This is a genomic window from Microcoleus sp. (assembly GCF_041354475.1).
In the GTDB taxonomy this organism is placed as follows: domain Bacteria; phylum Cyanobacteriota; class Cyanobacteriia; order Cyanobacteriales; family Microcoleaceae; genus Microcoleus.
The window spans coordinates 1-53,277 of the sequence record NZ_JBGJZU010000020.1; the positions used below are offsets into that span (position 1 = coordinate 1).

The following is a 53,277-nucleotide window of genomic DNA, read 5'->3' on the forward strand; positions in this document are numbered from 1 at the left end:
CACACCCACACCCACACCCACACCCACACCCACACCCACACCCACACCAACTCCCATTCCTGGTACTGATGATTGCTTGTGCGATCGCGTCAGCGCCCCTGAATTCAACTCTGCCAGCATTATTCCTAACCCCGTTCAACAAACTCAGGGCGGCGGTAGCACTGCGGATTTCATTATGGGTGCCTCCCTCAACGACTTGATTAATGGGCTGTCTGGGAATGACACCCTCTACGGTATGGGCGGCAATGACAACATTGATGGTGGTGCCGATAACGATTCAATTTTTGGCAATGATGGTGCCGATTTGATTCAAGGTGGCGATGGCAACGATACTATCTATGCGGGGAAGGATAATGACACTGTTTTGGGTGGTGATGGCAACGATTTTTTGAGGGGAGATTTTGGTAAAGATACGATGGCTGGTAGTATCGGCAATGATACTATTTTTGGTGGCAAAGATGACGATATCTTGTTCGGTGAAAATGGCGATGACTATCTTTTAGGCAACTTAGGAAATGACACAATTAATGCTGGAAATAGCAATGATATTGTGTTTGGTAATGAAGGTGCAGACCTGATTTTTGGTCAAGCTGGCAATGATACGCTTTACGGTGGTAAAGAAAACGACAGTCTTTGTGGTGGCGATGGTAATGATTTAATTTTTGGTGGTAATGATAGCGATATTGTATATGGTTGTGCCGGCAATGATACGCTTTACGGTGGCAAAGGTAACGATATTCTCAGTGGCGGTAGTGGTGCGGATTTCCTGAGTGGTGATGCTGGGGACGATACTTTGACTGGTGGTTCGGGAAATGATGTGTTTGTGTTAAGTCCGAATGGGGGAAGCGAGTTGATTACTGATTTCCGCAAGGGTGAGGATTTAATTGGATTGAATCCTGGTTTGAGTTTGAGTCAACTCAGCATTATTTCTAGCAATAATCAAGTGTTGATTAGTGTGAGTGCCACTGGTCAATTGCTGGCAAATTTGAATGGTGTACCGGCTAAGACTATTACCGCTAGTGATTTCATTAGTCTGTAGTGATTATAGTTGCCAAACAAACTATATCGAGATCTGATCGGAGGTACGATCGAGAATTGGTAATATAAAATCCTCTCTTCATCGTCCTGTATTAAACTCTCTCTTCTCTTCCTTCGCGTCCTTCGCGCCTTCGTGGTTAAATCATTCCGATACAACCGGAATTGATATAATAGGCAATAGGTAATAGGTAATTGGTAGTTGGTAATTAGTAATGCCCTATACTTCGATACTTTTATAAGTCTTTCCTTCCCAAACTTGGCGGAGAATTGTTTCTTGTACGGGATGTAATTTTTTTGGCAATCGTGCGCGAGTTAGGTTTAGTACCTCATCGATCGTCATAACTGGCAATTATCTGGTAAGGGTATTGTAGATATTATCACTCGCGATCGACTCTAAAGCTGAGTACGATCGCCTCATTGCCACGCAATTTTTTGAGAATGGGTCTCTCACTCGATTAAAACTATTGACAATAATTACATCTTGTGTTAATAGCGTTCCCTGAGCGATCGGCATAACCTAATTTTAAGAGGAGCTCCTAGCTGCAAGGGAGCTTTGCCTACTTTTTTGAGGCTTTTTCTCGATAGTTAGCTAAAATGTCATGTATGTGTCACATTTGTTCGTCCAGCTACAATTAAAATGTGACAGTTGACATTGCTAATGGTTTGTCAATTAATGCTAACTTAATTAAAAGTATTTTGATAAGCCTACTTTTATTCATCAACAAAGTCTCCGATGCCTGGAACCCAGGTCTAGGAAATATCGTCGGGGAAATGCTACAAGATTGAGTTTAGTCATCCACCAGAATCTTCGCTCCGATTTCTCCCTGAATTACTCCCAGCCAACTGTATTATCTGCCAATCGCAAACATTATGTTGGAATTAGTCAAAAATATATTTTATCCTACTCAATATATGCCACACGGTCATTGCTATCTGTGGCAAACGCCTTTGGTGTGGCTCCACGTAACGGGCGATTTTTTAATTGCGATCGCCTATTTTTCAATTCCCATGATGCTGATTTATTTTGTATTAAAACGGCGGGATGTTCCTTTTTTAGGAATTTTTGCTTTATTTGGTGCATTTATTATTCTGTGCGGCACTGGTCACTTGCTAGAAATTTGGACTCTGTGGCATTCCGCCTATTGGTTATCTGGGATAGAAAAAGCCCTCACTGCAATGGTTTCATGTTACACTGCTGGACAGATGGTAACACTATTACCACAATTTCTTTCATTAAGAACTCCCCAAGAATTAGAAGAAATAAACAGCAAATTGGAGGCTGAAATATTAGTAAAAAAACAGGCAAGATTAGAGTTGCGTAGGGCCTATGACGACTTAGAAATTAAGGTGCAAGAACGCACATCCCAGTTGATTGAAACCAACAAGTGCTTAGAAAAAGAAATTGGGGAGCGCCAGCAAGCCGAGTTAAAATTGCGGTCTGTTACCGAACGCTTGCAATATTTATTGGCGACAACTCCGGCAGTAATTTTTAGCTGCCAACTAGGCGGAAATTATGACGTGACATTTGTTAGCGAAAATATTTTTTTAATGATTGGTTATGAAGCCCAAGAATTTATAAATTGTTCCCTTGATTGGTATACCTTGATTCACCCAGAAGATAGAGAAAATGTGAGTAATTTGTTCGCTCAAATATTGGAAAAAGAATCAATTTCCTACGAATACCGCGAACTGCACAAAGACGGTAGTTATCGGTGGATCTACGATGAGGTTAAGTTGGTAAAAGATGCTGCGGGTGTACCTATAGAGTGCGTTGGTTATGCCGTAGATATTACTGCGCGTAAACAAGCGGAAATCACCTTGCAGCAACAACTCAAAAGGGAGAGGCTAGTGAATTCCATTCAAGAGCGGATTCGTTCCTCTCTTAACCTGGAAGAAGTGCTGACAATGGCTGTGGAAGAAGTCCGGGATTTTTTGGCAACAGATAGAACAGTTATTTATCGTTTTAACCCAGATTGGAGTGGCTTTATTGCCGTTGAGTCAGTGGCAAAAAATACGATGCCGATTTGGGGAATTGACATTAATGATAATTGTTTTCGGGAACACTACGTGTCTGTTTACGAGCAGGGACACATTCGGGCGATCGACAATATTTACACGGCGGGTCTTTCTGAGTGTCACCTTAATTTACTGAGCCAGTTTGAAATTAAAGCTAACCTGGTGGTTCCCATTTTGCAAGGTGAAAAATTATGGGGACTACTGATTGCTCATCACTGTCGGAGTCAAAGGCATTGGAACTCTTCTGAGATAGAATCTCTTCAGCAAATTTCCGTGCAGCTAGCAATTGCTATCCAACAATCCATTCTTTTTGAACAAGCCAAAACAGAAATTCACGAACGCAAAGTGGCAGAATTGGCATTACAAAAAGCTGTCTTAGCTGCGGATAGAGCTAACCGTGCCAAAAGCGAATTCCTCTCTTCTATGAGCCACGAATTGCGGACTCCTCTGAATGCCATTTTGGGATTTAGTCAGGTGATGGTGCGCGATTCATCTTTGAACAATCAACACCAGCAGCATCTACAAATTATTAATCGCGCGGGAGAACACTTGCTTTCCTTAATTAATGACATTTTGGAAATGTCGAAAATCGAAGCAGGCAGAAGTCAACTTAATGAAAGCAGTTTTAATTTAATCAGTCTGTTAGAAACCTTAGAAGAAATGTTCCGATTGAAAGCTAAATCTAAGAAATTGCTGCTAAATTTTGAAGTAGCTGAAGGCGTACCGCACTTTGTGAAGGGAGATGATGGTAAATTGCGTCAAGTTTTGATTAATCTGATCGGCAATGCGATCAAATTTACAGACACTGGTAGCGTTACCTTGCGAGTAAAAAATCAGGTAGAAACAAGTTTGACTGTTCAAACCGCAGATTTTAGGCTCCCAAAAACAATCACCACCGACACGGTTTCCCTAAAGTCGGCATCGCCGGAATTTGATGCTGTAAATATGAATTATATTCCTCCGGTATCGTTACGGGTTAATTTTGAAATTGAAGATACCGGTGCTGGGATTGCCCCAGAAGAGATGAATAAATTATTTCAGCCCTTCGAGCAAACAAAAACAGGTTATAAATCTCAAGAAGGCACTGGATTAGGTTTACCAATTAGTCGCAATTTTGTGAAAATGATGGGAGGAGATATTAGTGTCAAAAGTACAGTTGGTTTGGGAAGTAAGTTTTCATTTGATATTGAATTCAGGCTGGCAGATCCTAGCGATGTTAAAATGCTTAAACCACAGAAAAAAGTAATTGGTTTAGCACCGGATCAACCAGAATACCGGATTTTGGTGGTTGACGATCGCCCTGACAACTGTCTAGTCATAGTCAGATTATTGTCACCCCTAGGCATCATCGTGCGAGAAGCTAGAAATGGGCAAGAAGCTATTGCTATATGGGAGGAGTGGCAACCGCACCTGATTTGGATGGATATGCAGATGCCTGTGATGAATGGCTATGAAGCTACCAGATTGATTAAAGCTCATCCCCTCGGTAAAAAAACCATGATTGTGGCTCTCACTGCTAGCGCTTTTGAAGAGGAACGAAAAACTATTTTGGCCGCAGGCTGCGATGATTTTATGCGTAAACCCTTCGAGGCCAATATACTATTTTCGATCATGGAAGAACTTTTAGGTATCAGGTATGTTTATGAAGAGCCTGTTGAGGTAAAACTCGACAATGAAAATACAATTAGCGTAGCTGCTAGCAATCTCTCTGTGGAATCGCAACTGAGTCAAATGCCTCTAGATTGGATGCAGAAGATATCTGATGCTGCTCATGAATGTTCCGACGATAAAATTGTTCAGTTGATTGATGAAATACCTAGAGAATTTGATTCATTCGCAAAAATCTTAACGGCTTTAGCCCATGATTTTCTATTTGATGATATTATAGAATTAGCAACATCGGCCGTTAAAGACCGTCAATGTTAAGATTTTTTATGAAAAATAAGTAAGTCTTCCATCTTATGGACAGCAATCAAGATCCTACAATTTCAGCCAGCATTCTCGTAGTTGACGATACGCCACATAACGTGCGACTATTATCAACAATCCTCACGGGACAAGGATATCAGGTTCGTAAAGCGCTAAATGGGCAAAGGGCGCTCGCTACAGTGCAAGAGTTTCCGCCGCATCTCATTTTGCTGGACGTGATGATGCCAGAAATGAATGGGTATGAGGTGTGCGAACATTTGAAATCTTCACCAACTACCAGTTCGATTCCAGTGATTTTTTTAAGCGCCTTAGATGATGCTTCAGATAAGGTGAAAGCCTTTGATGTGGGAGCAGTTGACTATATTACGAAACCTTTTCAAGAGAAAGAAGTGTTGGCACGAGTGGCAAATCAGCTAACCATTAAAAGTCAAAAAGAACTACTTCAAGAACAAACTAACCAATTAGAAGAAATTGTCGGACGTTTGGAAAAAGAAATTAAAGAGCGGCAGGTAGCTGAGCTAGCTGTACGCCTTGCTCAAGAAAAGTCCGATCATTTATTGTTAAATATTTTACCAGCAGCGATTGTTGAAGCTTTGAAAAAAGGGGAGAATACTAATGCTGAGAGATTTGACTCAGCAACAGTTTTATTTGCCGATATTGTTGATTTTACTTCTATTGCTTCCAGAATATCACCTCTAGAATTAGTGAAGTTTCTCAACCAAATTTTTTCAAAGTTTGATGAATTAACTGAAAAACACGGTTTGGAGAAAATTAAAACGAATGGGGATGCTTATATGGTAGCGGGGGGGTTGCCGGTGTCGAGGCCCGATCATGCAGAAGCGATCGCCAATATGGCCTTGGATATGCAGGAAGCGATCGCTGATTTTAAAACAGATAGGGGGGAACCTTTTCAAATTCGGATCGGCATCAATACAGGGCCTGTAGTTGCTGGAGTCATTGGTACTAAAAAATTTAGCTATGACTTGTGGGGAGATACTGTGAATGTTGCTTCTCGGATGGAATCTCAAGGATTACCAGGGTGTATTCAAGTTACTACTGCTGTTTACCAGCAGTTAAAAAATGACTATGTATTTGAGGAAAGAGGTTCGATATCGGTAAAAGGTAAAGGAGAGACGATCGCCTATTTGCTAACCAGCAAAAAATATGATTAGCTGCCTTAAAAAATGAAGATTATTTCCAGTTTCCAATTTGTATTCTCCCGGACTATCTCAATGCGATCGATAAATTCTCGAAAATAAAACCTGCGTTCCGATTCTGATAAGTCGAGCCAAAATTGCGGCAGAGAAACAGTTTGAGCTGTTTCTCGCAAATTAACTGGCGGTAGTTGCGCCAATTTGCTTTGCAATTGTGCCATTTCGGTGCGGATTTTGTAGGCTCTCAATTCGGCAGTTTCTGTGTCTAAAATGCCATTTTCTATCAGGGTGGCTAGTTGATTGATGATTTGTTCTTTAAATTCGATCGCCCTACCAATTCCTGCTTTGATTCCATTCATATCCGGCATCTGTAACCCGGCCACAGCAGCGGGTAAATTCTGACAAATTCCGCTGATGGTCGATTGCAATACTTCATCGTAGGAAAGGCCGCTACATTTAGCCGGCCGACAACAGTTAATCGGCCGTAAATAAAGGTATTCTCGGTCTTTGCGGTAGGATGTAACTTTTGCTACTGTCATGGGCGATCGACATTCCGCACAAATCGCTAAACCAGCAAGGGAACGAGGGGCGCTGGCGGTGCGGGGAGGCAGGCGGCGATTGCGGCGCAGCAACCTGTCTATTTGAGCTGCTTCTTCTCTGGAAATAATAGGGACATGGGTATTAGAAATTACTTGACCATTTTGATATTCTAAATCGCCTCGGTAGGCGGGATTTGTCAGCCAGCGACGGCCTGTGCTGACAGAGATTTTTTTGTTGTATTTCTTGGCTAAATAGCGCACGGAACCTCGCAAGGAACCGTAGATTAAAAAGTGTTCAAAAAAGTCTTTGACGGTGGGGGCGGTGCTTTTATCGATGGTGTAGCGCTCTTTGCTACGCCGATAGCCGTAGGGAGCTTTACCCGGTGGAATCTTGGCTTTGATTCGGTTGCGGGCGTGTCCTTTGCGAATGCTGCGGCTATGTTGGCTGCGCTGGATTTCTGCTAGGAGTTTGAGCAAGTTTGCTCTGTTTTCTGTTTGTTTTTCGTCTGTGACAATTAGTTGGATGCCGAGGTTTTCCAGTTGTTCTAGGCTGGTGCAAACTTGCTGCACTGTGTCGCCTAGTTCTTCAAACCGCTGAATTAACAGGTATTTGACTGGTTCTGTGGCGCAGTCTTTTAGGAGTTGTTGCAGTTGCTCTCGCCCTCCTAAGTCTTGATAAGTGCGATCGACTTCTTGGCCCCAAAATTCAGGCGTCGGTGCTGTTTCTAGGAGAGGTTCAGTGTAAGAGTAGGCGATGATTTTCATCTGTTACTGGCTGAGTTCGATGATATTACCGTCGGGATCTTGGGTAAATAATGCCGATCGACCTGATGCACTCATTTGTACTGGGCAATGATGAGCGATTAATTGCTCTTTAGCTAGTTCTAAGTTAGCAACAGAAAATGCTAGATGTTGGTTGCGTCCTAATTTTTCATAATCTACGGTATTTGGGATAATTTTTTCTGCTACAATTAGGTGGATTTGGAAGTTACCTACTTGATACCAAATACCTGAAAAATTTAATTTTCTTTCAATTTGTTGCATTCCTAATACGGTGCTATAAAAGTGTTGGGATTTTTCGATATTAGAAATTAGTAGGGCACTGTGGAGGGTTTGGGTAATTTGCATTTTTTTTCAGACCTTTTAATTTCGCGCTTATATAAAAATTGTGAGCCACAGATTTATCATAACATGATCTGTTACTTTGAATACAGATAGAGCTACAAAATCAATGTTATGCACTGTCTCGATATTAATTTATTTTTCACATTATGCAGCCGTCTAAATTCTAATATATACTTCGCCAAAAAATCCTTAAATAATTAATTTATGTAGCGATATAATATCTTACCAGATATGACTTTTTAAGTCGATCGCTCCTGGGAAGCAAGCGCTGCAAAAATTTTCAAGGCAATTGATGTGGTTCGTCCTCTGTTTTCTATCTACCGAGCTTTATTTTGTGGTCAAATCTTCCCGAAACCTTGGGGGTCATAGTAAACTAATAGACATCTGCGATCGTTCTTGTGAAACAGACATCCCTTCGATGATGCACCTACCGCACTATTATTTATATTACTATAACCAACAACTTACTAGAAATTAGAAACTATGACTCCGCTCTCAATTTCCGGCTACCGCGCTATCGAACTACTCTACTCCGGTCCCAGAACCTTGGTGTATAGAGGTTTTTCTGAATCAGATAATCAACCAGTCGCGATCAAATTGCTCAAGTCTGAGTATCCGACTTTCAGCGAACTGGTGCAGTTTCGCAATCAATACACCATTGCTAAAAATATCGATCATTCCGGGATTGTCAAACATTTAAGTCTAGAACCATACCGTAACGGCTTTGCCTTGGTGATGGAGGACTTTGGGGGTATTTCTCTGGCAGAATACGTCGTCAATGATGCCTTTGGAATTTATGGCAAATTCACCAATCGTTTAGCTGATTTTTTGCAGATAGCCCTTCAAATTTGCTCGGCTTTAGAAGCGATATATCAAAACAGAATTATTCACAAAGATATCAAGCCACAAAATATTATAATCAACCCTCAAACTCAACAAATAAAAATCATTGACTTTAGTATTTCTTCCCTTTTGTCTAGGGAAAATCAAGAAATTAAAAATGCTAATATCTTGGAAGGGACTTTAGCTTATATGTCTCCCGAACAAACGGGAAGAATGAATCGTGGGATTGACTACCGCACCGATTTTTACTCCCTAGGAGTAACTTTTTACGAACTGTTGACAGGACAATTGCCATTTTCATCAAACGAACCCATGGAATTGGTTCACTGTCACATTGCTCGCCAGCCCATTCACCCGATCGCCCTAAATCCAGCCATCCCCCAAGTATTGAATAACATCGTGCTAAAACTGATGGCAAAAACAGCAGAAGCACGCTATCAAACAGTTACAGGCTTCAAACATGATTTAGAACTCTGCTTAAAAGCATACTCCAATACTGGCACTATTGAACTGTTTGCATTAGGCCGCAGAGACATTTCTGACCGCTTCGTGATTCCCGAAAAACTGTATGGCAGAGAGATCGAAGTTTTGACCCTATTAGCGGCTTTCCAGCGCGTCGCATCTCCCCAGGCAAATTCCCTAACTACAAATTTAAAAACCTCCTCTAACAGCGTCCAAAAAACTCATAAATTACGCCGTATAGCTACTACTGAAATAATGTTGATATCGGGATTTTCCGGGATTGGTAAAACGGCTGTCGTGAACGAAATTCATAAACCAATAGTTCAGCAACGGGGATACTTTATCAAAGGAAAATTCGACCAATTTAGGCGCGATATTCCCTTCTCCGCTTGGGTGCAAGCTCTGCAAAAGTTAATGGAACAATTACTCACAGAAAGTGTCGAGCGAGTTGAACATTGGCAATCGGAAATCCTGTCAGCTTTAGGTGACAATGCTCAGATAATTATTGATGTAATTCCCGAATTAGAACTGCTGATTGGCAAGCAACCTCCTGTCCCAGAATTAGAGCCTAGTCCGGCACAAAATCGGTTCAATCTGCTATTTCAAAAGTTTATTCGTGTCTTTGCTACCAAAAATCACCCCTTAGTTATTTTCTTAGATGATTTGCAATGGGCAGATTCAGCCTCTTTGAAATTAATGCAATTGTTGCTGGGCGAATCTGAAGGGCAACATTTGCTGTTAATTGGTGCCTATCGAGATAATGAAGTTTCCAATGTTCATCCATTAATGCTGACTTTATCCGAAATTCGTAAGCTAGGTACGAGTTCATCTTCTGTGCCCAGTCATGGGAGCGATCGCCCAGCCCCTATAATTAATCAAATTACTCTCGCGCCACTTTCCAAACTTGACTTGAATCGTCTGGTTGCTGATGCTTTAAGTTGTCCGCTAGAACGCTCTCTTTCCTTGACGGAATTGATTTTTCAAAAAACTCAAGGCAATCCTTTTTTTAGCAATCAATTCCTCAAGAAGCTCTACGAAGATAAGTTAATTTATTTCGATTTAAACACTAAAAACCAGGGCGAGTACGCACCATCCACGGCGCCGACTGGGACTGCGGGGGGGTGGCAGTGCGATATTAGTAAAATCAGAGAATTGGCAGTTAGCGATGATGTCGTCGAGTTTATGGCCACTCAATTGCAGAAATTGCCGATCGCCACTCAATATGTTTTAAAGTTAGCTGCTTGTATTGGCAGTCAATTTGATTTAGAAACCTTGGCTGTTGTTTGCGAAAAATCTCAAGGAGACACGGCGGCTGACTTGTGGAAAGGATTGCAAGAAGGTCTAATTTTACCGCAAAGTCAAGTTTACAAGTTTTTTACAGAGGATGGGGAGGCAGCACCCTTAGCTGTTGCCGATTGTCCATTGCCAAGTTACAAATTTTTGCACGATCGCGTTCAACAAGCTGCCTATTTTTTAATTACTGATGATGCCACGCAGTTAACTCACCTTAAAATTGGCAGATTGTTGTTGAGTAATACCCCAGAATCTGAAAAAGAAGAGCGGATATTTGATATTGTCAACCACTTGAATATGGGAGTGGAATTAATTGTCGATCGCACTGAAAGAAATCAGCTAGCTTCCTTGAATTTATTAGCAGGGCGCAAAGCGAAAACTTCTACAGCCTATGCTGCTGCTGTTGATTACTTAACCATGGGTCGCCATTTACTACCAGATGATAGCTGGAGCGATTTATATGACTTAACCCTAGATATTTATGTAGAATCGGTAGAAGCAGAATATTTGAATACCAATTTTGATTTATCGCAACAACTGACAGAAATAGTTCTATCTCACTCGCGAAATCTCCTCGATCAATTCCGAGTTTACGAAGCACGAATTCAGTCTTATATTGCTCAAAATCAGATGAAATTAGCAGTAGATACTGGATTGGAAGTTTTGGGGATGCTTGGTGTTGCTTTGGAAACAGAACTCCCTGGGGAGGAGGAAATTTCGGGCTTAGCCGATCTGCCAGAAATTAAGGATGCTTATAAAATTGCTGCTTTGAGGATTTTATGTGCGATCGCTTCTGCGGCTTATCTAGCCAGTCCCGAAATTTACCCCACCGTTGTATTTACCATGGCAGATATTTGTATCAAATACGGGAATTCTGCCCCTGCTAGTTATGCCTATGCTTGTTGCAGTTTAATTTGTGAAGTAATCGGAGAAATTGAATTAGGTTATCAATACGGTCAACTATCCTTACAGGTATTAGATAAATTTCCATCTCCCGAATTTAACTCAAAAGTTGTGATGGTTTATAATGCCTGCGTCAGACATTGGAAAGAACCGACTCGCTCGACTCTACCTTATTTGCTATCGGCAGTCCAAAGTGGTTTAGAAACTGGCGATATTGAGTATGCTTGCTATGCTGCTATGTATCTTTGCATCTACAGCTTTTTTAGCGGGGAAGACCTAAAATTAGTAGATCAAAAATATGAGCATTATCTGGAACTAATGCTCGATTCTAAACAAGAATATCAGACTTACTATACCCAAATATGGCGACAATTAGTATTGAATTTACAAGGATTAGCTGAGGATAATTGTCGGTTAGTGGGGGAAAGTTTCAATGAAGATGAAATGTTGCCTGTTTTGTTGGCCGCCAATAATGTATCTTCCATATTTGGGATTTATTTTGCTAAAATGGTTGTGAATTATTTGTTGGGCGATCGCGATCGGGCCCTGGAAAATGCCCAGCTAGCAGAGCAATATGTCGCGGGAGTCGGCTCGTTAATGATGGTTCCACAGCACAACTTCTATCATTCCCTCGCCCTGCTAGCACTGTATCCCCATGCTGAGGCGATCGCAGCAGAACAATACTTAAGCCAAGTGAGAAACAATCAGGAAAAAATGCAAACCTGGGCGTTTCATGCACCGATGAATTATCAACATAAGTATGAATTAGTATCAGCAGAAATAGCACGAGTATTAGGAGACAGGCTGGAAGCGATGGATTTGTACGATCGCGCCATTGTGACAGCCAAAGAAAACCAATACCTCCAAGAAGAAGCACTAGCAAACGAACTGGCTGCTAAATTCTATCTGGAATTAGGCAAAGATAAAATTGCCAGCGTCTATCTAACTGATGCTTATTATGCTTATGCTCGCTGGGGTTCTCCGGCAAAAATCAAAAACCTGGAACAAAACTATTCCCAATTACTCGCTCCCATCCTCCAACAAACAACAAGCCTATATGGATGCATAACAATTGCTGAAACTATGCTAGAGGGCGTTACTAGCACTAGCAAAAGTATGTCCAAATCCCTAGACTTAGAAACAGTAATCAAAGCTTCTCAAGCCATATCTGGAGAAATAAATGTAGATGAATTACTCTCAACTTTAATCAAAATACTCAACGAGAATGCTGGCGCTTCTCTGAGCTATATTATTTTAGAAATTGATAGTGAATTATGGATAGTTGCTAAATGTTTAAACGAGCAATCTTATTTGCCTAATATTTTGATCGCTCAAAGCGAAGAACTTCCCATCACTGCCATTAACTACGTCTGGCGTACTAGAGAAACCTTGGTAATTAACGATATTGCTACTGAAAATATGTTTGCTGCCGACCCCTACATTATTGAGCACCAACCTAAATCGGTGTTGTGTACTCCCATTGTTAACCAAGGTAAGGCGATCGGCATTTTGTATTTAGAAAATAGTCTCGCCACCGGTGCCTTTACGGCGGACAGATTAGAAGTCTTAAAAATCCTATCTTCCCAAGCTGCTATCTCCATTGAAAATGCTCTGTTATATCAAACTCTTGAAGATAAAGTTGAAGAACGTACTGCCGAACTAGCCCAAGCAAATCAAGAAATTTCTGCCCTCAACCAGCGCCTCAAAACCGAAAATATTCTGATGAGTGCCGAACTGGATATCCTCAAACAAATGCAGCAGTTAATTCTGCCCAAACCAGCCGAACTCCAAGCAATAAAAGGCTTAGATATTGCGGGATTTATGGAACCAGCGGATCGAGTAGGTGGCGATTACTACGACGTACTGTGTACGGAGGGAGTTGTGACAATCTGCATTGGAGATGTTACAGGACATGGATTAGAAAGTGGCATTTTGATGGTGATGACTCAAGCAGCAGTCCGCACTCTTCAGGAACTGCAAGAATCCGAGCCAGTCCGTTTTTTAGATACCCTGAATCGCACCATTTACAAAAATGTCCAGCGCATGAAATCTGACAAAAATCTGACCCTCGCTCTGCTGAATTACGCCGACGGTAAAGTTAGTATTAGCGGTCAACACGAGGAAATTATCGTGGTCAGAAAAGGTGGTCAGATTGAAAGGATTGACACAATAGATTTAGGATTCCCCATCGGCTTAGATGAGGATATTTCAGATTGGATTAGTCAGGTTGTAGTAGACTTAGAGCCTGGGGACGGGGTAGTGCTTTATACTGACGGCATCCCCGAACCCAGAAATATCGAGCAAGAATTTTACGGTATAGAAAGACTCTGTGAAGTGGTTTCTGAAAACTGGCATCGCAGCGCCGAAGAAATCAAGCAAGCCACCATCGATGATTTACGAAAATTTATGGGAGAAGAAAAGGTACTTGATGACATTACTTTGCTAGTATTGAAGCAACAGGGAAATATTGTGCATAATTGACGATCGCCTACGAGAGAGCAGCTTTAGAGGAGCGATCGGGGATTTGGGGGCGCAGAATGTCAGAAGCAACCGGATTTACCGATCGCATCGCGTAACCTCTAATAATTTACAGCTAGCGATTGAAACATTTTTTTGCTCCCAACTTCACAAGTATAAAATATGACAACCCAGATTAATTTAGCAAAATCTACATCTCCTGAAGAACTCAAGACTCAGCTACAGGATTTGATGGAGAAACTTGAAGAAGTCGAAGATGAAAAAAATAGCTATGAAACTTTAGTAGAAATTATCACGGAGCATTCCACGGATTTGGAAAACCAAATCCGTCATAATAATCGAGAGATGCAGACTTATATCGAGCAGGTAAAAAAGGTGATAGATGCAGCTATCGCTGTGAAAAACAACTGCTTTGAACCTCAGATATTGTCCGATGTCGCAGCGCGCAGTGATACGCTGGGAGAACTGGCACAGGTTTTCTCCCATATGGTGCAAACGGTGAAAGCGCGGGAACAGGAATTAGAGAAACTTTTGCAGGCTTACGGACGTTTTGTTCCCGATGAATTTCTCCAATTTCTGGGAAAGCAGAGTATTGTGGATTTCCAGCTTGGAGATCACGTCAGCAAAGAGATGGCTATCATGTTTTCTGATATCCGTTCGTTCACCACAATGGCCGAGCAAATGACTGCTCAACAAAACTTTAACTTTATCAATAGCTATTTACAGCGAATTAGTCCCGGAATTCGCAATCACAATGGTTTTATTGTCAAGTATATGGGAGATGGAGTGATGGCAGTTTTTCCCGAAGGGGTTGATGATGCCATTCAGGCTGGAATTGTGAAGTTAGAGGAGTTGCAAAAATACAATCAAAGCCGTAAAATCAATGGAGAGATTCCGGTGAATATTGGCATTGGTATCCATGTTGGTGATACGATGGTGGGGATTATTGGTGAAGCAAATCGGATGCAAGCCGATGCCCTGTCCGATCATGTGAATATCACGGCTCGTCTGGAAGGTTTGACTAAGTATTATGGCGTATCTTTATTAATTTCAGGAGAGGTGGTACAACGTTTGAGTCAACCGTCCAAGTATCGTATTCGCTTTTTGGATCGGGCGATTGTGAAAGGTAGACAAGAAGCGATTACTGTTTGTGAGGTGTTAGATGTTGAAGTAGAACCAGTGCGATCGCTCAAAATTCTAACTTTGCCTATTTTTGAGGATGGACTAGAACAATATTGTCAGGGAAACTTTGCTAATGCCAAAGTTTGTTTTGAAAAAATTGTGGGGTTAAATCCCGATGACAAACCCAGCCAAATTTATCTAGAACGCATCCAAGCACTTTTAGAAAATAGTATTCCGGCTAACTGGAATGGCGTGTGGCAATTTACCCAGAAGTGACCTAAAAAAATAATTGGAGGGAGACAATATGACATCTGGAAGCTTGGAGAAAGGGATAGAAATTTTTGGAGAATTTATCCAGGAATTTCCCCCGGATCATGACTCCCTAGAACTTACATTTACTCCCAGTTCTCGCCCCATCAAGCAGCGCTGGCGAAACAATCGGGTATCTGCTCATTTTGTAGCAGATTATTTGTCTAGTTTTTTACCAGTGGACGAGCAGAATTTTAGCAGCGAAAAACGAATTAAACAAATCAAAGGAGCCGTGAGCTATATTGCTAATGAACTGTTAGAAAATGCTATAAAATTTAGTGATGATGACTGTAGTCACAAGGTAAGGTTTGGGATTCACTTTATCGGAGAAGATGATGTAACAGCGGTAATTTATGCTACGAATCATGTGAAGGAAGCAGCAGCTCATAAATTGCAGGAATTCATTAAAGAACTGCTGATTTCTGACTCTAATGAACTCTATTTACAGCAGCTTGAAAAAAATGCTGAAATAGAAAGTGAAACATCGGGATTAGGATTGCTGACGATGATTAATGACTATGCTGCTAAGATAGGTTGGAAATTTGAGTCGATAGCTGATGGTCTCCCTATGCTCGCTATTACGACCCTCGTTCAAATTAGTGTTTAGTCGAGCCAGAATTCACTCAGGAAACCACAAAACTATGGATATTCAAGAACTTAAAGGTCAAGACTACTTTATTCAATACGATCCAGAATCGGTGACAGTCTCTTTCAAAGGTGAACTCAGCTTAGATGGAGCGTCAGATTATAAGCCCATAGTTGATTTATTAGATGAAGTTGCTAGTTTAGAACCTCCTCACATTACTTTGAACCTCAAACAACTGGAGTTTCTTAACAGTTCTGGTATTAATATGCTCTCCAAGTTTGTTATTAGTGTGCGGAAAAAGAAAACGATTGAACTGTTGGTAACAGGTTCAAATGATGTTCCTTGGCAACAGAAATCTCTTAAGAATTTAGAAAAGTTGTTGCCAACCTTGAAGCTGCAATTGGAGTGATTTTTGTTAACTGTTTAAGTTTGTTGCACCGGCAATTCAATGATAAATTCGGTTCCCTGAGACGGTTCTGACTCGCACCGCAGAATGCCACCGTGATTTTCTACTAAAATTTTATAGACTATCGACATTCCTAAACCGGTGCCTTTACCGATTTCTTTAGTTGTAAAAAACTGCTCGAACATTCGTTCTTTTACGTCAGCCGTCATTCCCGCTCCTGTGTCAGCAATGCGGACGATAACTCGATCGCTTCCTGCTAGCTCGGTACGGATATAAATCTTTAATAAAGCATTTGGTCGTTCTTCTGCTGCTTCTTCCAAAGCATCGATCGCGTTGCTAATCAAATTCATAAATACTTGATTTAGTTGTCCGGCATAACACTCTACAGGAGGCAATTTTCCGTAATCTTTAACTACTTCTATATCACGACCAATTTTTTTAGAATTCAGACGGTTTCGCAAAATTAACACGGTGTTTTCAATGCAGTCGTGCAAATCGCATTGGGTCATGTTAGTATTATCAGTCCGCGAAAAGTTCTGCATCGATTTGACTATTTCGCGGATGCGATCGGAACCCATTTGCATCGAAGACATCACTTTCGGCAAGTCTTCCACTAAAAAATCTAGCTCCATTTCTTCGATTTGATATTTTATTTCATCACAGGGGTTAGGATAGTTTTCTTGATAGAGACGCAGGAGGTGTAGCAAATCTTGAGTATAAACTTCTACATAGCTTAAGTTGCCGTAAATAAAACTAATGGGGTTATTAATTTCGTGGACAATACTAGCCATTAGTTCTCCCAGAGAAGACATTTTTTCGCTTTGCAGGAGTTGAGCTTGAGTTTCTTTGAGTTCGCACAGGGTGCGCTTTAGTTCATCGGCTTGAGATTCCGAAGTAGCCCTAGCATTACAACTTTCTTGATAAAGTTCAACTTGTCTGAGATCTATTTCAAATTGTTCCATTTCGCTTTCTTCTTGATATTGACTCACCACTGCATCAAAAGCTGCGAGCAGTTCGCCGGAAGCGGAGGCTACAATGTACAATAGGTGAGGATTATCTGGCTTTAGGTCGGCATCGGGAACCTGTACTAATGCTCTTATGCGATCGATATATTCGCGCACCTGTTTATCTAAATACAGGGGCGCTTCAAAATACATTGATTTGACAACGGGCGAAGGGGGAGTTAATAAGTTGATGCTGCTGTCAGTGTAGATTAACCCACGGTGAGATTTTTCCATAAGAGCGATCGCCTCTAGCAATTGAGCCCGCAATGTTTCTCTTTCTGCTGTTTCTAGAGAGCCAACCAACCTCATGGCAAAAAATGCCGTTTTTTGAGAAAGCATTCGCTGTCGCCCACTGACGTTAATGAGAGCAGCGCTAATTTTTCTAGCGGTCATAATTTCTTCAAGATTGAAGTAGTTTTTGAATGCCACGATAGGTAATACCTCCGACTCAACTGAATGTCTGTAACTCCTGGTCGCAGAAGATAGGGTCATCATAAAAAAATGTTTTCACTATACTGTCAAAAATATAGTCCCTAGGTGGGTCTTTAAGTAGTATAATTAGTCACAGTTTTTAAGTCAGTATTACAATCTATGTTTATACAGGATCTAGGTCAATTGCTCAAAAAAATTTCCCATCAGATTTGCCATCATTTCTGGTTGAGTTTGGGGCAACCCATGAGTCCCGTTGGGAATAATAGCTAATTCTGCTTTTGGTATTTCCTTGGCGTAGGTTTGAGAATGCCACAGAGGAATTGTTTCGTCGTTATCTCCGGTAATTACTAAAGTGGGAATTTGCAATTTGTGAATGTCTTTTTCCACGGTATCAATGGCGTCTTCCGGGCGCATCCGACTCATTAAAAAAGAGCGAGCTACTGGTTGAGACATTAACTCCCGCCGCCAACCCCATATTTGCTGTAATTCGTTACTTTTTCCGGCTAAATTAGCAAAAGGTTTTGCCAATTGTAGAGTCCAATCAACGATCGGCGTTTGCCACAGTAGGGGCCGCAAAGCATCATATTGACCGCAAAAACTGTCGTCTCGAATTCCAGCAGGCGCTGCTAACACTAAACTGCTGACGGAATTTGTGTATTTGAGAGCATAGGCAGCCGCCACCCAACCCCCAAAAGAATGTCCGATAATACAGCAGGGTTCGATATTTAGTTGTTCTACAACTTGTCGCACAAAAGCAACCTCTAGGGAAACATCGTAACAGATTTCTGGTTTGCTAGATTCTCCAAAACCTAACAAATCTAAACTAATGCAGCGAAACTGAGATTGCAATAACTCAATGAGCGGGAGCCAGCAAGTCTTTTCTCCAAAGAAACCGTGCAGCATTAATAACGGTTGCCCGCACCCGATGTCGAGGTAAGTGGCTTGTTGGGTATTGCCATTGACAAATGTACTCAAAGTGTGCTTCTGCATTGTTCTTGACTCCTGGTACTGGAGGGATGTTTGTAAACTATTGTTACCATACAAGCATCCAAAGGTTAAACTTCATTACGGAGTGGAAAATCCAAAAACTATTGTGATAGTCTCTATTATGATTTTAAATACTGCAAACATAAAGCAGGAGAACACTTTGAACTCCAACTTAAAACAATACCCAGCTTGTTCGCTGCGCGAAGATGTGAGTGAGTACGTGGCACACCTACAGCTTCACATGACTTTACAGGCTCGCAACTTACTCCCTACCATTACACAGGCTAAGGACAGTCGCGAACAACTTTTGCAGCAGACTCAGGCTCATTTTGAGAAACGAGTATCTAGACAAGCTCTTTAAATCGTAAGTTGACGATCGCCCAATTTGATTCGGTGTCCCTGGATTTAGATCCGGGGTCAATTTATAAAATCTACAATTCAAAAAATCTCCAATCTCACATCCATTGACGATCGCCCGGTTTCTATGATGGCATACGCATAGTGGTCGGTTTTCGGTAATATGCGGTGGATGTTTGAAAAAGAGATTTTTATGCGTATTCTAAATATTCAGGCGATCGCAATTTTGACTCTAGCCACATGGGCTGGGGGGGAATTAGGAGCCAAAGCTGCAACTGAGGTGAAATTGGCAGAAGCAGAAGCAGCAGCAGCAGATAGCCTGTCGATAAATCCTGTGGCGGTAGAAGCTCCATCACCCTCTGTTAAAGTTAAATCCAGCCCAAGTAAAGATTTTGCCTTGGTGTTAAAAACTGCCCGTAGCCCAGGGGCGGTGGTTGAAATGCCGGAATCAGATCAATTCCGGTTTGATCGGAATGATTTAACCGCGAAGGCGCGAAGTACGCGAAGGAAGAGAAGAGAGAGTTTAATAATTCCGATGCTAACGGATTTTAGATCGTTAGATATTTCTCCAGACATTTCCCAAAAAGCGGGTATTGAACAGGCTGGATGCCTATTCCACGGGAATGATACCAGCAGTTTATGCAATGGCCAAGCCCGACAGCTAGAGGGTACTGCACAGGTTTCTCAAGCTGGAGATGTGGGCGGTATCTACGTTGCAGAGGTGAAAATTCGGTTTGTCAATTCCAAAGGGGAAGCCGTTGACAAGCAAGGGAATCCGATTCAGGGCAGAATTTCTGAAGATTTTATCCGTGGCGAACTCAAACTCAAGGCGGGGGATAATTACAGTCAGGATGTAGTGCGATCGGATTTGCAGCAGTTGCAGCAATTGGGATTGTTTGACATGGTGACGGTTTCTACTGAAGAAGTTGGCACTGATATTAATGTTATATACAACGTCCAAGAGCGATCGGCTCGGTCTTTTGGTGTGAGTGCGAGTTTGAGTGATGACATTGGCTTAGCGATTCCTCTGTCTTATACAGATCGCACTTTAGGTACAAATCCGCAACGCCTGTCGGTGGAAGTTCAGCCCAGCCTCCGAGATTTCGAGTATGATGTCCAATTTGTCAGCCCTTACGTTGCCGCCACTGATACTTTGGGATACAGTGTGAGAACTTTTCGCGATCGCCGAACATCGGAAATTTTCAACAACGATATTAACTTGCCCAATGGCAATCGAGTTCGAGAAATTCGGATGGGAGGAAATCTGGCATTTACCAAGCCTTTGGGGGATTGGCGAGGGACTTTGGGATTGAATTATACAAATATCAGCACCCGCGATCGTAATTTGAATATCGCCCGCCGTGACGAACTAGGAAACCCTCTCACTTTCAGCGGCACTGGTGTTGACGAATTATACACTGTTTCTTTTGGCGCCACGCTCGATCGGCGCAACAATCCCTTCAACCCAAGCAGCGGCTCGGTTCTCAGCCTCAGCACCGAACAATCCATCCCCCTGGGACAAGGGAACATAGTGAGCAATAAATTATTAGCTAATTATATACAATATATACCGCTGAATTTCCTCGGCCGTGGCGATACGGAAGCATTGCCAGAAACCTTAGCTTTTAACCTGCAAGCAGGGACGGTAATTGGAGATTTGGCACCCACAGAAGCTTTTCGTCTCGGTGGGCGGAATTCCGTGCGGGGTTACGACACAGGAGATCTCGGTAGCGGGCGGAGTTATTTCCTAGCTTCCGGGGAATATCGGTTTCCCGTCAGTAGAGATGTGGGCGGGGTAATATTTGTCGATTTTGCCTCAGATTTGGGAACCGGAGACAGCGTGTTGGGGAAACCGGCGGTGGTGAGGGACAAACCGGGTACTGGGGCTGGTTTTGGCGTGGGAGTCCGAGTGCGATCGCCCTTGTTGGGATTAATCCGCTTTGATGTGGGTGTTAGCGATGGCGGCGACATCAAATTTGTACTTGGTACAAGGCAGCGATTTTGAATTATTGATACTCCCCACCGATGAATCGGGGGGATTCTTGAAGAGTCCAAACTCTTTTAAGATACCAGGGGCGGGTTTTATATAGCAATCCTAAATCATTTGTGAATTTCTTACTCCCGGACCTTAATAAGGGGAGGGTTGGGGTGGGGTAAAAAACTTTACGACTCCTGCAAGGACTGCTATAGATGGTAGGTTTACCCTACAAAGAATGAAACAGCCCTGCCCCTACAACTCCCCTTAAAAATTGGCGGCGTAAGTTAATTCAAATTGGCGGCCTAGGGTGATACAGCAATAGTGTGGTCGATCGAATACTAAATTGTAATTCATTTCCCCATCTATTTTGATTACCGGTTGTTTTAAAGGGATGCCATGAATGTTATATTGGCGACGCTCTAAGGCACTCCAGTCAATGATTTTGATATCGATTTGGTTCTGCAATTCACTGGCTAACAAAAATAGTTCCATCTTGTCTTGAACTTTGCCAGTTAAGGGTATTTTCATTAACACTAACTGAGTGACAAGGGGTTTTTGTTCGTTGGGAAACTTCTGGGTGTGGCAATGTCCAAGTTCTATATCATAAGGTTCTACCTTGAATTTGTCTTTGGAAAGAAGGGAAGATGCGTGCAAGTCTTTGAGGCACTTTTCCAGGTGGGGAATCAACCCCAAGTCTGGATCGCATAGGAGTTTGCGAATATTGGAAGTTTCGGTGACTGTCATGTTAGATTTTTGATGTTATTTTTTGATTCTTACTTTTAGCTTAGCGCTAAAGGGATCGGTCTAAAATCTATTTTTTGGTGAGTTTCCAGAGATTAAGCTCGACTGTATCGGTAATGGGGTCTATTTTATAGTTTTGCTGCTGGATTCCCGATCGCAATACTGAGGATGGTCTGTATAAAAACAGGTCACTAAAACCCTTGGGAATTGTAGGTACTTTGGGTTTGGCAAGTGCCAATTCCCGATTTTTGTAGCAAGCAGTGTAGCAGCGGGGTGCAATTAGTAGTTTGACTTTTGGTTCTAGCTGATAGCTTAAAGGCATAATATATGCTATATTGGCATCGCTAATGATTAGCGGCTTGGTGGCTTGATTAATCGCCTTAGCTACTTCTATTTCCGTGCGTAGCCAACCACTGCCTTTATTCCACCAAATGTCTGCTTGAGAAATTATTCCCGCGGATATAATGCCGGCAGAAAACAGTGCAACCATAATGAATTTCCACACATTTTGGTGCTTATTACCATCGAGATTGCCACTAATTTTTATAGACAGTAGATAAGCAACTGCTAGCTGAATTCCCACATAACATGGCACTAAATATCGCGGATTTGCCGATCGCCTTCCACCTTTAAGTATATCGGGTACTGCTAAAAATAACGCCGTTGTTGCAATTGTTAACAATATCAATAGCCAAACTCGTTTTGGTGTATGTCGGCACAGGAAAAACATTGCATATCCCACCAAAGCGAGGATAATTAGACTCACAGGAATTAGTAAGGCTACTTGTGTGGTACTAGCACTGCCATCAATGCCTAGATCGAAAAAGGCGATGGTGACGGAACCAACCCACCTGCTAACTAATTTTAAGATATTTGCCTGTTCAGTCCAGACTGTGGTGCTTTTAATTTGATTGATGTTTTCTGAAACATTGATAACCGAAGGCATGAAAGCGATAAATGCTACTAAAGCTGCTACATAATAGGAAATAAAGGTTTGAATATCGCGCCAGTTGGCAATGATTGCGATGTAGATTGCATGGGCGGCGGCGACGCAGATAAATAACAAGTGGGTGTAAAGTCCCATTGCTAAGGTTACTGCGTAAATTATCCAGTGGAAAATCAGCGAAATGGGGTTGAGATTTTCCTGTACCCGCGTTGCTCGCAGCAGGGATGCTGTTGATACAATAGTAGTGACAGTCCACAAACTGTATTGTCTGGCTTCTTGGGCAAACAGAATATGGTAGGGAGAAATGGCAAAAATGGCGATCGCCATCCATGCTACAGTGCTAGAGGCAAATAATTCCCAAGCTAGCCAATAAATGGCGGGAAATACTAGCAAGCTAATCGCCACAGCTAAACTTCTCATGGCTGTGACAGAACTGCCGAACCATTGCCCCCAATATCGGGCTAGTATGTAATACAGTGGCGGGTGCTGGGAGTCTTCGGTTGCTAAAGAATGTAGGGTGTCAGTTAAATTGTGTTCGGGATTTATCTGTTGATATTTTTGTAAATCTGAGGGCGATGTTATTTGCTGGTAAGAAAAGTTTTTGACCATTTCGGCTTCGGTGTAGCCGGCAACTCTCAGGGAAGTATAGGTTTCGTCGATCCAGTAAAACTTGCGATCGATATTTGCAAAACGAAAAAATATACCCAGGACTAATATAAATATCATTAAAAATCGCAACCCCTTGTGCAGTGGATGATGCTGAGAAATTAGTCGATCGCCATTTTTCGGAAATTCCATTTTAAATAAACTCACTTGGGGTTGCTAGATAAATGCTCATTATTTGACTATTTTCCAGAGAAGTATTTCTTGGTCTTGACCGTAAATTATTTCTATTTTATATTGATTAAACTCGCGGATTTGTTTTTGTAAATCCTGGGAAATATTGTACAGAAGTATCGGGTCAAAATTTCCAGAAAATTCAATATTTTTGGGTGACATTATTAATAATTTAGCTTGTGGTTCTATTTGGTGACTCATACCTAGTAAATTGCCGATATTCAATACACTATAGCCTGCCAAGTCTGTGATGATTAATGGATTAGAAGCTGAGTTGACTGTACGGGCGATCGAGTTATTAAGCAGAGAACCGGATTTATTCCACCAAGTATCTGCTGATAAATAGAGACTCGATGAAATAATTCCCATTGAAAGCAGAAAAACTAGAGCAACTCTCCACAATTTTTGTAATTTAACTCTGATTATAAGTTGAGTAAAAAGAAAAGCAATAGATATCTGCATTCCTAAATAACAGGGAATCATGTAACGAGTGTTTATCGATCGAATCCCTCCTTTAATTAAGTCCGCTGGCAAGAAAAATACTACTGTCATGCAGGTTAATGTAATTACAAATAACCAAACTCGCATTTCTGTTTTCCGTAAAAGTAGATAATAAGAATACCCAACCATGATTAAAATCAGGAAAATAACTGGCAAAGTAGATATCAAATATGGTCGTGGCAACTTCCAGTAAAATCCCACGTCAAAAAACTGAGTGCTAATGTTCAGAATCCAACTTTTTATCAATTCTAAAAGCGGTCTTCTCAGGGAGAGCCAAGAAGTTTTATCGCTGGCATAGTTGAAGTTTTTTATAAAAACTATAACCCAAGGCGAAAAAATTAGGAGCCCTGTAATTGTCGCTAAAAAATAGCCAATAACTGTCTTGTTAATGCGGAACTTTTCAACAATGACTACATAGATACCATGTCCTATGGCAACCATGGCAAATAAGAGGTGAGAATACATTGCCACGGCTAGTGTGGTAGCATAAATTGCCCAACTAATATTAGTTTTTAGGCGCATTGCTCGTAGCAACACTGCGCTAGACAGTAAAATTAACAAAACAAACAAACTGTAAGGTCTAGCTTCCTGAGCGTAAACTACCTGAAAAGGCGATACAGCTATGATGGCAACTGCTAACCAAGCTGTCAGCGATGACTCAAATAACTCTAAACATAGCCAGTACATACAAGGTAATGCCAGCAAGCTAAAAACTGCCGACAAACTTCTAGTTACTGCGATGGAATCTCCAAACAGTTGCACCCAAAATCTGACTGCTACAAAATACAGAGGAGCAAGTTGAGCTTCTTCTAGTGCCAATCCTTTTACGGTGTCAAAAACATTTTTTTCGGCATTGAGATGCTGATATTTTTCGAGGGTTTTTATTTCGTTAATTTTGCCCTCGCCTAACTCTTTAATTAATTCAGATTCTGTATAACCGGAAACTCGCAGAGAAGTGTAACCTTCGTCTATCCAGTAAACTTTCTTTTCCAGATTGGCAAAACGAAAAAATATCCCTAGGACTAATATAACTATAATTAAAAATCGCAGCCCGTTGTGCAGTGGATGATGCTGAGAAATTAGTCGATCGCCATTTTGCGTAAATTCCATTTTAAATCAACTCCTATAAAAAGAATAGTCCCTAGCCGACGCTATAAGTAGATGTTCTCCTTAATTCCCAGACACATAAATACTTTCATCAGTCGGTTTATTACCACTATTAAAGGCGCGGAGGCAGTATTTCCGCAGTCCTAGTTCATTTAGAATAACTGCCGATCGGCCATTCTGTCATGGGGTGAAAGGCTACAATGTTCGAGAGACAAAGTTTTTAAATGTCCCGAATGCGGTTATGTTGCCGACCGGGACGCAAACGGTGCTTTTGGCATTATGCTAAAAGCTTTGGCGGGTACGCCCTTCACCCTTGCGGGCGATGCTATCGAGGTATTTTCATGTGTCTGACTTGTCCAAGATATTTGAAATGTATCGCGTAAATGTACCACAACCCAGAACTTCCCAACTAAGGAGAATTTTATGGCTAAGAGTAGCGGGCCTCCCCCCATAGTTTTTATTCTGTTATTTTTCTTGCTCGCCGGTGGCGCGTTCTTTTTTCTGAATAAACCAGCATCCCAGGATGCCCAAAATACACCCACTCCCACACCCGCAGCCGATGGTGGAGCGAATCTGCCTCCCGTCGCCCCAGTACCGAGTGGAGCATCTCCGGTTGCAGCTAGTTCTTTTGCGCCTCCAACTTCTGTTGCTCCCGGTACAACGCTGAAAATTGACGGTTCTACCAGCATGGTGACAATCAATCTCAACCTTAAGAAGGGCTTTCAAGGCAAGTTTTCTGGCACTACAGTTGATACCAAAGCAAATGGTTCTGCCAACGGAATTAAGGATTTGGTGGCGGGAACAGCCGATATTGCTGCGGTATCGCAACCTTTGACTGCTCAAGAACAAAGTCAGGGTTTGAGAGCAGTACCTGTGGCCCTGGATGCGATCGCCCTTGTAGTCGGCACTAACAACCCTTTCACAGGAGGTTTAACTGTGGCTCAAGTTCAAGATATTTTCAAGGGAAATACTCAAGATTGGTCGAAAGTCGGTGGCCAGCCTGGCCCGATTAAAATCATTAATCGACCACAAGTTAGTGGCACTCACCAGACGTTTAAAGAACAGGTTCTCAAAGGCGCTAATTTTGCTACGGGGCCAAATATTACTACTCTCGATCGAGATGCGACAACTCCCCTGCTGCAAGCTTTAGGGAATAACGGCATTGGGTATGCGACTTTCGCCCAAGTAGTCAATCAGAAAACGGTGCGGGTTGTGCCCGTAGACGGGGCGACACCGGATGCTGGTAACTATCCTTATCAGCGACAGTTGTATTACGTTTACAAAAACCCTCCTAGTCAAGCAGTCAAGGACTTCTTGGGTTATGCAACTTCCCCGGAAGGACAAAAAGCGATGCTTGCCGAAAATTGAGCCGAAAGCTGATGATATCGCCAGACTCAAGTCTGGCACTACACAAGCGATGTCCGCGCAACGCGACACTTAATTCTTTAGTCCGCGCAGGCGGACTTCGTTTGTGTAGGCGCGGTTTCCAACCGCAGGCAGGGTCTGATAGGCTAATATTCGATGTAATTTAAAATCGAAGGTTTTTCTGTGAGCAAAAATCGCGAACCAGTCGAGAGTTTAATTCTTTACTATTTATTCAAGTGGTCCATTGTCAGCCCGATGTTACACCTTTATTTTCGGGGTCGCATCTACGGTGCCGAAAATGTTCCCACTTCTGGACCACTGGTAGTAGTCAGCAATCACGCTAGCGATTTTGACCCGCCTATTTTATCTAATTGCATGAGACGACCGGTGGCATTTATGGCTAAGGAAGAGTTATTTAAAGTGCCTATTTTGAAACAGGCGATCGCCCTTTATGGTGCTTATCCAGTCAAACGGGAAAGTGCCGATCGCAGTGCGATTCGATCGGCTCTCCAATATTTAGAAAATGGATGGGCCACAGGTGTATTTTTGCAAGGAACCAGAACAGTAGATGGTAGAATTACCGATCCCAAATTAGGTGCTGCACTGATAGCTGCTAAGGCTAAAGCACCGCTGTTACCTGTTAGTTTGTGGGGAACTCATGCTATAGCATCTAAGGATTCAGCACTGCCGCGAGCCGTGCCGCTGACGGTGCGAATTGGCAATTTAATTGCAGCGCCGACTTCCTCGGAGCGATCGGAGTTGGAAGCATTGACTCAAAGATGCGCTCAAGAAATTAATGCCATGCACGATTTAGGGCGTTGAACTTGGGGCATGGGGCATGGGGCATCGGGCATCGGGCATCGGGCATCGGTAACTAATAACAACCGCCAACCGTCAACTGTCAACCGTCAACCGTCTACTACATTACCATTGCAAACCCTGATTCAACAAAGCTGTAGCTGCGTCCCTATCGAGAGGTTTAGAGAAGAAGTATCCCTGACCGTACTCGCAGCCCAGCAGCCGTAATTGAGCCAATTGAACGGCGGTTTCGACACCTTCGGCCACTACCTCCATCCCCAAACTGCGAGCTAACATGACGATCGCCCTGACGATTTCCAAATTTTCACCTGTTTCTCCGATGCGGCTGACAAAAGAGCGATCGATTTTCAAAGTATTGATCGGGAATTTATGCAAATAACTTAAAGAAGAATAACCAGTTCCGAAATCATCAATACAAAGCTCAATCCCCAAATCTCTCAAATGAGAAAGCATCGCCGCTGCCGCTTCCCCATCTTGCATCACTACACTCTCAGTAATCTCCAACTTCAACCAACGAGCATCCACCCCTGTTTCCTGCAAAACTTGTTTAATTTGTTCGATGGAATCCGGCTGTTCAAACTGTCTCCCGGACAGGTTTACAGCGATTGTTAGCGGTGAATCCTTGGCTGGTAATTGCAAATTTTGCCACTCGATAATTTGACGGCAACTTTCATTCAAAACCCACAAACCCAAGGGCATAATTAGACCAGTTTCCTCCGCCATGGCAATGAATTCCATGGGAGAAACCAAACCCCGTTCGGGATGCAGCCAGCGGACGAGGGACTCAAATCCTGCGACTAAGCCAGTTTTTAAACAAACAATTGGTTGGTAGTAAACAGTAAAAGGACATTCTAATTTTTGACTAAAAATATGAGATTTTTGATGTTCTAAGGAACGATTAGTTTCGTACAGAGATGAATTTTCTCCATGACTGCCCCATCGCAAATCTAACATTGAATATTTCAAATTCAGTTCTTCTATGGACTGCCGCAAATCATTTTCCAAGTGCATCAAAGCCACAGCACGAGTGTGCATGGCACTGGTAAACACTTCATAGCGAGCTTTGCCGAGAGATTTTGCCCGGTACATGGCAATATCAGCATCTCGCAAGATATCTCCGGGCCACTGATATTCCTCACTACTCAAAGCAATGCCAATGCTAGCAGTAATAGAAACTTTATTTCCCTCTAAATGTAGGGGTCGTTCGATCGCCTTTTGAATTTGCTTGGCTTGGGTGATGGCATCTTCCACACCTTGAATTTCCTCCAATAAAATCACAAACTCATCTCCGCCCAAACGAGCTGCGGTATCACCAGGACGCAAACAAGTCAAGAGACGGCGAGCAATTCCCAGCAGCAGCCGATCGCCCGTGCGGTGTCCCTGGCTGTCATTAATCACCTTAAACCTGTCCAAATCGAGAAACAGTACCGCAAACTGATAGTTAGGATGCCGTTTGACACGAGCAAAAGCTTGGCCCAACCGGTCTGTCAACAAAGCCCGGTTGGGTAAATCGGTCAAAGCATCATGCAAAGCATCGTGCAATAACTTATCTTCTGCCATTTTGCGCTCGGTGACATCGTGGCAGTTGACCACAATTCCCCGCACTGAAGGTTCCGCGAGTAAATTCGTCGCCACCGCTTCCAAAACGCACCAGAAACCATCCTTATGCCACACTCGATATTCTGCCAGTCCCAGGCCTACTCTCGGCATTTGGATGATACCTTTAAACACTTGACCCACCATGGGCAATTCGTCGGGGTGAATCAGCTCAAATACAGACCTACCAAGAACTTCCGCCGTCGGATAGCCCAAAATCCGCTCTAGGGAAGGAGAGACATAGCGACAGAAACCTTTCTCATCGAGAATCACAATAATATCTCTAGCATTTTCAATCAGCGATCGAAAGCGCTTCTCACTTTGTCGCAGTTCTTGTTCCGTGCGTTTGCGATCGGTAATATCGGTATTCATGTAAATCTGACCGACTATTGTCCCCGTGGAGTCTTTAATCGCATCGGCCCGCAACAACACTTGCAAAATCTTGCCACTTTTGGTGATTTTGGTAACTTCACCACACCAAGAATAACCGTGGGCGATCGCTTCGAGCACCTCCTGGGCAACGGTCTCATCAGCAAAAATGGTGTGTATCCCCCCAGCATTTCTGAATTCTGCTACGGTTTCGTATTCAAATAGTTGAGAAAAAGATTGATTTTGATAGATGTGAGTACCGGAGACATCAGCCATGCCGATCGCATCACTGGAACTTTCCACCGCCTTGCGAGTCAACACCAGAGCCTCTTCTGCCTGCTTGCGTTCGGTGATGTCAATCCCCACCAAACAGGCTGCTTTGCCCCCATCGTACTTTTGAGCCACAATCAAATAATGTCCCGCCGACTGACCATCGGTGGTTTTGACCTTGGTGGAAAGTTCTTTGACTACTTCTGTAGCATTGCTGGCAAAAAACCCCCCCAAAAAAGAGTAAAAATCCGAGCTTACGCCCAGAAATCCGATATCTTGGCCGACGAAAGCCGAAGGCGGTAAACCGTGGAGTTTGGCTAAATGTTGATTAACCCCCAAATAGCGCAAATCCGAGCTCACCCAAGATACTGTTCCGGGAACTGCTTCCAAAATAGTTTGCAGTTGGTCATTAGTTTGCTGCAACTCCTGCTGGACTTCTATGCTTTCGGATAAGTCTGACAAAATTCCGACGAAGTGAGTCAAATACCCCCTCTCGTCTCGCACCGGAGATAGGAACAACTTATTCCAAAAAGGAGTACCGTCTTTGCGGTAGTTTTTGATCACCACCTGACATTCTAGACCTTTGGCGATCGCCTCATGGAGGTTAGCGACGGTAGCCGGATCGGTATCAGCACCTTGCAAAAAGCGACAGTTGCGCCCCAATATTTCCTGGCTAGAGTAACCTGTAATCCTTTCAAAGCCTGGATTGCAATAAATTATGGGATAGTCGGGGGCTCTAGCCTCAGCAATGACAATACCATTGGTGGTAGCAGCCAAAGCTCGATCGCGAAGCCACAGTGATTGTGACCCATTATTGCGATCGCCAACCTCCCCGACTCCACCTAAATTAAAAATTGACTGGTTCTCCCGATTTCCCATCAGCCGAACTTTGAACCAAACCTCTACAATTTCGGAGTTTTTCTTACTTTAACGTTTTTCAGGACTTACGCAAGCCCAATCTTATTTCCCTACTAAAATACCCCATATTTCCCGCACTAGCTCTAGTACGCGATGGGTAAAGCCCCCATCCCTAAAGGGAGCGGCTGGTAAACTTCCCGACTCTGGCAGGGGGATACAGGCCCTAATTTAACCAGTCTCAGTTCTTCGGAACCTAAAATATTGTTTCACGTTCTGGTTTGGCGATCGTTCAATTCAAATACTTAGTTTTTCTGAGGCGAAAAAACCTGAGATTGCTTCGTTTTGCCTCTTTTCTGCCGCAGCGCTTCCATATAGGTATAAACCACCGGCGTTAAATACAGCGTCACAATTTGGGAAAACAGCAAACCACCGACGATCGCAATTCCCAAGGGGCGGCGGGCTTCGGAACCATCACCCAGTCCCAGGGCGATCGGCAAAGTTCCCATCAAAGCCGCCGCCGTCGTCATCATAATCGGGCGAAAGCGCGTCAAGCAAGCGGCAAAAATAGCATCCATCGGGTTTTTGCCTTCTTTTCGCTGCGCTTCTACGGCAAAATCCACCATCATAATGCCATTCTTTTTCACAATTCCTACTAATAAAATGATGCCGATTGGTAATAGGTAATGGGTAATTGGTAATTGGTAATTGGTAATTGGTTATTTCATAATTGTTATTGCTTCTTCCCCCCTTGGGGGGGGTAGGGGGGGTTCTTCTTCCTTATCCCATAAATTGACCGATCTTTTTGCGCCACCAGCTACTTCTCTTTCCGAACTTCGCGTCCTTCGCGTCTTCGTGGTTCGTTGAAAACTTCTTTTTCACAACTCATCGCTAGGATTGCATTTTCCTTGTTAATAATGCACCAAAACCGGCAGAAGGCAAACCGGATAGAATGGTAATCGGGTGCAGGAAATCTTCGTAGAGAATGCCGAGAATTAGGTAGATCACTAAAACTGCGATCGCCAATAGCAAGCCCAGACTCGGTAGCGAACTTTGAAATACTTGGGATGCGCCTTGAAAACTGGTAGCAATGCTGTCAGGAATTGTGTCGCTAATGGCCGGACTCAGAATGCTGGTGACAATTTGTTCTTCGTCTCCTACTTGTTGGAAAACTTGATTTGCTTTGGCGGGGTCGATGTTCCAGTTGACTGCTAAATCTGTACTAATTTTTTGCAAGTCTTTGGATGCTGCATCTGCTTTCATGTCTGTTTTTTGTACCCGCACGCTCAGGGTTTTTACAGAGGTGACGATGGGTAAAATCGGGTGGATGCCTTCATCTAAAATTGCGTCTTGAACTTTGCCGAAACGCATGATGACTCCGCGTTCCCCAGCACCTACTAGGGCAAAGGGTTTTAAGATCAGGGAGGTAATGACTAGGACAATGCCGCCGGCGATATAGAGACTCAGGTTGTAACGACGTATTTTCATGGGAAACACTATTTGTATAAATTTGTTAATTTGTATTAGGCTATTTAGCCCTTTCATTAAGATCGTAACTTGCTATTTAGGATATTGCCTTTCATAAATTCATTTATTTGATTCATAAAAGTCATAGGGTTGTGAGTATCTAAAATTACCTTCACAGTGTCAGTAATAAGACTCTGACTAAAAAAATTAAGGGCTATCCTGATCGCCTTCAAGGGGCAAACAAAATTTATCGCCATCAAATATAAATAAATCAAGTTCAAAAATGTGGCAGAATAGGTTAAGGTTAGATGAGAGCGGTTGAATTGAGGTAACATTGAGGTCTAAATGCAGCAGCAACACCCTTGGCCTGAGACAATTGAAGAGGCGATCGCCATTCAAGAACAACTCCGGTCCTTGGTAATTGCCGAAAACCAACTGTCAACAGTGCGGTACGTTGCAGGGGTAGATGTGGGCTATCACAGTTCAGATGCGGTTTCGCAGGCTGCTGTAACGGTTCTGAGCTTTCCTGATTTACAGTTACAGCAGCAGGCGACGGCTTGTAGTGTGACTGCTTTCCCTTACGTTCCCGGCTTCCTGTCTTTTCGAGAAGTGCCTGCCGTTCTCCAGGCTTTAGAAAAGCTCGATCAGATGCCAGACTTAATATTGTGCGACGGTCAAGGGTTGGCTCATCCGCGCAGGTTCGGTCTGGCCTGCCATTTGGGAGTTTTGACCTCAATTGCGACCATCGGAGTTGCTAAAACTCGATTTATTGGGGAACATTCAGATGTAGGTTTAGAGCGGGGGAGTTGGCAGCCTTTGCAAGATTGCGGACAAACCGTAGGTGCAGCACTGAGAACTCAAACAGGAGTAAAGCCGATTTATGTTTCGATCGGTCATAAGGTAAACTTAGTAAGTGCGATCGATTATGTGCTGCGCTGCGCCCTGAAATATCGCTTGCCAGAAACAACGCGATCGGCAGACCAGTTAACGTCTGGATAATTGGCTAAGCCGGAAGACATCCACAAAATCAAAAGTAAAAAGACAAAAAAGCATCCCTCTTTGGACTTTTGACTTTTAGTGATTCAGGTGTCGCCAGCTGTCAAAAAATCCTTTGAGTCGAGAAACATTGGGTTTTTGGTTCCATCCTTCTAGCGAAATAAAAAATGACTATACCTGAGAAAGAGGTATCAAAGTCGAGAGATTGTTAGAGTAATTCAAAGACAGTAACTCGGTTAAAGATTGACTCAGGAAACTTACAGCGCCAAATGTGAAAGATTTTTGCTTCACATTGGTAAATTAGGACTTATGCAAGAAAAAAAACAAGGAACCGGGTTTTTTAAATCTTGTCGCTGGCTGTAACGATGTTTTTTCGTAAAAAAAACCAGGCTTCTGCATAAGTCCTATAAACTCATGAACCGATCGTCCTTCTGGTCAAACCTATGGTTTAAACTGGTATGATGACGTTTCATGATTTACGGCCACAAACCCGATCGCTGACTTGGATTACCAACTACAGTGGCAGACTAAGGTGCGATCGATCCAAACAATTAGACAAAAAACAAGGAGACAGTCATGGCTGAAAAAAGCAAACGCGGATTCGCTTCTATGGACGCAGAAAAACAGCGCGCAATTGCTAGCAAAGGCGGAAAAGCTGCCCACGCTAAAGGTACTGCTCACGAATTTACTTCGGAAGAAGCGAGACAAGCAGGTCAAAAAGGCGGCGAAGCTGTCAGCAGAAATCGGGAGCACATGGCTCAAATTGGTCGCGAAGGTGGCCGGAAAAGCCGCAAAACCGAAGCTTAAGTCTGCTAGCAATCCACACACTTAAGGAAATGTGGTTTGACAGTGGGATGACTCAAGCAATTAGCAAACACTGTTGGGAGGAAAAAAAATTGCAGGCGCTAACAGCTTGCAAACACCAATTTCTCTCTCGACAAAAGTCTATCGAATAGAAAAAAGCCCCCCTGGTGGGGCTTTTTTGTTTGGATAATTATGGGTAAGTAAAATTTTTCTATATCTGAGGAAGCAACAAAATCATGACAAACCAGCTTACTTTAGAATGGACTGAGGCTGGGGTGCGTAAACATCAGACCATTGAAAACGGACAGCCGAGCAAAAATCTGGGAACGGTGAGAATCGGGCGCGACCCCGGTAAATGCGATCTAATTTTGTCCCATCCAACGGTATCGGGACTCCACATCGAAATATTTTTTAATCCCGCATCCCAGGAGTTTGAAGTGCGAAATTTGCGCCCAAGCAATCCGTCACTGGTAGATGGGAAAATTCTCGCCCAAGGGGAGGCAAAATTGAGGTCTGGTAGTCGCATCCGTTTAGGTGAAGTAGAACTGGAGGTGGTTTCGGTATCTGCGACGGAGGTTGGGATTGTGCCGACGGTGTTGCTATGGGAGAAACAGACTCAAGTTTCTGCCCAGCCCACAGTGCCTTCAACCTATGGTTTGCTGTGTCCTAAGTGTGCTCGCACTTCGCCCTATGCTCAATTGAGTGCTGGGTGTCCCTGGTGTGGTACTTCTTTGGCGGCGGCTGCTAGTGTGTTTCTTTCCCCTTAATCGCAGTTGAAGTCAGGGGAGATTAGGGCCTAGACTTAACTTTAAACAATTGCAGATGCTACGATCGCGGATGTTTTAAAAATAGTCATGAATTCTCAACCTTGGCGCCTGCGACTCACTTGGGTAGATACTGTTACCGGGGATCGGCGCTCCCCCATATTTGACTTACCCATCGCTTTAGGACGAGTTTTTGAAGCTATGCCTGCTACCATTAATGGCGATCGAGTTTCTCGAATTGAGCTCAAAAGCAGTCAAGTTTCTCGCTTCCACGCCGTGATTGCCTCCGAAGCCAATAGTATCGTCGTAACTGACACTGGCAGTCGCAACGGTACTTTTGTCAATGGGGTGCGCCAAACTCGGTGCGTGCTCGCCAATGGCGATATGCTACAAATAGGACCCTACGCGATCGGCATTTCTTTTGCGGTTAATTCCATAGAAACACCCTCTGTCAATTCTCATATTTTCTTTAACCCCCAGACAAATAGCCCAGACTCCGCCATCTTGCAGCCTGCGGTGTCACCACCTTCAGCCAACGTCAGTAGAGGGGAGTTTCCGCCCATGGAATTTTTGCAGGCTTCCGAGGTGACAATCCGATCGCTCCAATCCATGGGAATGCCCGTAGCAGAGATAGATTGGGCAGCCATTGGAGGCGGTTTGGGCAGCTTTATTTGGGTGGATTTGCTCAGAATTTGTGGGGTGAAGAGCGATCGAATTGCCGTTTTGGGCATGGAAAATCAGCCTTACGCCCGCTACCGTCGGTTATGTCTGAATTCTCAAATTCCCCTCCACGAACGGCTACGATCGAATTCTGACTCTTGTCCAGACAATATTTGGGGTTGGCCTCCCTATGCCCTGCGGGAAGCTGGGCAGGAATTGCTCAAGGGTCACTTGGGGGTGTCCCTGAAGTTGATATGGCAGGTGTTTGCGGAACCGACTTTTGCTGAAACTTATACGCCTCGCGCGGGGAATGTGTTTGATTCTATTGACAGGGAGGTCGATCGCATTGGCTGGAATCAGATGTTTCGCTATGCTAGGGTGCGGGGAATTCGCAAAACAGATGACGGTAGGTACGCGATCGCTTATTCTAAATCCAATGCCCAGCAACGGGAGCACGCTTTTTTGATCGCCAAATACGTGCATTTAGCCACGGGCTATCCAGCCATTCAATTTTTGCCAGACTTGCAAGCTTATCGCGAAACCACCCAGGATTTTAAGTCCGTGGTGAATGCTTACGAAAACCACGATGAGGTTTACAAACAGTTGGAATCCCGTGGTGGAAGTGTGTTGTTGCGCGGGCGGGGAATTGTGGCTTCGCGGGTGGTGCAGCGACTCTACGAAGCCAGACAACGCAACCAGAATATTCAAGTATTGCATTTGATGCGATCGCCCAAACCTGTTGGCAATACCTTTAATCTGGCACAAAGAAGCGTCGAAAATCACTACGAATTTCAACCTTTCAATTGGCCCAAAGCTTGCTGGGGCGGGGAACTACGGGTGGTGTTGGAAAATTCCCCAGCGGAATTTATGCCCCAGTTGCTGACAGATTGGGGCGGCACTACTACTGCTAGCCGCAGCGACTGGCGACGTATGGTGCAAGAGGGTTTGAGTCAAGGATGGTATCAGATTACCTTTGGGGAAGTGGAGCGAGTTGAGCGCGACAGTCGAAACCGCACGGTGACTTACATTCGGGAAAAAGAACTCAAGGGACAAATTCAGTTAGAGGCTGATTTTATTATCGATGCTACGGGTTTGGATGCCAAGGTGAAAACCAGTCCTTTGCTGGAGGATTTGGTGGTGCAATACAATCTTCCCTTGAATGGATTGGGACGTTTGAGCGTGCAAAAGGATTTTGAGGTGTTCTCCATGCGGAATGCTTCTGGGAGTAAGGGGGATGGGCGGATGTACGCAGCGGGTGCGATTACTTTGGGGGGTCATTATGCGCCGGTGGACAGTTTTTTGGGCTTGCAGTATGCTGGTTTGCGATCGGTGGAAAGTCTGGCGAAAGCCAAGGCTCCTGGTGTTCGGAAATTGAGCGTTGTGCGATCGTTAGTACAATGGTTAAAGTGGATTTTCAATCAATCTCCCGGCTAAAATTCCCCATCAAAAATCCGATGACTCCTACCTTATTTGGTCGCTGGCAAACTCGAATCTTATTATTTGCAACTGTAGGCGTTTTAGCAACACTGCCTTTTTTTCTGGGTTTAATTGGCTCCCAATCAGGAGCCATATTTTTCTGGATTTTAGCCTATGTAGGCATTTTTGGCATGGGTTGGGATATTTTATATATCTACATTCAACATTTCCGTTGGGACCGAGATTGGCCTGGTGCTTTTCAATTGCTGGCGGGAATTTGGGAAGCAGTTTTTGTGTTATTTTTACTCAAAATTGTCGGTTTACCGGGTATACCTCCGCAGGATTTGGAATTGGGTGCTTTTGGTTTGCACTACAGTTTTGTCTGGCTAGCGATTTATTTGGCTTCCCAAACATTAATGCGGATTTTGTTTCCCTACTGGCGTTTTCGTGGTGGCCAGTGGCTTTGATGATATATAGCAATCCTTCCAGGAGTCGTAAAGTTTTTTACCCCACCCCAACCCGGACCTTAGCAAGGGGAGGGAGTAAGAAATTCACAAATGATATCGTTTCCGGCTGCATCGGAATGATTTAACCACAGAGAACGCAGAGAACACAGAGGGAGATAAGAGAGATGAATAATTCCGATGTTACCGGATTTGATATGATTTAGGATTGCTATAGCAACATCGGCAACTGCTATATTTGCACAAAACTCCTAAAATTTGCCACAATATAATTGAGAGCTACCCAATTTTATAATCACTAATGATCGCCATAGAAACAGAACGAACAGAACGCAACTGGAAACCCGTTATTCAAGAATTTGAGGCTGTACTGGGCAAAAACGGCGTTGTCAAGCGCCGGGAAGAATTGTTGGTTTATGAGTGCGACGGACTCGCTAGCTACCGCCAGCGACCGGCCTTGGCGGTATTGCCACGAACTACGGAGGAAGTGGCAAAGGTGGTCAAAATATGCGATCGCCACTCAATTCCCTGGGTAGCCAGAGGTGCTGGTACGGGGCTTTCTGGCGGTGCTTTACCAGTCGAAAACTGCGTGTTAATTGTCACCGCGCTGATGCGCAAAATCCTGAAAGTAGACTTAGAAAATCAGCAAGTAGTCGTACAACCAGGAGTAATTAATAACTGGGTAACTCAAGCAGTGAGCGGTGCCGGTTTCTACTATGCACCAGACCCTTCTAGTCAAATTGTTTGCTCCGTTGGCGGCAACGTTGCCGAAAATTCCGGTGGCGTTCATTGCCTCAAATACGGAGTCACAACTAATCACGTTTTAGGATTAAAATTGGTACTCCCCGATGGTTCCATTGTGGATGTGGGCGGCGAAATTCCTGAGATGCCCGGTTATGATTTAACTGGTGTATTTGTCGGTTCCGAAGGCACTTTGGGTATAGCTACAGAAGTTACTTTGAGAATTCTGAAAGCCCCGGAATCTATTTGCGTTCTTCTGGCTGATTTTTCCAGTATTGAAGCCGCGGGGGAATCGGTTTCAGATATTATCAGCGCTGGGATTATTCCGGGTGGTATGGAAATCATGGATAACATCAGCATCAATGCTGTAGAAGATGTTGTAGCTACAGGCTGCTACCCCCGTGATGCGGCCGCAATTTTGTTAGTAGAAATCGATGGTTTAGAGGTAGAAGTGGCCGCCAATAAACAGCGAATTACTGATATTTGCAAGCAGAATGGAGCGCGGGAAATCACCACAGCCCATGACCCAGAAACCCGGATGAAAATTTGGAAAGGACGGAAAGCCGCCTTTGCCGCAGCAGGTCATTTGAGTCCTGATTATTATGTACAAGATGGTGTAATTCCCCGCACACAAATGGCATTTGTTCTCAAGGAAATTGAGGGTTTAAGTGAAAAATACGGCTACCGGATTGCGAATGTTTTTCATGCGGGAGATGGGAATTTACACCCGCTGATTCTGTACGATAATTCCGTGGAAGGAGCGCTGGAAAAGGTCGAGGAATTGGGCGGAGAAATTCTGAAACTTTGTGTGAAAGTCGGAGGTAGTCTTTCGGGAGAACACGGTATTGGTGCTGATAAAAAGTGTTTTATGCCGGATATGTTTTCGGAGGTAGATTTGGAGACAATGCAGTGGGTACGCGAGGTGTTTAATCCGAAGGGTTTGGCGAATCCGGGAAAGATGTTTCCCACTCCTAAAAGTTGCGGAGAGGCGGCGAGGGCTAAGGTGGAAACTGTGAAGAATTTGGATGGTATTGAGGTGTTTTAATATCAAATCCGTTGACATCGGAATTATTATTTCTCTCTTCTCTTTCTCTGTGTCCTCTGTGTCCTCTGTGGTTTAATAATTCCGATACAACCGGAATTAATATAAGTTGTGATTCCTGCTATTTGTAGTGAGGACTTTCGTCCTCTCTCTCGGTGTTGAATTACTCAGGACTAAACTCCTGAGTAAAAACCACTTTGACCATCGTAATTGTTTTTGGTCTTGCTTGATTTATTGTTTAATGGGAATGCTGATAATAAAGGTTGTTCCTTTCCCTAACTCGGAAATACAATCTAATTCTCCTTGGTGTTTTTCTACTACTATTTGATGGCTAATTGACAAACCCATGCCCGTGCCTTTCCCAATGGGTTTTGTAGTAAAAAAGCTATCAAATATGTGCTGTTTTACTTCTTCGCTCATTCCTGGGCCGCTATCGGTAATGGTGATTTCTGCAAAATTGGGTGCAGGAAGGCGATCGCCAACGGTATCCCTCAATTTTGTGCTAATCTTAATCTGGCTGGGATTGCCTCGGCTTTCTGCTAATCCTCGCTGTTGATTCCAATCATCTAATGCATCGATCGCATTACTGAGAATATTCATGAATACTTGGTTGATTGGTCCCGAAAAACATTCGACAGCGGGTAAATCTCCGTATTCTTTGATGATTTGAATCGGTGGTATTTCTCCTTTTCCTTTCAAGCGGTGATTGAGAATTAACAGCGTGCTGTCAATTCCTTCATGAAGATTAATCGGTTTCATTTCTGAATTGTCGTTTCGCGAGAAGTTTCGCAGGGATTGGACAATTTGGGAAATGCGCTCAACTCCCACATTCATGGAAGATAGTATTTGCGGTAAGTCTTCAGCTATAAAATCAAGTTCAATCGCCTCTGCTTCTGCTTGAATTTCTGCTGCGGGTTCGGGATATTGCTGCTGGTAAAGTTCGAGAATGTGTAGCAAGTCTTGAGTATAGTTATTCAGATGACCGAGATTGCATGAAATGAAGCTGATGGGGTTATTTATTTCGTGGGCGACACCAGCAATGAGCAATCCCAAACTCGACATTTTTTCGCTTTGTACTAATTGGGTGTGAGTTTCTTTTAGTTCCTGAAGTGCGGCGGCTAATTTAGTAGCTTGTTCTCTACTTTGTGCTTCAGAAATATGCAAATTTTCTTCGACTTTTTTGCGTTCTGTGATGTCTCTTTGCACACCAATAAAATGAGTTAGTTTCCCAGTGCGATCGCGCACTGGAGATATGGACAAAGCATTCCAAAAAGCCGTTCCATCTTTCCGATAATTTTTTAAAATTACTTGACATTCACTTTGGGTTTGTAAGGCTTGGCGAATTATTTCTAAGGCTGCTGGATCGGTATCAATTCCCTGCAAAAAACGGCAGTTTTTGCCCAGGATTTCCTGCCGTTGATAGCCTGTGATGCTTTCAAATGCGGGATTGCAATATACTATTGGATGTTCGGGTTTAGTCGCGTCAGAAATCACAATGCCGGTGCTAGTAGCCGCCATAGCCCGATCGTACAACCAGAGAATTTCTTGTGTGCGTTTGCGATCGGTAATATCCCGCAACGTAGCCAAATAAGCCATTTCCCCTTCCCATTCCGTTTCCACCACCCGCATTTCTACCACAGCATTTTCTTTGTCCTTGCGAATAGCTTTCACTTCTGTCTGCACGACACGCATTCCTGTGCGATCTGTATTTCCAACTTGGGGAATAATATCTGCCTCCATCTCAATATCGCAGGCAGAACCTTCTACTACCAAAACACCAAAAAACTCTTTCCCTAAAAGTTCCTCCGCCTTGCAGTTAAACAGTGCTTCTGCTGATGGGTTGACAAAGGCAACAAGTCCTCGTTTATTGACAATTGCCATGCCATCTGCATTTTTTTCGATCGCATTCCTAAACCTAGATTCACTAGCTTTTAAATCTTGCTTTAATTGTTCCATTGCTTTTTCCATCTGCTGCAACTCGCACAAATTAAAACTATACGCTTCTGACATTTGACTAGATACTGAAGTATTTCCTACACTTTTTGAAAGTAGATATTGGGAAGTCAAGTCGCTATTTTTAGGTACTGTGTTTGATAAAATGGCAACGTTATTGCTTGGATTTCCTTGTTCTATATCTTTAGAAAACATCTTTAATACCTCTCATTTTTTAAACTAAATTAACCTTTTGACATTGCTTTCCGCTCAATATTCTTGATAAATACAACAATGTACCATAGATGCTAACACACGGATTCGAGTAATCATCTTTAATTATTATTAAATAAAATTAAGGTGAAATTTTAACTTTGACGGTGTGCTCATTATCTATCATCACTCATTAGCTATTTTCCAGACTATTCAAAAAACTACTCAACATAAATTAATATAGTTTTATGAAGATCTTATGAAGATAAGTAGAAAGCTGAGCAAGCTCAGCTTTACAAGATAAAAATAAAAAATAATCAGAAATTGGTAATGATTAAATTCTAGCGATGCAGCCAAAGTTGATCTAGAATGTAACCTGTCTATTTTTGCGATCGCAACTTCAAACCAATGGCACGTCTAGCACTTCTGAGCGTCTCCAACAAAACCGGGCTAATTGAGTTAGCACGGACTTTAGTAGCAGAATTTGAATTTGACATAATCAGCAGTGGCGGAACAGCAGCGGCTCTCAAAGCAGCAGGAATCCCCGTCACCAAAGTTGCAGAATATACCGGTTCTCCCGAAATTTTGGGAGGGCGAGTCAAAACCCTCCACCCACGCATCCACGGCGGTATTTTAGCACGTAGGGATGTATCAGAAGACCTCACAGATTTAACCGAAAATCAGATTCGCCCCATTGATTTAGTGGTTGTCAATCTGTATCCATTTGAACAGACAATTGCCAAGGATGGAGTTACCCTAGCAGAGGCCATTGAGCAGATAGATATCGGCGGACCAGCCATGCTGAGAGCATCGGCAAAAAACCACGCTCATCTGACAGTTTTGTGCAATCCAGACCAGTACAATACTTATTTAGAAGAACTGCGCCAAAACGGAGGCGCAGCTTCCTTAGAATTTAGGCAAAAATGCGCCCTAGAAACCTTCAAGCATACAGCCAACTACGACAGCGCGATCGCCGCTTATCTCAGCAGTCAATACCCTGAAAATTCCTCGCCAATCACCGAGTTTAATGTTTCAGGAAAAGAGCTGCAAACTCTGCGCTATGGCGAAAATCCCCACCAAACAGCAAGCTGGTATCAAAGCGGAATTACACCCACAGGCTGGACAACTAGCACTATCCTACAAGGTAAAGAATTAAGCTACAATAACCTAGTAGATTTAGAAGCAGCAAGGAGACTAATTGTAGAATTTCCCAACAGTCCAGCGGCGGCTATTCTCAAACATACAAATCCCTGTGGTACAGCCTTGGGAACCACTATTGCTGAAGCTTATCAAAAAGCATTTGACACGGATTCAGTATCGGCTTTTGGTGGCATTGTGGCACTAAATCGCCCGATTGATGCAGCTACAGCCACAGCATTAACTCAGACATTTTTAGAATGTGTTGTCGCTCCTGGATGCGAACCGGAAGCAGAAGAAATTATCAAGAAAAAGGCAAAAGTGCGAGTGTTAATTTTGCCAGACTTGACCCAAGGACCTCCGCAAACTGTTAAAATAATTGCTGGTGGTTTGCTGGTGCAAGACTCCGATAATGTAGTAGAAAATACGAGTAAATGGCGCGTAGTTACTGAGAAACAGCCGACAGCACCAGAGTTAGCAGAATTGCTGTTTGCTTGGAAAGTCGCCAAACACGTTAAATCAAATGCGATCGTGGTGACGCGAAATTGCACGACAATCGGTGTTGGTGCGGGACAAATGAATCGTGTCGGTTCGGTTAAACTAGCTTTAGAACAAGCGGGAGAACAAGCTAAAGGAGCAGTTTTAGCTAGCGATGGTTTCTTCCCCTTCGATGATTCGGTAAAAACGGCGGCGGCTGCGGGAATAAGTGCGATCGTCCAACCGGGAGGAAGTATGCGCGATCGAGATTCGATCGACTGCGCCAACCAACTCGGAATCACAATGGTTTTCACCGACGTGCGCCACTTTTTGCATTAATATGGCAACCTCCAAGGCTGTTAAGACGCCAGTGATATCAATTTCGGTTGTATCGGAATGATTTAACCGCGAAGGCGCGTTCCCCGCAGGGGTTCCCGTAGGGTAGGACGCGAAGGAAGAGAAGAGAGGATTTTATATGATATCAATTTCAGTACCACCGGAATTGATATCAATCATTCTCTCTCTTCTTTCCCATCCTCTGTGCTCTCTGCGTCCTCTGTGGTTCCTTCCATCTTTCCCCCATCCACATAAATTTTGGATGAGTGACGTTGCGAGGCAGCTTTTTGCAACATTTTCAACTTTTCTGGGTCAGCATTCGATCGCCAAAACAAGCTATGACCCTTAATTTTTACACAATTTTCCTCCAAACACTTCTGCCATTCCTGATGCTTCTGAACTAAGCAACTATCCAGAATGCCTAATTTTTGTTCTTGGCGAGTCAGTTTATCGAACTTGGCGTAATGGGGATAATTAGGAGTGACAAAGGCTTCTTTTCTCACTAAAATAGGCGGGTTAGATAAATTATAAAATTTCTGATATTTTACCGAAAGGTCGCGTAAATCTATGTGCATGACAGTGTGCAATGCGGGATGGGGATTAGCATCAAAATCCGGATAAAATAAATAGGAAATCTGAGGTTTGTCAGCGTAAAATTTGATAATTGTAGCACCGTCCAACCGACCAATGGTACGGTTAGCTAAGCCTTCATAAAGTCGTAATAAAGGGTCTAGTTCAGCTAATGCAGAGACGTGAACTGAAAGGGAATCTGGTTGTTTGTAGCCGATCGCACTATCTTCGCAACAATCACCAATAATCTCACTTTTCCCCAAACTATATAGCATTAAATCTGCCAAAATGCAAGCTTTTTGATAATTATCAAATAAACCTTTGATGTCGTTACGAATTTGAGCGGGGAGTTGACGAAGAGAAGGTCGATCGCCCAAACCGTTGAGAGCGAGATATACTAACAAATCCTGGCGGCGTTTGTCGGCGATTGTCTCCCAATCATCCGCATCCGTAGCTTGCAAAATCACCCTCCAAGCCCGATTAAAACTGTGAAATTCCCCCTTAATCGCGGCTTCTGAAGCTAATTCGCCTTTGACGGGAAGGCGGCCGCGATCGCTCACAAAAGCCATCAAAGGAGCCAGAATATCGGCGTAATCTTCAAAACGCTTCACTTGCGATCGCACTCTAGGTGTCAATAAGTGCGATCGAAACCGAGAAGCCCGAAAACCTTCACCTGTAGCCACATCCCGAAACACAAAATAAATCCCTAAAGCCACAGGAATTGCATCAACATTCAAAACTCGATCGATATAATTTTTCAACTCTTCCTGTTCGTAATACTTCTGAAAAGTATTGCGAGAAGTAATCACCCCATCCCCATAAGCAATTTGACCTCGATCCGTATCATCAATTAATACCTGAGCCGCCACCACCAATATTTTTTTAGTCAATTCCCAAGCATTCAGCAAAGCTTCTCGCCGTTCCCCCAAAGACTCAATCACATTAATCACATAACCAATATTCACAATATCTGCCTGAACTAGCACAGTATCTGGTTGATAATAAGGGTCCCATCCCGCAGCAGCATAACCTTCTTCAGTAATATGTTTAATATCCCCACCGTAACCACAACCATAATCAAAAAAAGTATCGCCATCAATAAATAAATCAGATTCTAAAACCAAACGCACAGGTTTAGAAAGAGAATTTCGCAGCATCGCAGCCTTGTGTCGCTCAATCTTCGGCATTGATAACTGACTATTCTCCTCTTTCTCACGTTCAACCACAGCATGATCTTGAATTTTCACACCGCAATAGCCCAAATATTTCAGCCAACCTTCGCGAGTTCCAATAACGCTAGTATTGTCAAGGAGTCCCCATTTTTCTTCGGATTTAGTCAGTTGAGCAAACTTCTGGTAATGGGGATAATCCGCCGTCACAAAAGTTTCTTTACGGTGCAAAACTGGTGGATTTTCACTAGCGCTGTAGTCCATACATTTAACTTCTCCGGTTTCCAGATTAATTTGGATACTTTTTTGTAAAGCCGGGTGAGCATCCGTATCAAAATCTGGGTAAAAAAGATAAGAAATTTTCGGTTGACGAAGCTGAAATTTAATTACAGTTGCTTCATCAATAATATTTGGGAGATTTTGTCGGGCACATTTTTCATAAATTCTCACAACAGGATGGAGTGCTGTTAAAGCCGAAACATGAACATAAAAAGCCGTGGGTAATTTTTTCCCAACTGGGCTTTTCTGACAACAGCGAGCCACTTTTTCCACCAGAAACTCCACCCCAACTCCCTCGTTACCAAGAATCACCTGATTTTCTTGATTACCAGGCTCTACCTGCTCTTGATGCAGCAAAAATTCCCGATAAAAAGCCATGAGAGGTAGAGGTGTCAGTAATTCGGGATTATTTTCTAAGGGTGCGATCGGGGAAATAATGTTGAGTTCGGATTCATAAGTCATAGCTAAAATTAATGCCATTGCTTAATTTTGAGCCTATTGTATACCAACTTCATCAAATTTCTGGATAAATTAGAGTTTGAGATAGAGTTTGAGAAGCTTTAAATTTCATCTCCTTTTAACATGATACTTTCTATAAATTGCTGAACTCGTAATAAGTAATTTGACAAACTCCCTAGGATGTTATCAATACCATCATTTTTTTCCCATTTGACATTTGGTTGCTGAGATTGAAAACTGCGAGCATGAAGCTCTAATTGTGCTGCTAAATCAGACATCAAGGTAACTCCCACATTTGCAGAACTTCCTTTAATACGGTGAGCTTGATATTCCAAAACCTGCCAATCTTTAGCTAGGACGGCATTTTGGGCAGACTCTAAATCTACTTTTACATTTTCCACAAATGATTGCAAAATTCGCTGAGGCAATTTAATATTAACTCGTCCCAGTTGCTCCAATCTTTGCTTGTCAAACAGTCCGTCACAGTCTCCATGTTCCCAAGTTTGAATTGCGATTTGCTGTTCTGGCGATACAGCAGAAACTAGCTGTTTTGGCAATGGGTTGGTAAATATTGTGGTTGAATTATCGTTGTTTTTGCGATCGATATTGTTATTTTTCGAGAGATTTGTTTCTACTTCATAAGTGTTGATAGCAGCCGCTAAGGCCGCCAAATCTACTGGTTTGCTGAGGTAATCATCCATGCCCATCGCCAGACACTTTTCTCGTTCTCCCGGCATGGCATGAGCAGTTAAAGCAATCACAAAAGTGTGTCGATCGCCCTTTTCTTGTTCCCGCAATTTTTGGGTTGTTTCGTAACCATCCAGTATGGGCATTTGACAATCCATCAGTACCAAATCGTAGCTGTTAGCAGCCAGCAAATCCAGAGCTTCTTTCCCATTACTAGCGCAGTCAGCATTATAGCCTAAAACCGCCAATTGTGCGACAATAACTTGTTGATTGATCGGGTGGTCTTCCGCTAGCAAAATTTTGAGAGATGAGTGGGAATTAGTGGGAGTAAAAGATGGAGAATTAACCACGGGCAAATCGCAAGTATTAGTTGCAAAAACGCTCCCAAAATCTCCTCTACCATTCACTGCCCACAGCAGAGCCGGAAGCAGCCGAGAAGCCCTCACAGGCCTCATTAAATAGCCGCTAAAGCCTCGATCGCAAAGTGCTTCAGCTTTGGGTTGTTCGACCAAAGAGGCGATCGCGATTAACGGTCCAATTGCCGAGAGCGATCGCACTTGGGCAACAAATTCCTCCGCCTCCAAATCCGGCATTTGTAAATCTACAAGCACCACATCGCAGCAATTTTCCCCCGCTTCCGACTGCGAAGACATCCGGCTATTGGCACTTTTTAACCAAGTCAAAGCAGCAGCAGCAGTTTCTGCTTCATCGCAGCGAGCTCCCCAAGTTTGAGCAAAGGCTCGTACTGCGGCTCTCATCAAAGCGCTTCCAGAGACTACTAACAGCTTTTTACCAACAAGTTCAGGATGAGTTGGCTCTGCTTGCAACTGTTTTTCCAAAGGTATAGAAAACCAAAAAGTCGAACCACTACCGATGGAACTCCGCACCCCAATTTCACCTTCCATCCTATCCACTAACTGCTTGCAAATAGCCAAACCCAAACCCGTGCCACCATATTGTCTAGCCGCCGAACTGTCTACTTGAGAAAAAGATTGAAACAGCTTTGTCTGCCCTTCTGGCGAAATTCCAATGCCAGTATCCCGCACTGAAAATAATAATTTATCTCCTTGCCGATTATCTTTATTTTGTTTATCGCGTTTAACATTTACATAAATTAAAATTTGACCGCGATCGGTGAATTTAATTGCATTTCCGGTCAAATTCAGCAATATTTGCTTCAATCTGCTAGAATCTCCTACCAATTTTCTAGGTACTGAACTTTCAACTACAATATTTAATTCAATACCTTTCTCATCGACTAAAGATGCCACCATTTCTATCACTGATTCCAGGCAGTTATCCAAGTCAAAATTTTCCTTTGCCAACCGCATTTCGCCCGCTTCTATTTTAGAGAAGTCGAGGATGTCATTAATTACCATCAGCAAATGTTCTGCACTGCGGTAAATAGTTTGAGCGCGCTCTCGCTGTTTTGGTTCCAGGGGATCGCGTACCAATAATTCAGCCATCCCCAAAACTCCATTCATGGGAGTGCGAATTTCATGACTCATATTTGCCAAGAATTGCGACTTAATCAAGTTGGCTTTCAGAGCAGTTTCTCGCGCTTCCACCAACTCATTAATCTTGTCAGCAACCATCACCATTCCCCCGACTTGGCCATCGGCATTATACCAAGGGTGGGCGGCCCAACGCAGGATTAAAATAGAGCCATCGGCTCGTTCCCAAGCATCTTCGCTACGAGAAACTATTTCGCCTGTTAGCACTTGTTGATACAGCATTTTCCACCCATCGGGGATATCTGGAAACAAGTTGTAATGGCTTAAGGTACTCAGGGATGGTAAGTTTAAATTAAATTGAGTCAGCCATCTGTCGGAGTGAGCTAAATAGCGCATTTCTGTATCGAACATCGCCATTGCTACAGGCACACAAGTAATAATTTGTCTCAGTTGCTGCCGTTCTCTTTCTAGAGCATCTTCTGCGTTTTTGCGATCGGTAATGTCGCTAATCATGCCAGCCATCCGCACTGCTTTTCCTTGGGAATTCCGTTGAGCTTTTCCTTGGGAAGTGCAATAGCGGTAAGCACCGTTGGAGTGCAGCAGGCGAAATTGTACGTTATAGTCTATTTCTGCTTCCAAGTGAGCTTCGATCGCCTGGATAATATCGTCTTTGTCTTCCGGGTGAAGTCGCGTGTATAGAGCTTCCATAGTATGACCAAATTGCGATCGCCCCAAACCGATCATCTCCAACAGGCGATCGTTCCAATAAACTTCATTTTTACTTAAATCCCAATCCCAAATTCCATCGTTAACTCCATCTAAAACTAACCTGTAGCGTTCTTCACTTTCCTTGAGTTTTTGATTGCTATAAAACGCATGAGATTCGGCGCGATAAACCCGCATCGCATTGTACAAACTGTGGGATAAACTATCTGAAGACAGATTGCCTTTAACGATATAATCAGAAGCTCCTGCCTTCATTAATTTCACAGCAATTTGTTCATCACCTTGACCTGTAAGCACAATTAAGGGAACTTTGAAACCCACTACCCTAATATCTTCTACCAACGTCAGTGCGTCTCCATCTGGCAATCGGTAATCTAGGAATACGCAGTCAAATTTACAGTCAAATATCTGATTGGAGAACAGGGGATTTTCTGTATTCTCAACCTCCATCGGGTTTTGAGATTGCTCCTGTTTAGAGAGTCTGGCAGCCGCGATATCATTTTGGTCGATCGATAACTTTTCTAGGGCACTGGCGCAATTTTCTGCTTCCGAAATTTCCACCACAACGCCGGCAGATTTGAGCGATCGCCTCACGGTCATCCGATCGACTTCATCGTCATCAACTATCAGAATTTTGAACCCTGTTTTCATAACAACCAAATTGTGGATTACTCTGAAATCACTGACAGTCGTGAATGAAAATTTAAAAGTTATATTTTAAAAATAAAAATAATAGTTTTTTTATTTATTTTTATTTTATGGTATCTCGTTTAACATCCAGTATTTGTTCAGCGTAGACATAACATCCACAAAATTAGAAAAAGTCACAGGTTTAAGAATATAGCCAGCCACATTTAAATTATAAGCTTCTACCTTATCTCTATCTTCATTAGAAGTTGTGAGGACGATCACCGGAATCGACTTCAAATTTTTATCGAGCCGCAATTCTCGCAAAAATTCAATCCCGTTCATTCTCGGCATATTCAAGTCTAACAAAATCAATCGGCGGGCTTGAGGCATTGCAGGATCTATTTTAGCTTCTCCGCGCAAAATAGCAAGAGCCTCTAATCCATTTCCAGCGATATAAAGAGGGTTAGGGATATTATTTTTTTTGAACGCACGGCGGACATTCATCACATCAACCTCATCATCTTCAACCAAAAGGATATTAATTTTTTTGTCTTGCATAAATCAGCCTTTTTATAGATTTTTTTTGTGCAACAATAGTTATAGCATCCCCAACAATCCGATGTCACAAGGCGCAAAATCTATCACAGCAATAGTTTCAGCCATTAATCCTGTGTGGCCCAACCGAGAAACAAACGTAACTATAAGTATTGTGGAATTGTGGAACAGACTGTGGAGCCTGTGAAGCAACACGGGAACAAGTTATGTATTTTATTGTACCTTCTGTCTTCTCGATTATTGTGCCGATCGGACCCTAGGTCAAAATCCAGAGGATTCAGAGGAGGGAAAAAACTCGTCAATCAAGCCTGATCGAGCTAGTGTAAAATCTTAAACTCATCTAAATTATTCATCGCCATGTCAGCCGATCGCAAACTCTACGAAGGCAAAGCCAAAATCCTCTATTCCACCGAAGACAGCGAAATTTTGCTGACTTACTTCAAAGACGACGCCACAGCCTTTAACGCCCAGAAACGGGGTAGCATCATCGGCAAAGGCGAAATCAACAATGCCATATCCGCCCACCTGTTTCGGATGCTAGAAGCCAAAGGCATTCCCACCCACTTCATCGACACGCCAGCCCCCAACCAGATGCGAGTTTGCCGCGTCCAAATCTTACCCTTAGAAGTCGTAGTCAGAAACATCGCGGCCGGTAGTCTGTGCAAACAAACCGGATTGGCGATCGGCACAATTGTCAATCCCCCATTAGTAGAGTTTTATTACAAAAACGACGATTTGGGAGACCCGCTGCTGACACGGGACAGACTGCTGCTGATGCAGCTAGCGAGCCCAGAACAAGTAGACCAACTCGATCGCGCCGCCAGAGAAATCAACGAAATTCTCAAAGAATTTTTCAGCCAGTGTGGCATCACCCTGGTAGACTTCAAACTGGAATTCGGTATAGACCAACATCAAAACCTGATCCTTGCCGACGAAATCAGTCCCGATACTTGCCGACTTTGGGACAACGCAGAAACCGATCCCGATGCCCGTGTGATGGACAAAGACCGATTCCGGCGCGACTTGGGTTCAGTGGAAAGCGCTTACCAGCAAGTTCTCCAGCGGGTTCTAGCTCAGAAAGTCTAGAGGCCTTGGCAATGCGCTAAAATTGCACAGTTTGTCATCTTTCTTCCATGTCAGCAATCAACAGTCAACAGTCATCAGTTAGTGGGAGGCCTGCAAATTCAACCGACTCAATGACGAAGGACTAATGACGAAGGACTAATGACTGATGACTAATGTGGTGTGTGGATTCCAAACAAGTGAACAAAAATGCGTTTATCTGCTGTATTGGTGGCAGTTTTAACTGTCTCAGCAACATTCGGACTCTCAAATTCTGCTTCCGGCCAAACATCCTACTCTGAATCTACAGAGAAAATATCGGCCGCCATTCCTCCCGTGGAGGCGATCGAATCGCCCGATCGAAACCAGGGAGAATTAACCGAAAATCCTCCTCAAAACCGGGCTGTGGCCAAAGCCACTAAAATAGAAGCCCTCAAAATAGTGGCGGCCGCCCCTGGGATGGGAGAAAACGACCACGAACCCCCAAACCGACTCACAGAACCGTCGCCCCCCATGGCGACTCCCAGCTTAGACCCCAAAGCCGATGGAGAATCCAATCCCGGACTCCCATCTAGCAGCCAAAATCAAGGGGCTGAGGCGAAACAGGAACCCAACCAACTCCCCCCCTCGCAAGCAGCGGTTTCGCCAGCCTCAGTCGCAGTAGACCAGGTGAAACCAGAGAAATCGGGGGGGATAGAAAACGCCCAAATTCCAGCTAGACCAGCCCCGGCCAGACCGACCCAGACCAGGCCAGCCCCAGCCACACCAGAACCTAACAGAATTCCTGCTTTGCCCCCCGGCGCACCGCAGCCAAGACCAACCCCTGCGCCCACAGGGCCAGCCCAGCCCCAGGTGCTAGTGGCAGAAGTGGTCGTCAGCGGGGTGACGGGAGACCTGCAAAGCGAGATTTACCGAGTCATCACCAGTCAACCGGGACGGACAACCAACCGTACCCAACTGCAACAAGACATCAACGCTATTTTTGCCACAGGCTTTTTCAAAAATGTGCGCGCAGTACCGGAAGACACCCCTTTGGGCGTGCGAGTGACTTTCATCGTCCAAGCGAATCCAGTGCTGCGAGGAGTCACCATCGTCGGTCAGCAAGTGCTCCCCCAAAGCATTGTGGACGAAAGCTTCCGGGATCAGTATGGCAAAACTCTCAACCTCCGCCGCTTTGAGGAGGGAGTCAAAAAAATTAATACCTGGTATCAAGACAACGGCTTTGTTTTGGGCCAAATTACCGAAGCACCCCAAGTCGCAGATGACGGGACAGTCACGCTGCAAGTGGCAGAAGGTCAGATCGAATCCATTGATGTTCGCTTCCTCAACAAGGAAGGAGAAGCCACGGATGCGACTGGTCAGCCCATTGGTGGGAATACCCGCCGCTATGTGATTACCCGCGAAGTAGAACAAAAACCTGGAGATATATTCAACCGCACCAAGGCGGAAAGGGATTTGAGAAGGGTGTTTGGTTTGGGGATTTTTGAAGACGTCCGGCTGGCTTTGGAACCGGGAACGGCTGACCCCCGTAAGGCAAGGGTAATTGTCAATGTGATTGAGAAAAATACTGGTTCTCTCGCCGCGGGTGCGGGTTTGAGTTCCGCTACGGGTTTGTTCGGTACGGTGAGTTACCAGCAGCAAAATTTGGGCGGTAGGAACCAGAAGTTGGGGGCGGAGGTACAAATCGGGGAACGTCAAAATCTGTTTGATGTGAGTTTTACAGACCCCTGGATTGCTGGCGATCCTTATCGGACTTCTTACACGATTAATGTGTTTAGAAGACGATCGATCAGCGTGATTTTTGACGGTGGAGACCAGGAAGTGTATCTACCCAATGGCGATCGACCCCGGATTAATCGCACCGGTGCCGCCATCAATTTTACCCGTCCCCTGTCGCGGAATCCTTTTGCCGACTCTGAATGGACGGCTTCTGTGGGCTTGCAGTACCAGCGGATTGCCATTACCGATCGCAAAGGCCGACGGGAATCGAAGGACGAACTAGGCAATCTGTTGAGTTTTAGCAATACCGGTTCCGATGACTTGACAACATTGCAAGCAGGTGTGGTGCGCGATCGACGGAACGACCCCCTGCGCCCCACCAGCGGTTCCCTGCTCAGATTTGGGGTAGAACAGTCAATTCCTGTCGGTTCCGGCAGCATCCTGCTCAACCGCCTGCGAGCCAGTTACAGCTTTTACCTCCCAGTCAAGTACACCAACTTTACCCCAGGCCCTCAAACCTTGGCATTTAGTTTTAAAGCCGGCACCATCTTCGGAGATTTGCCTCCCTACGAAGCCTTTGCCTTGGGCGGCGCTAACTCTGTCCGGGGATACAACGAAGGGGACATGGGGGCTGGTCGCAGTTTCCTAGAAGCCAGTGTTGAGTACCGTTTCCCGATTATTTCGTTCATCGGTGGTGCTCTATTTATTGACGCGGGTACGGACTTGGGAACGGGTAAAGATGTCCCCGGCGATCCGGCTGGTATCAGGAGAAAACCTGGTAGTGGTTATGGCTACGGCCTCGGCGTGCGGATTCAATCTCCGTTAGGTCCGATCCGGATCGATTACGGTATCAACGACAGTGGTGACAATCAAATTCACTTTGGGATTGGGGAGAGATTCTAATTAGGGAATAGGCCATCGGGAATGGGGCATTTAACTGGTTCCCCGGCTCTGCCTGGGAACCGATGTCTAGAGGCTCTGCCTCGCGTTGCTAGGGGAAAATGGAGGCAGAGCCGACCGATCGGCGTTACCAGGCAGAGCCTGGTAACGAGTAAGCACATCTTAGGATGTAACTGGTTCCCCGGCTCTGCCTGGGAACCGATGTCTAGAGGCTCTGCCTCGCGTGGCTAGGGGAAAATGGAGGCAGAGCC

35 protein-coding genes are annotated in these 53,277 nt (G+C 43.8%); 21 read left to right on the forward strand and 14 right to left on the reverse strand.

What is annotated here, in order from left to right; genetic code table 11:
• The 3 genes from ACBR23_RS10205 to ACBR23_RS10215 form a co-directional block, all read left to right on the forward strand.
• The coding region (locus ACBR23_RS10205) for a calcium-binding protein (RefSeq protein WP_371125644.1) at positions 1–1,039 on the forward strand (1,039 nt) is incomplete at its 5' end.
• An 869-nt stretch (positions 1,040–1,908) separates the two neighbouring features.
• The gene (locus ACBR23_RS10210) at positions 1,909–4,980 is read left to right on the forward strand and encodes an ATP-binding protein (protein ID WP_371119439.1); all 3,072 of its coding nucleotides are present in this window, start codon (positions 1,909–1,911) and stop codon (positions 4,978–4,980) included.
• A 35-nt stretch (positions 4,981–5,015) separates the two neighbouring features.
• Positions 5,016–6,155, forward strand: coding sequence for an adenylate/guanylate cyclase domain-containing protein (locus tag ACBR23_RS10215; protein ID WP_371119440.1), 1,140 nt, complete (start codon positions 5,016–5,018; stop codon positions 6,153–6,155).
• 5 nt (positions 6,156–6,160) lie between these two features.
• Here ACBR23_RS10215 and ACBR23_RS10220 read toward each other — a convergent pair whose 3' ends face one another.
• Both ACBR23_RS10220 and ACBR23_RS10225 read right to left on the reverse strand, forming a co-directional pair.
• The gene (locus tag ACBR23_RS10220; RefSeq protein ID WP_371119441.1) at positions 6,161–7,441 is read right to left on the reverse strand and encodes a recombinase family protein; all 1,281 of its coding nucleotides are present in this window, start codon (positions 7,439–7,441) and stop codon (positions 6,161–6,163) included.
• Between the two features lie 3 nt (positions 7,442–7,444).
• Positions 7,445–7,804 carry a VOC family protein gene (locus ACBR23_RS10225; protein WP_371119442.1) on the reverse strand — a complete coding sequence of 120 codons (360 nt, stop codon included), beginning with the start codon at positions 7,802–7,804 and terminating at the stop codon, positions 7,445–7,447.
• Between the two features lie 480 nt (positions 7,805–8,284).
• Here ACBR23_RS10225 and ACBR23_RS10230 point away from each other — a divergent pair, with 480 nt between their 5' ends.
• From ACBR23_RS10230 to ACBR23_RS10245, 4 genes are all read left to right on the forward strand, one after another.
• Positions 8,285–13,783, forward strand: a complete 5,499-nt coding sequence (locus ACBR23_RS10230) for an AAA family ATPase (protein WP_371119443.1) — start codon at positions 8,285–8,287, stop codon at positions 13,781–13,783.
• Between the two features lie 159 nt (positions 13,784–13,942).
• Positions 13,943–15,178: an adenylate/guanylate cyclase domain-containing protein gene (locus ACBR23_RS10235; RefSeq protein ID WP_371114740.1), complete on the forward strand. Its 1,236-nt coding sequence runs from the start codon at positions 13,943–13,945 to the stop codon at positions 15,176–15,178.
• Between the two features lie 28 nt (positions 15,179–15,206).
• Positions 15,207–15,818 (forward strand): DUF6272 family protein, encoded by a 612-nt coding sequence (locus ACBR23_RS10240; protein ID WP_371114741.1) that lies wholly within the window; start codon positions 15,207–15,209, stop codon positions 15,816–15,818.
• 34 nt (positions 15,819–15,852) lie between these two features.
• Entirely contained in the window at positions 15,853–16,206 is a 354-nt protein-coding gene (locus ACBR23_RS10245) for a hypothetical protein (protein ID WP_371114742.1), read from the forward strand.
• 14 nt (positions 16,207–16,220) lie between these two features.
• Here the strand turns inward: ACBR23_RS10245 and ACBR23_RS10250 are convergent, their stop codons facing one another.
• Entirely contained in the window at positions 16,221–17,600 is a 1,380-nt protein-coding gene (locus tag ACBR23_RS10250; RefSeq protein WP_371119444.1) for an ATP-binding protein, read from the reverse strand.
• Positions 17,601–17,813: 213 nt separating this feature from the next.
• Positions 17,814–18,629, reverse strand: a complete 816-nt coding sequence (locus tag ACBR23_RS10255) for an alpha/beta fold hydrolase (protein WP_371114744.1) — start codon at positions 18,627–18,629, stop codon at positions 17,814–17,816.
• A gap of 157 nt (positions 18,630–18,786) precedes the next feature.
• On the opposite strand from ACBR23_RS10255, the gene ACBR23_RS10260 reads away from it, so the two are divergent.
• A complete protein-coding gene (locus tag ACBR23_RS10260; protein WP_340518803.1) occupies positions 18,787–18,987 on the forward strand; it encodes a hypothetical protein in 201 nt (66 codons plus the stop codon).
• A gap of 189 nt (positions 18,988–19,176) precedes the next feature.
• On the forward strand, positions 19,177–20,988 hold the full coding sequence (locus ACBR23_RS10265) for a BamA/TamA family outer membrane protein (RefSeq protein WP_371119445.1): 1,812 nt from the start codon (positions 19,177–19,179) through the stop codon (positions 20,986–20,988).
• A 237-nt stretch (positions 20,989–21,225) separates the two neighbouring features.
• On the opposite strand, the gene ACBR23_RS10270 is transcribed toward ACBR23_RS10265, so the two are convergent.
• From ACBR23_RS10270 to ACBR23_RS10280, 3 genes are all read right to left on the reverse strand, one after another.
• Positions 21,226–21,705: a hypothetical protein gene (locus ACBR23_RS10270; protein ID WP_341739262.1), complete on the reverse strand. Its 480-nt coding sequence runs from the start codon at positions 21,703–21,705 to the stop codon at positions 21,226–21,228.
• 67 nt (positions 21,706–21,772) lie between these two features.
• Entirely contained in the window at positions 21,773–23,446 is a 1,674-nt protein-coding gene (locus ACBR23_RS10275) for a glycosyltransferase family 39 protein (RefSeq protein WP_371120929.1), read from the reverse strand.
• A 39-nt stretch (positions 23,447–23,485) separates the two neighbouring features.
• Positions 23,486–25,096, reverse strand: coding sequence for a glycosyltransferase family 39 protein (locus tag ACBR23_RS10280; protein WP_371119447.1), 1,611 nt, complete (start codon positions 25,094–25,096; stop codon positions 23,486–23,488).
• 174 nt (positions 25,097–25,270) lie between these two features.
• Between ACBR23_RS10280 and ACBR23_RS10285 the strand changes: the two genes are divergently transcribed.
• The 3 genes from ACBR23_RS10285 (at position 25,271) to ACBR23_RS10295 (ending at position 27,280) form a co-directional block, all read left to right on the forward strand.
• On the forward strand, positions 25,271–25,444 hold the full coding sequence (locus ACBR23_RS10285; RefSeq protein WP_371114787.1) for a zinc ribbon domain-containing protein: 174 nt from the start codon (positions 25,271–25,273) through the stop codon (positions 25,442–25,444).
• Between the two features lie 72 nt (positions 25,445–25,516).
• A complete protein-coding gene (locus ACBR23_RS10290; RefSeq protein ID WP_341739259.1) occupies positions 25,517–26,461 on the forward strand; it encodes a phosphate ABC transporter substrate-binding protein in 945 nt (314 codons plus the stop codon).
• A 180-nt stretch (positions 26,462–26,641) separates the two neighbouring features.
• Positions 26,642–27,280, forward strand: a complete 639-nt coding sequence (locus tag ACBR23_RS10295; RefSeq protein ID WP_341731028.1) for a lysophospholipid acyltransferase family protein — start codon at positions 26,642–26,644, stop codon at positions 27,278–27,280.
• A 102-nt stretch (positions 27,281–27,382) separates the two neighbouring features.
• Here the strand turns inward: ACBR23_RS10295 and ACBR23_RS10300 are convergent, their stop codons facing one another.
• The 3 genes from ACBR23_RS10300 to ACBR23_RS10310 form a co-directional block, all read right to left on the reverse strand.
• Positions 27,383–30,391, reverse strand: a complete 3,009-nt coding sequence (locus ACBR23_RS10300; protein WP_371119448.1) for an EAL domain-containing protein — start codon at positions 30,389–30,391, stop codon at positions 27,383–27,385.
• A gap of 281 nt (positions 30,392–30,672) precedes the next feature.
• Complete coding sequence (locus tag ACBR23_RS10305; RefSeq protein ID WP_371114788.1) at positions 30,673–31,083, reverse strand: efflux RND transporter permease subunit; 411 nt, start codon at positions 31,081–31,083, stop codon at positions 30,673–30,675.
• A gap of 175 nt (positions 31,084–31,258) precedes the next feature.
• Positions 31,259–31,855, reverse strand: coding sequence for an efflux RND transporter permease subunit (locus ACBR23_RS10310; RefSeq protein ID WP_371114751.1), 597 nt, complete (start codon positions 31,853–31,855; stop codon positions 31,259–31,261).
• Between the two features lie 324 nt (positions 31,856–32,179).
• Here ACBR23_RS10310 and nfi point away from each other — a divergent pair, with 324 nt between their 5' ends.
• The 6 genes from nfi to glcD all read left to right on the forward strand — a co-directional run bounded on the left by nfi (position 32,180) and on the right by glcD (position 38,724).
• On the forward strand, positions 32,180–32,833 hold the full coding sequence (gene nfi / locus ACBR23_RS10315) for a deoxyribonuclease V (protein ID WP_341740062.1): 654 nt from the start codon (positions 32,180–32,182) through the stop codon (positions 32,831–32,833).
• A 573-nt stretch (positions 32,834–33,406) separates the two neighbouring features.
• On the forward strand, positions 33,407–33,637 hold the full coding sequence (locus ACBR23_RS10320) for a KGG domain-containing protein (RefSeq protein WP_340518378.1): 231 nt from the start codon (positions 33,407–33,409) through the stop codon (positions 33,635–33,637).
• A gap of 233 nt (positions 33,638–33,870) precedes the next feature.
• Complete coding sequence (locus ACBR23_RS10325) at positions 33,871–34,401, forward strand: FHA domain-containing protein (RefSeq protein WP_341740061.1); 531 nt, start codon at positions 33,871–33,873, stop codon at positions 34,399–34,401.
• A gap of 87 nt (positions 34,402–34,488) precedes the next feature.
• On the forward strand, positions 34,489–36,492 hold the full coding sequence (locus tag ACBR23_RS10330; RefSeq protein WP_371114752.1) for an FHA domain-containing protein: 2,004 nt from the start codon (positions 34,489–34,491) through the stop codon (positions 36,490–36,492).
• A 20-nt stretch (positions 36,493–36,512) separates the two neighbouring features.
• Positions 36,513–36,941, forward strand: coding sequence for a hypothetical protein (locus ACBR23_RS10335; protein WP_371114753.1), 429 nt, complete (start codon positions 36,513–36,515; stop codon positions 36,939–36,941).
• Positions 36,942–37,239: 298 nt separating this feature from the next.
• Positions 37,240–38,724, forward strand: a complete 1,485-nt coding sequence (gene glcD / locus ACBR23_RS10340) for a glycolate oxidase subunit GlcD (protein WP_371114754.1) — start codon at positions 37,240–37,242, stop codon at positions 38,722–38,724.
• Positions 38,725–38,952: 228 nt separating this feature from the next.
• On the opposite strand, the gene ACBR23_RS10345 is transcribed toward glcD, so the two are convergent.
• Positions 38,953–40,869, reverse strand: a complete 1,917-nt coding sequence (locus ACBR23_RS10345) for a PAS domain S-box protein (protein ID WP_371114755.1) — start codon at positions 40,867–40,869, stop codon at positions 38,953–38,955.
• Positions 40,870–41,274: 405 nt separating this feature from the next.
• On the opposite strand from ACBR23_RS10345, the gene purH reads away from it, so the two are divergent.
• Entirely contained in the window at positions 41,275–42,819 is a 1,545-nt protein-coding gene (gene purH / locus ACBR23_RS10350) for a bifunctional phosphoribosylaminoimidazolecarboxamide formyltransferase/IMP cyclohydrolase (RefSeq protein ID WP_371114756.1), read from the forward strand.
• Positions 42,820–42,992: 173 nt separating this feature from the next.
• Here the strand turns inward: purH and ACBR23_RS10355 are convergent, their stop codons facing one another.
• From ACBR23_RS10355 to ACBR23_RS10365, 3 genes are all read right to left on the reverse strand, one after another.
• On the reverse strand, positions 42,993–45,314 hold the full coding sequence (locus ACBR23_RS10355) for a DNA phosphorothioation-associated putative methyltransferase (RefSeq protein WP_371119449.1): 2,322 nt from the start codon (positions 45,312–45,314) through the stop codon (positions 42,993–42,995).
• A gap of 80 nt (positions 45,315–45,394) precedes the next feature.
• On the reverse strand, positions 45,395–48,811 hold the full coding sequence (locus ACBR23_RS10360) for a response regulator (RefSeq protein WP_371119450.1): 3,417 nt from the start codon (positions 48,809–48,811) through the stop codon (positions 45,395–45,397).
• 105 nt (positions 48,812–48,916) lie between these two features.
• Positions 48,917–49,348 carry a response regulator gene (locus ACBR23_RS10365; protein WP_371114759.1) on the reverse strand — a complete coding sequence of 144 codons (432 nt, stop codon included), beginning with the start codon at positions 49,346–49,348 and terminating at the stop codon, positions 48,917–48,919.
• 354 nt (positions 49,349–49,702) lie between these two features.
• On the opposite strand from ACBR23_RS10365, the gene purC reads away from it, so the two are divergent.
• On the forward strand, positions 49,703–50,431 hold the full coding sequence (gene purC / locus ACBR23_RS10370; protein ID WP_340518404.1) for a phosphoribosylaminoimidazolesuccinocarboxamide synthase: 729 nt from the start codon (positions 49,703–49,705) through the stop codon (positions 50,429–50,431).
• A gap of 186 nt (positions 50,432–50,617) precedes the next feature.
• The gene (locus ACBR23_RS10375) at positions 50,618–53,029 is read left to right on the forward strand and encodes a BamA/TamA family outer membrane protein (RefSeq protein WP_371119451.1); all 2,412 of its coding nucleotides are present in this window, start codon (positions 50,618–50,620) and stop codon (positions 53,027–53,029) included.
• Positions 53,030–53,277 lie beyond the last annotated feature (248 nt).

Bases quoted from the DNA above. Each gene is read 5' to 3' on its own strand.
- ACBR23_RS10210 (WP_371119439.1), top strand. From the start codon at position 1,909: ATGTTGGAATTAGTCAAAAATATATTTTATCCTACTCAATATATGCCA.
- ACBR23_RS10215 (WP_371119440.1), top strand. From the start codon at position 5,016: ATGGACAGCAATCAAGATCCTACAATTTCAGCCAGCATTCTCGTAGTT.
- ACBR23_RS10220 (WP_371119441.1), bottom strand. From the start codon at position 7,441: ATGAAAATCATCGCCTACTCTTACACTGAACCTCTCCTAGAAACAGCA.
- ACBR23_RS10225 (WP_371119442.1), bottom strand. From the start codon at position 7,804: ATGCAAATTACCCAAACCCTCCACAGTGCCCTACTAATTTCTAATATC.
- ACBR23_RS10230 (WP_371119443.1), top strand. From the start codon at position 8,285: ATGACTCCGCTCTCAATTTCCGGCTACCGCGCTATCGAACTACTCTAC.
- ACBR23_RS10235 (WP_371114740.1), top strand. From the start codon at position 13,943: ATGACAACCCAGATTAATTTAGCAAAATCTACATCTCCTGAAGAACTC.
- ACBR23_RS10240 (WP_371114741.1), top strand. From the start codon at position 15,207: ATGACATCTGGAAGCTTGGAGAAAGGGATAGAAATTTTTGGAGAATTT.
- ACBR23_RS10245 (WP_371114742.1), top strand. From the start codon at position 15,853: ATGGATATTCAAGAACTTAAAGGTCAAGACTACTTTATTCAATACGAT.
- ACBR23_RS10250 (WP_371119444.1), bottom strand. From the start codon at position 17,600: ATGACCGCTAGAAAAATTAGCGCTGCTCTCATTAACGTCAGTGGGCGA.
- ACBR23_RS10255 (WP_371114744.1), bottom strand. From the start codon at position 18,629: ATGCAGAAGCACACTTTGAGTACATTTGTCAATGGCAATACCCAACAA.
- ACBR23_RS10265 (WP_371119445.1), top strand. From the start codon at position 19,177: ATGCGTATTCTAAATATTCAGGCGATCGCAATTTTGACTCTAGCCACA.
- ACBR23_RS10270 (WP_341739262.1), bottom strand. From the start codon at position 21,705: ATGACAGTCACCGAAACTTCCAATATTCGCAAACTCCTATGCGATCCA.
- ACBR23_RS10275 (WP_371120929.1), bottom strand. From the start codon at position 23,446: ATGGAATTTCCGAAAAATGGCGATCGACTAATTTCTCAGCATCATCCA.
- ACBR23_RS10280 (WP_371119447.1), bottom strand. From the start codon at position 25,096: ATGGAATTTACGCAAAATGGCGATCGACTAATTTCTCAGCATCATCCA.
- ACBR23_RS10290 (WP_341739259.1), top strand. From the start codon at position 25,517: ATGGCTAAGAGTAGCGGGCCTCCCCCCATAGTTTTTATTCTGTTATTT.
- ACBR23_RS10300 (WP_371119448.1), bottom strand. From the start codon at position 30,391: ATGGGAAATCGGGAGAACCAGTCAATTTTTAATTTAGGTGGAGTCGGG.
- ACBR23_RS10310 (WP_371114751.1), bottom strand. From the start codon at position 31,855: ATGAAAATACGTCGTTACAACCTGAGTCTCTATATCGCCGGCGGCATT.
- nfi (WP_341740062.1), top strand. From the start codon at position 32,180: ATGCAGCAGCAACACCCTTGGCCTGAGACAATTGAAGAGGCGATCGCC.
- ACBR23_RS10320 (WP_340518378.1), top strand. From the start codon at position 33,407: ATGGCTGAAAAAAGCAAACGCGGATTCGCTTCTATGGACGCAGAAAAA.
- ACBR23_RS10325 (WP_341740061.1), top strand. From the start codon at position 33,871: ATGACAAACCAGCTTACTTTAGAATGGACTGAGGCTGGGGTGCGTAAA.
- ACBR23_RS10330 (WP_371114752.1), top strand. From the start codon at position 34,489: ATGAATTCTCAACCTTGGCGCCTGCGACTCACTTGGGTAGATACTGTT.
- ACBR23_RS10335 (WP_371114753.1), top strand. From the start codon at position 36,513: ATGACTCCTACCTTATTTGGTCGCTGGCAAACTCGAATCTTATTATTT.
- glcD (WP_371114754.1), top strand. From the start codon at position 37,240: ATGATCGCCATAGAAACAGAACGAACAGAACGCAACTGGAAACCCGTT.
- ACBR23_RS10345 (WP_371114755.1), bottom strand. From the start codon at position 40,869: ATGTTTTCTAAAGATATAGAACAAGGAAATCCAAGCAATAACGTTGCC.
- purH (WP_371114756.1), top strand. From the start codon at position 41,275: ATGGCACGTCTAGCACTTCTGAGCGTCTCCAACAAAACCGGGCTAATT.
- ACBR23_RS10355 (WP_371119449.1), bottom strand. From the start codon at position 45,314: ATGGCATTAATTTTAGCTATGACTTATGAATCCGAACTCAACATTATT.
- ACBR23_RS10360 (WP_371119450.1), bottom strand. From the start codon at position 48,811: ATGAAAACAGGGTTCAAAATTCTGATAGTTGATGACGATGAAGTCGAT.
- ACBR23_RS10365 (WP_371114759.1), bottom strand. From the start codon at position 49,348: ATGCAAGACAAAAAAATTAATATCCTTTTGGTTGAAGATGATGAGGTT.
- purC (WP_340518404.1), top strand. From the start codon at position 49,703: ATGTCAGCCGATCGCAAACTCTACGAAGGCAAAGCCAAAATCCTCTAT.
- ACBR23_RS10375 (WP_371119451.1), top strand. From the start codon at position 50,618: ATGCGTTTATCTGCTGTATTGGTGGCAGTTTTAACTGTCTCAGCAACA.